The organism is Microtetraspora fusca (genome assembly GCF_001570365.1).
Lineage (GTDB): Bacteria > Actinomycetota > Actinomycetes > Streptosporangiales > Streptosporangiaceae > Microtetraspora > Microtetraspora fusca.
On sequence record NZ_BBYK01000052.1, the window covers coordinates 1 to 55,994 of the forward strand.

General features: G+C 70.9%; 52 protein-coding genes and 3 tRNA genes (1 of these 55 running past the window's edge). 44 read left to right on the top strand and 11 right to left on the bottom strand.

All coding sequences use genetic code 11. The annotated features are described in order from the left end of the window. Positions 1-365: 365 nt before the first annotated feature. From AWQ68_RS21675 to AWQ68_RS21755, 17 genes are all read left to right on the top strand, one after another. Positions 366-1,649 (top strand): bifunctional folylpolyglutamate synthase/dihydrofolate synthase, encoded by a 1,284-nt coding sequence (locus AWQ68_RS21675; protein WP_066943296.1) that lies wholly within the window; start codon positions 366-368, stop codon positions 1,647-1,649. Further along, entirely contained in the window at positions 1,646-2,044 is a 399-nt protein-coding gene (locus tag AWQ68_RS21680) for a DUF4233 domain-containing protein (RefSeq protein WP_245656027.1), read from the top strand. The genes AWQ68_RS21675 and AWQ68_RS21680 overlap by 4 nt, the downstream gene beginning before the upstream one ends. Positions 2,045-2,055: 11 nt before the next feature. Next, complete coding sequence (locus AWQ68_RS21685; protein WP_066943028.1) at positions 2,056-3,582, top strand: hypothetical protein; 1,527 nt, start codon at positions 2,056-2,058, stop codon at positions 3,580-3,582. 117 nt (positions 3,583-3,699) lie between these two features. Continuing rightward, positions 3,700-4,110, top strand: coding sequence for a nucleoside-diphosphate kinase (ndk, locus tag AWQ68_RS21690; RefSeq protein WP_066943030.1), 411 nt, complete (start codon positions 3,700-3,702; stop codon positions 4,108-4,110). 197 nt (positions 4,111-4,307) lie between these two features. Then, a complete protein-coding gene (locus AWQ68_RS21695; protein ID WP_066943032.1) occupies positions 4,308-5,339 on the top strand; it encodes a rod shape-determining protein in 1,032 nt (343 codons plus the stop codon). Between the two features lie 9 nt (positions 5,340-5,348). Continuing rightward, the gene (gene mreC, locus AWQ68_RS21700; protein ID WP_084464266.1) at positions 5,349-6,470 is read left to right on the top strand and encodes a rod shape-determining protein MreC; all 1,122 of its coding nucleotides are present in this window, start codon (positions 5,349-5,351) and stop codon (positions 6,468-6,470) included. Positions 6,471-6,475: 5 nt separating this feature from the next. Beyond that, on the top strand, positions 6,476-6,979 hold the full coding sequence (mreD, locus tag AWQ68_RS21705) for a rod shape-determining protein MreD (RefSeq protein ID WP_084464267.1): 504 nt from the start codon (positions 6,476-6,478) through the stop codon (positions 6,977-6,979). A 13-nt stretch (positions 6,980-6,992) separates the two neighbouring features. Beyond that, the gene (gene mrdA, locus AWQ68_RS21710) at positions 6,993-9,053 is read left to right on the top strand and encodes a penicillin-binding protein 2 (protein ID WP_066943038.1); all 2,061 of its coding nucleotides are present in this window, start codon (positions 6,993-6,995) and stop codon (positions 9,051-9,053) included. Further along, positions 9,050-10,222 carry a rod shape-determining protein RodA gene (rodA, locus tag AWQ68_RS21715; protein WP_066943040.1) on the top strand — a complete coding sequence of 391 codons (1,173 nt, stop codon included), beginning with the start codon at positions 9,050-9,052 and terminating at the stop codon, positions 10,220-10,222. The genes mrdA and rodA overlap by 4 nt, the downstream gene beginning before the upstream one ends. Positions 10,223-10,283: 61 nt before the next feature. Beyond that, the gene (locus AWQ68_RS21720; RefSeq protein WP_066943042.1) at positions 10,284-12,206 is read left to right on the top strand and encodes a TIGR03960 family B12-binding radical SAM protein; all 1,923 of its coding nucleotides are present in this window, start codon (positions 10,284-10,286) and stop codon (positions 12,204-12,206) included. Between the two features lie 119 nt (positions 12,207-12,325). After that, positions 12,326-13,042 (top strand): TIGR03936 family radical SAM-associated protein, encoded by a 717-nt coding sequence (locus AWQ68_RS21725; RefSeq protein WP_245656028.1) that lies wholly within the window; start codon positions 12,326-12,328, stop codon positions 13,040-13,042. 103 nt (positions 13,043-13,145) lie between these two features. Continuing rightward, positions 13,146-16,049, top strand: a complete 2,904-nt coding sequence (locus AWQ68_RS21730; protein WP_084464268.1) for an Rne/Rng family ribonuclease — start codon at positions 13,146-13,148, stop codon at positions 16,047-16,049. A 188-nt stretch (positions 16,050-16,237) separates the two neighbouring features. Further along, positions 16,238-16,552, top strand: a complete 315-nt coding sequence (gene rplU, locus AWQ68_RS21735; protein ID WP_061257313.1) for a 50S ribosomal protein L21 — start codon at positions 16,238-16,240, stop codon at positions 16,550-16,552. 38 nt (positions 16,553-16,590) lie between these two features. Then, a complete protein-coding gene (rpmA, locus tag AWQ68_RS21740) occupies positions 16,591-16,848 on the top strand; it encodes a 50S ribosomal protein L27 (RefSeq protein ID WP_061257314.1) in 258 nt (85 codons plus the stop codon). Between the two features lie 112 nt (positions 16,849-16,960). Beyond that, entirely contained in the window at positions 16,961-18,313 is a 1,353-nt protein-coding gene (gene obgE, locus AWQ68_RS21745) for a GTPase ObgE (RefSeq protein WP_066943046.1), read from the top strand. Between the two features lie 14 nt (positions 18,314-18,327). After that, positions 18,328-19,446, top strand: coding sequence for a glutamate 5-kinase (proB, locus tag AWQ68_RS21750; protein WP_066943048.1), 1,119 nt, complete (start codon positions 18,328-18,330; stop codon positions 19,444-19,446). Positions 19,447-19,466: 20 nt separating this feature from the next. Then, positions 19,467-20,723 (top strand): glutamate-5-semialdehyde dehydrogenase, encoded by a 1,257-nt coding sequence (locus AWQ68_RS21755; RefSeq protein ID WP_066943050.1) that lies wholly within the window; start codon positions 19,467-19,469, stop codon positions 20,721-20,723. Positions 20,724-20,774: 51 nt separating this feature from the next. Here AWQ68_RS21755 and AWQ68_RS21760 read toward each other — a convergent pair whose 3' ends face one another. Then, positions 20,775-21,449 carry a LuxR C-terminal-related transcriptional regulator gene (locus AWQ68_RS21760; protein WP_066943052.1) on the bottom strand — a complete coding sequence of 225 codons (675 nt, stop codon included), beginning with the start codon at positions 21,447-21,449 and terminating at the stop codon, positions 20,775-20,777. 190 nt (positions 21,450-21,639) lie between these two features. Here AWQ68_RS21760 and AWQ68_RS43620 point away from each other — a divergent pair, with 190 nt between their 5' ends. From AWQ68_RS43620 to AWQ68_RS21770, 3 genes are read left to right on the top strand one after another with little or no spacing between them, the layout of a single operon-like run. Continuing rightward, positions 21,640-21,807 (top strand): hypothetical protein, encoded by a 168-nt coding sequence (locus tag AWQ68_RS43620; protein ID WP_169808965.1) that lies wholly within the window; start codon positions 21,640-21,642, stop codon positions 21,805-21,807. Continuing rightward, entirely contained in the window at positions 21,807-22,247 is a 441-nt protein-coding gene (locus tag AWQ68_RS21765) for a DoxX family protein (RefSeq protein ID WP_245656029.1), read from the top strand. The genes AWQ68_RS43620 and AWQ68_RS21765 overlap by 1 nt, the downstream gene beginning before the upstream one ends. Positions 22,248-22,306: 59 nt before the next feature. Continuing rightward, positions 22,307-23,866: a serine/threonine-protein kinase gene (locus AWQ68_RS21770; RefSeq protein ID WP_066943055.1), complete on the top strand. Its 1,560-nt coding sequence runs from the start codon at positions 22,307-22,309 to the stop codon at positions 23,864-23,866. A 48-nt stretch (positions 23,867-23,914) separates the two neighbouring features. Here the strand turns inward: AWQ68_RS21770 and AWQ68_RS21775 are convergent, their stop codons facing one another. After that, the gene (locus tag AWQ68_RS21775; protein ID WP_084464270.1) at positions 23,915-24,934 is read right to left on the bottom strand and encodes a M48 family metallopeptidase; all 1,020 of its coding nucleotides are present in this window, start codon (positions 24,932-24,934) and stop codon (positions 23,915-23,917) included. Positions 24,935-25,023: 89 nt separating this feature from the next. On the opposite strand from AWQ68_RS21775, the gene nadD reads away from it, so the two are divergent. The 11 genes from nadD to AWQ68_RS21830 all read left to right on the top strand — a co-directional run bounded on the left by nadD (position 25,024) and on the right by AWQ68_RS21830 (position 34,726). After that, positions 25,024-25,635 carry a nicotinate-nucleotide adenylyltransferase gene (gene nadD / locus AWQ68_RS21780; RefSeq protein ID WP_084464271.1) on the top strand — a complete coding sequence of 204 codons (612 nt, stop codon included), beginning with the start codon at positions 25,024-25,026 and terminating at the stop codon, positions 25,633-25,635. 291 nt (positions 25,636-25,926) lie between these two features. After that, positions 25,927-27,003: a trypsin-like serine peptidase gene (locus tag AWQ68_RS21785; protein ID WP_066943059.1), complete on the top strand. Its 1,077-nt coding sequence runs from the start codon at positions 25,927-25,929 to the stop codon at positions 27,001-27,003. Between the two features lie 285 nt (positions 27,004-27,288). After that, complete coding sequence (gene rsfS / locus AWQ68_RS21790) at positions 27,289-27,693, top strand: ribosome silencing factor (protein ID WP_066943061.1); 405 nt, start codon at positions 27,289-27,291, stop codon at positions 27,691-27,693. 34 nt (positions 27,694-27,727) lie between these two features. Continuing rightward, the gene (locus tag AWQ68_RS21795; protein WP_066943063.1) at positions 27,728-28,363 is read left to right on the top strand and encodes a histidine phosphatase family protein; all 636 of its coding nucleotides are present in this window, start codon (positions 27,728-27,730) and stop codon (positions 28,361-28,363) included. 95 nt (positions 28,364-28,458) lie between these two features. Next, positions 28,459-28,531 (top strand) — tRNA-Ala (locus AWQ68_RS21800). A 111-nt stretch (positions 28,532-28,642) separates the two neighbouring features. Next, positions 28,643-28,999, top strand: a complete 357-nt coding sequence (locus tag AWQ68_RS21805) for a hypothetical protein (RefSeq protein WP_066943065.1) — start codon at positions 28,643-28,645, stop codon at positions 28,997-28,999. Between the two features lie 8 nt (positions 29,000-29,007). After that, on the top strand, positions 29,008-29,394 hold the full coding sequence (locus AWQ68_RS21810; RefSeq protein ID WP_245656030.1) for a hypothetical protein: 387 nt from the start codon (positions 29,008-29,010) through the stop codon (positions 29,392-29,394). A gap of 81 nt (positions 29,395-29,475) precedes the next feature. Continuing rightward, complete coding sequence (locus tag AWQ68_RS21815) at positions 29,476-30,087, top strand: SRPBCC family protein (protein ID WP_066943067.1); 612 nt, start codon at positions 29,476-29,478, stop codon at positions 30,085-30,087. Positions 30,088-30,217: 130 nt separating this feature from the next. Further along, the gene (locus AWQ68_RS21820) at positions 30,218-31,510 is read left to right on the top strand and encodes a CynX/NimT family MFS transporter (protein WP_084464273.1); all 1,293 of its coding nucleotides are present in this window, start codon (positions 30,218-30,220) and stop codon (positions 31,508-31,510) included. A 309-nt stretch (positions 31,511-31,819) separates the two neighbouring features. Further along, the gene (gene fabV, locus AWQ68_RS21825) at positions 31,820-33,025 is read left to right on the top strand and encodes an enoyl-[acyl-carrier-protein] reductase FabV (protein ID WP_066943069.1); all 1,206 of its coding nucleotides are present in this window, start codon (positions 31,820-31,822) and stop codon (positions 33,023-33,025) included. A gap of 771 nt (positions 33,026-33,796) precedes the next feature. Next, positions 33,797-34,726 carry a DMT family transporter gene (locus tag AWQ68_RS21830; protein WP_066943071.1) on the top strand — a complete coding sequence of 310 codons (930 nt, stop codon included), beginning with the start codon at positions 33,797-33,799 and terminating at the stop codon, positions 34,724-34,726. A gap of 97 nt (positions 34,727-34,823) precedes the next feature. Here AWQ68_RS21830 and AWQ68_RS21835 read toward each other — a convergent pair whose 3' ends face one another. Beyond that, entirely contained in the window at positions 34,824-35,651 is an 828-nt protein-coding gene (locus AWQ68_RS21835) for an SMP-30/gluconolactonase/LRE family protein (protein ID WP_066943304.1), read from the bottom strand. A gap of 89 nt (positions 35,652-35,740) precedes the next feature. Further along, positions 35,741-36,655, bottom strand: a complete 915-nt coding sequence (locus AWQ68_RS21840; protein WP_066943073.1) for an RNA polymerase sigma-70 factor — start codon at positions 36,653-36,655, stop codon at positions 35,741-35,743. A 95-nt stretch (positions 36,656-36,750) separates the two neighbouring features. Between AWQ68_RS21840 and AWQ68_RS21845 the strand changes: the two genes are divergently transcribed. The 5 genes from AWQ68_RS21845 (at position 36,751) to AWQ68_RS21865 (ending at position 40,148) form a co-directional block, all read left to right on the top strand. Further along, positions 36,751-36,823 (top strand) — tRNA-Ala (locus AWQ68_RS21845). Positions 36,824-36,894: 71 nt separating this feature from the next. Continuing rightward, the gene (locus AWQ68_RS21850) at positions 36,895-37,776 is read left to right on the top strand and encodes a polysaccharide deacetylase family protein (protein ID WP_218006969.1); all 882 of its coding nucleotides are present in this window, start codon (positions 36,895-36,897) and stop codon (positions 37,774-37,776) included. Between the two features lie 131 nt (positions 37,777-37,907). Next, positions 37,908-39,362: a vWA domain-containing protein gene (locus AWQ68_RS21855; RefSeq protein ID WP_066943077.1), complete on the top strand. Its 1,455-nt coding sequence runs from the start codon at positions 37,908-37,910 to the stop codon at positions 39,360-39,362. A gap of 76 nt (positions 39,363-39,438) precedes the next feature. Beyond that, positions 39,439-39,511, top strand: a tRNA-Ala gene (locus AWQ68_RS21860). Positions 39,512-39,764: 253 nt separating this feature from the next. Continuing rightward, a complete protein-coding gene (locus tag AWQ68_RS21865) occupies positions 39,765-40,148 on the top strand; it encodes a DUF2087 domain-containing protein (RefSeq protein ID WP_066943079.1) in 384 nt (127 codons plus the stop codon). 39 nt (positions 40,149-40,187) lie between these two features. On the opposite strand, the gene AWQ68_RS21870 is transcribed toward AWQ68_RS21865, so the two are convergent. The 3 genes from AWQ68_RS21870 to AWQ68_RS21880 are packed head-to-tail and all read right to left on the bottom strand — an operon-like array spanning position 40,188 to position 43,372. Next, positions 40,188-41,705, bottom strand: coding sequence for a DUF6297 family protein (locus AWQ68_RS21870; protein ID WP_066943081.1), 1,518 nt, complete (start codon positions 41,703-41,705; stop codon positions 40,188-40,190). Continuing rightward, on the bottom strand, positions 41,702-42,358 hold the full coding sequence (locus AWQ68_RS21875; RefSeq protein ID WP_066943083.1) for an ABC transporter ATP-binding protein: 657 nt from the start codon (positions 42,356-42,358) through the stop codon (positions 41,702-41,704). Before AWQ68_RS21875 ends, AWQ68_RS21870 begins: the two co-directional genes overlap by 4 nt. Positions 42,359-42,382: 24 nt before the next feature. Further along, positions 42,383-43,372: a GlxA family transcriptional regulator gene (locus tag AWQ68_RS21880; protein WP_066943085.1), complete on the bottom strand. Its 990-nt coding sequence runs from the start codon at positions 43,370-43,372 to the stop codon at positions 42,383-42,385. A gap of 86 nt (positions 43,373-43,458) precedes the next feature. On the opposite strand from AWQ68_RS21880, the gene AWQ68_RS21885 reads away from it, so the two are divergent. From AWQ68_RS21885 to AWQ68_RS21900, 4 genes are all read left to right on the top strand, one after another. Then, positions 43,459-44,733, top strand: coding sequence for an MFS transporter (locus tag AWQ68_RS21885; RefSeq protein WP_066943087.1), 1,275 nt, complete (start codon positions 43,459-43,461; stop codon positions 44,731-44,733). Further along, positions 44,730-45,407: a peptidyl-tRNA hydrolase gene (locus AWQ68_RS21890; protein WP_066943089.1), complete on the top strand. Its 678-nt coding sequence runs from the start codon at positions 44,730-44,732 to the stop codon at positions 45,405-45,407. Before AWQ68_RS21885 ends, AWQ68_RS21890 begins: the two co-directional genes overlap by 4 nt. A 108-nt stretch (positions 45,408-45,515) precedes the next feature. Next, positions 45,516-46,454: a hypothetical protein gene (locus AWQ68_RS21895; protein WP_066943091.1), complete on the top strand. Its 939-nt coding sequence runs from the start codon at positions 45,516-45,518 to the stop codon at positions 46,452-46,454. Positions 46,455-46,505: 51 nt separating this feature from the next. Further along, complete coding sequence (locus AWQ68_RS21900) at positions 46,506-46,997, top strand: DUF1269 domain-containing protein (RefSeq protein WP_066943093.1); 492 nt, start codon at positions 46,506-46,508, stop codon at positions 46,995-46,997. A gap of 276 nt (positions 46,998-47,273) precedes the next feature. Here AWQ68_RS21900 and AWQ68_RS21905 read toward each other — a convergent pair whose 3' ends face one another. Then, the gene (locus AWQ68_RS21905) at positions 47,274-49,139 is read right to left on the bottom strand and encodes a CASTOR/POLLUX-related putative ion channel (RefSeq protein WP_066943306.1); all 1,866 of its coding nucleotides are present in this window, start codon (positions 49,137-49,139) and stop codon (positions 47,274-47,276) included. 103 nt (positions 49,140-49,242) lie between these two features. On the opposite strand from AWQ68_RS21905, the gene AWQ68_RS21910 reads away from it, so the two are divergent. From AWQ68_RS21910 to AWQ68_RS21920, 3 genes are all read left to right on the top strand, one after another. Beyond that, positions 49,243-49,839, top strand: coding sequence for a Maf family protein (locus tag AWQ68_RS21910; protein ID WP_245656031.1), 597 nt, complete (start codon positions 49,243-49,245; stop codon positions 49,837-49,839). A 59-nt stretch (positions 49,840-49,898) separates the two neighbouring features. After that, positions 49,899-50,675 (top strand): EI24 domain-containing protein, encoded by a 777-nt coding sequence (locus AWQ68_RS21915; protein WP_066943095.1) that lies wholly within the window; start codon positions 49,899-49,901, stop codon positions 50,673-50,675. A 136-nt stretch (positions 50,676-50,811) separates the two neighbouring features. Then, the gene (locus tag AWQ68_RS21920; RefSeq protein WP_066943096.1) at positions 50,812-51,882 is read left to right on the top strand and encodes a DUF4192 domain-containing protein; all 1,071 of its coding nucleotides are present in this window, start codon (positions 50,812-50,814) and stop codon (positions 51,880-51,882) included. Between the two features lie 361 nt (positions 51,883-52,243). Here the strand turns inward: AWQ68_RS21920 and AWQ68_RS21925 are convergent, their stop codons facing one another. After that, positions 52,244-52,597 carry a hypothetical protein gene (locus tag AWQ68_RS21925; RefSeq protein ID WP_066943098.1) on the bottom strand — a complete coding sequence of 118 codons (354 nt, stop codon included), beginning with the start codon at positions 52,595-52,597 and terminating at the stop codon, positions 52,244-52,246. A gap of 378 nt (positions 52,598-52,975) precedes the next feature. On the opposite strand from AWQ68_RS21925, the gene AWQ68_RS21930 reads away from it, so the two are divergent. Next, positions 52,976-53,605, top strand: coding sequence for a DUF1707 and DUF4870 domain-containing protein (locus tag AWQ68_RS21930; protein WP_066943100.1), 630 nt, complete (start codon positions 52,976-52,978; stop codon positions 53,603-53,605). A gap of 58 nt (positions 53,606-53,663) precedes the next feature. Here AWQ68_RS21930 and AWQ68_RS21935 read toward each other — a convergent pair whose 3' ends face one another. Then, complete coding sequence (locus AWQ68_RS21935) at positions 53,664-54,605, bottom strand: aminoglycoside phosphotransferase family protein (RefSeq protein WP_066943102.1); 942 nt, start codon at positions 54,603-54,605, stop codon at positions 53,664-53,666. 278 nt (positions 54,606-54,883) lie between these two features. Next, positions 54,884-55,994 carry the 3' portion of an ATP-dependent DNA ligase gene (locus AWQ68_RS21940; protein ID WP_066943104.1) on the bottom strand. 416 nt of this gene lie beyond the right edge of the window, so 1,111 of the gene's 1,527 nt are visible here — the last part of the coding sequence; the start codon falls outside the window, past its right edge; its stop codon occupies positions 54,884-54,886.

Genomic DNA, 55,994 nt, shown 5'->3' on the forward strand with positions numbered 1-55,994 from the left:
GGGCCTCAGCCATGCCCACCGTGGACGGGCATAGCCTCGCGTACCGCCTTCGGACCTTAGCCATGCGTACCGCCTACGGGCCTCAGCCATGCCCACCGTGGACGGGCATAGCCTCGCGGAGCGCCTAGGAGGCTCATCCACCGCAGCTCCTGTGACCCCAGACATGGCCAGAATCTGTGGGCCTCAGCACTGCGCCCCCTTCGGATCCCAGCATCGCGTTGAAGAACGTGAGCCAGCCCAGCGCACATGAGGAAACCCCATACAGGCCCTCGCGGCCTGCGGCGTCCGGGACGGTGGCGATCCGGGGCTGAGAGGGCTGACAGTAAGGTTGATGCGTGGAGTATCGAGAGGTCGAACAGGCCATCATGCGCAGGGGAGTCGAGTGGGAATTCGAGCCGACGCTCGACCGGATCACAGCCTTGGTGGAGCTGCTCGGTGACCCTCACAAGGCGTACCCGGTTGTGCATGTTGCCGGGACCAACGGCAAGACGAGCACCGCGCGCATGATCGAGGCGCTGCTCCGGGAGCGCAACCTTCGGGTCGGCCGGTTCACCAGCCCTCACCTGACCTCCATGCGTGAGCGCATCAGCGTCGACGGCGTGCCCCTCTCGGAGGAGCGGTTCACGGAGGTCTACGAGGACATCGCGCCGTACCTTGAGATGATCGACGCGAAGGTCGGGAAGCTCAGCTTCTTCGAAGTCCTCACCGCCATGGGGTTCGCCGCTTTCGCGGACACGCCGGTCGACGTCGCGGTGATCGAGACCGGCATGGGCGGCACCTGGGACGCGACCAACGTGGCCGACGGTACGGTCTCGGTGATCACGCCGATCTCGCTCGACCACACCGACTATCTCGGTCCGGACATCCCGACGATCGCGGGCGAGAAGGCCGGGATCATCAAGGCCAAGGCGACGACCATACTCTCGCAGCAGCCGCTCCCGGCGGCGGAGGTGCTGATGCGCCGCGCCGTGGAGGTGGGCGCGACGGTCGCACGCGAGGGGCTGGAGTTCGGCGTCCTGCATCGTGAGCTCGCCATGGGCGGCCAGCTTCTGCAGTTGAAGGGTCTGAAGGGCGTGTACGAGGAGGTCTTCCTCCCTCTGTACGGCGCGCACCAGGCGAGCAACGCGGCGAGCGCGCTGGCCGCGGTGGAGACGCTGACCGCGGGTGAGGATCCGCTCGGCGACGAGCTCGTGCGGCAGGCGTTCGCCCAGGTGACCAGCCCGGGCCGGCTGGAGGTGGTGCGGCGCGGGCCGACGGTGGTCCTCGACGCGGCGCACAACCCCGGGGGCATGGAGGCGACGGTCGAGGCGATCTCGGAGTCGTTCGGCTTCACCAGGCTCATCGCCGTGGTGGCGGTGATGGCGGACAAGGACGTCGACACGATCCTGGAGCTCCTCGAACCCATCGTCGAGGAGGTCGTGGTGACGAGGAATACCTCACCGCGATCCATGTCGCCGGAGGATCTCGCGGCGAGGGCGGAGAGCGTCTTCGGGGCGGACCGGGTCCAGGAGGTGGCGCGGCTGGACGACGCCATCGACGTGGCGATCGGTCTGGCGGACCAGGGTGACGAGTTCGGCTCAGGTGTGCTGATCACCGGGTCCGTCGTGACGGTCGGCGACGCCCGTGTCCTTCTCAAGGCGGACCGATGAGCCAGAGCGAGGCGATGACCCGAGGCGGAGCGATGAGCGGCGGACGCGGCGAGGGCAGGTTCGAGGTGACCCCGGGGATGCGCCGGCTGGGCGCCAGCGTGCTCGGGATGGAGGCGATCGTCGTCGCGCTGTTCACCCCGGTCGCGATCGCGGTGGCGCACGTCGACACCACGGTGGCCGTGACCGTGGGCATCGGCCTGGCGGTGTTGTGCGTGCTGGCCGCGGGCATGCTGAAGCGGCCCGCCGGCTACATCATGGGCAGCGTCGTGCAACTTCTGGCGATCGCCACCGGGTTCCTGGTCACGACGATGTTCGTCCTGGGCGTGATCTTCGCGGCCTTGTGGATAACAGCGATATTCGTCGCTCGCCGTGTCGAAGGAGCGACGAAGCGCTAAAGTCGGCCACCATGGCCGTCCCCCCGATTCCCCAGGCCCGGGCCGCCGTGCCGGTTCGAGCCGTACGCGTTCCCCTGATGCTCGACCTTGTGGTCGGGCTCCTCGTCGCGGTCGCGTTGCCGCTGGCGATCGTCGCCATCCCGAACACCATCTCCGTCGTGGCCGCGCTGCTGCCGCCGGACGCCTCGCAGATCGCCATGACGCGGGCGCACGGCTTGGCGCTGCCGGTCATGCTGTTGACCGTGCCGCTCGCGTCGGTCGCGGTACGGCGGTTCCGTTCCGCGCCGATCCTGGTCGTGGGGCTCACCTTGCTCGCCGCGGCGGACGCTGCGGGCGGGTACGCGGGGTCGGCCGTCATGGTCGGCGTGTTGCGCGTCCTGCACGGCGTCGGCGCGGGCCTGCTGCTGCCCGCGACCCTCGTGGCCGTGTGGGAGCGTCCGCGACGCAGGTTCCTGCTGCCTCTGTGGGCGGGAACGCTCGCCGCGAGCCTGGCCGGGGCGCAGGCGCTCGCGTTGTGGCCGCTGGCCAAGGCGACCGCCTGGCAGGTCACCCTCCAGCCCTATCCGCTGCTCACCGGTGTCGCGCTGGCGCTCGCCGCGGTGTACCTGGTGCTCTGGATCGTGTCCAGGGACGGCGCCGACGCGGACCGGGCGGAGAGTGACGCCGAGGGGACGTCGGCGTCGGAGCGGAGCCGGCTGGGGCTGGCCGCCGTCCCCGCGGCGGGCATCGCCGTACTGGCCGTCGGGACGACGTTCGACTGGCCGCCGGTCCTCGTCATCGCCGCGGCGGCGGTCGCGGTGGTGGCGATGCTGGGTCTGGGCGCGGTCGCCGCGTTCGAGGGGCCCGGCGGAAGGACGCTCGCCTTCACCGGCGTCGCCGTCGGCCTGGTGGTCCTGCCGACCGCGGCCCAGACGACGTACGTGGAGATGGGCGGGGTCCGTGGAGGGCCGGGGCTCTCCGGGCTGTGGCTGCCCTTCACACTCGCCGCCGTCGTCGCACTGGCCGCCGCATACCTTGTCGGTGCCGTGGCGGAGGAGCGGGCCGGGAAGTTCGTCGGGGCCGGTCTGGTCGCGGTGGTGGCCGGTCTGTCCGCGATCAGGCTGATCGCGCCGACCTCGGACGGCCTGCTACTCGTGGTGCCGTTCGCGCTGCTCGCCGGGGGCTCCGCCGTCGCGCTGGTCGCCGCGCTGCGCCCGGTGCGGATCGGTACGGCGCTGCTCGGCCTGTCCCTGTGCTTCCCCGCCGTACTCGCGGGTTTCCTGCTCGGGACGGGTGTCCAGCTCACCCACCTGCAGGATGTGGCGCGGTCCGGCGACCCGACGAAGCCGGAGCTGATCGCGCAGGCGTTCGTCGACGCGCTGTGGACGTGGGCCCTGGTGGGCGGGTTCGCGGTCGTGGGCATCATCGTGATCGCGTCCTGGCTGGGGCGGCGGGAGCCCGTCCCCTCACGCCGGGGCCGGGCCGTGCTGGTCCCGTCGCCCACCCCTTCTCCGGAGGAGGAGACCGGGGATAACGGGGAAACCTTCTCAGACCGGTAAGCTGCGGGATGCACGGAGCACCCGAGCGAGCGCGGCCATGAGCACGCTCTGCTGCGGAGAGCCGCCTTTCCCGGCCGTCATCGAGAACGGCTGAAGATCACAACAGAGGAGATTCTCGTGTCGGAGCGCACGCTGGTCCTGATCAAGCCGGACGGTGTCCGTCGTGGCCTCATCGGTGACGTCATCGGCCGCATCGAGCGCAAGGGCCTCAAGATCGTGGCGATGGACCTGCGCACGCTTGACGCCGAGACCGCCAAGACGCACTACGCCGAGCACGCCGAGCGCCCGTTCTTCGGTGAGCTGGTGGAGTTCATCACGTCCGCGCCGCTTGTCGCGCTTGTGGCGGAAGGTCCGCGGGCCGTCGAGGCGTTCCGCGCGCTGGCCGGTCTGACCGACCCGGTGAAGTCGGCCCCCGGAACGATCCGCGGCGACCACGCCCTGGAGATCGGCGAGAACGTCGTCCACGGGTCCGACTCGCCCGAGTCCGCCGCCCGCGAGATCAAGATCTTCTTCCCTGACCGCTTCTGAGCGCTCAGACCACAGGAGAGGCCCCGGCTCAAACCGGGGCCTCTCGTGTTTTCCCTGGTAGTGACGCTTTAGATGGTCGTGAGCCAGAAGATTTTCCAGGTAGCTGAAGGTCTCCATGTGCCGGGCGTTGGGTACAACAAGTTACGATTCGAGTGCGATGCGTTATCCCGCAAACCACCTGAAAGGCCTTCTTCAGCATGGGGAGCAAGCTGGCATTCCTGGGCCGTGACATGGCGGTTGACCTCGGCACGGCGAACACTCTCATCTACGTCCGAGGGCGCGGCATCGTTCTGAACGAGCCGTCCGTCGTAGCACTCAACAACTCCACCGGCAAGATCGTCGCGGTGGGGATCGAGGCGAAACGGATGATCGGGCGAACACCCGGCAACATCATCGCCGTACGTCCCCTGCGTGACGGGGTGATCGCCGACTTCGACATCACCGAACGCATGCTGAGGTACTTCATCCAGCGGGTCCACAAGCGCCAGCGGTTCGCGAAGCCGCGGATCATCGTCGCGGTGCCCAGCGGCATCACCGGTGTCGAGCAGCGGGCCGTCAAGGAAGCCGGTTACCAGGCGGGAGCCCGCCGGGTCTACATCGTCGAGGAGCCCATGGCGGCGGCGATCGGGGCCGGGCTTCCGGTCCACGAGCCGACCGGCAACATGGTGGTGGACATCGGCGGCGGCACCACCGAGGTCGCGATCATCTCGATGGGCGGCATCGTCACCTGCCAGTCGATCAGGGTCGGCGGCGACGAGCTCGACCGGGCGGTCGTGAGCTTCGCCAAGAAGGAATACTCCCTGATGCTCGGCGACCGGACCGCCGAGGAAGTGAAGATCGCCATCGGCTCGGCGTACGACGACCACGAGGAGATCCACGCGGAGATCCGCGGCCGGGATCTCGTCACGGGGCTCCCCAAGACCGTCGTGATCTCGGCGCAGGAGATTCGCCGGGCGACCGCCGAGCAGGTCAACGCGATCGTCGACGCGGTGAAGACCACCCTCGACCAGTGCCCGCCGGAGCTGTCGGGCGATCTCATGGACCGGGGGATCGCGCTCACCGGTGGCGGCGCCCTGCTCAAGGGCATGGAGGAGCGGCTACGGGACGAGACCGGCATGCCGGTGCACCTCGTGGACAACGCCCTCGACTCGGTGGCACTCGGGTCAGGCAGATGCGTGGAGGACTTCGAAGCGCTCCAGCAGGTCTTGGTGCCGGAACCCCGTCACTAAGGGGGCGTGATGAGAAACTCCCGCCGCACCCGTCTGATCCTCGGAATCCTCCTTGCTGCGGCTCTGGTGCTGATCACCGTCGGGCATCGCGGTGGCGACTCGTCGGTCGCGGGGCCGCTGAGGCAGATCGCGTCCTCGGTGTTCGGCACGGCCGAGCAGGCGAGCACGAAGGTGACGGCGCCGGTCTCGAGGTTCTTCTCGATGCTGACCGGCGCCCCCGGCGCCCAGCAGCGCATCGACGGGCTGAGAAAGGAGAACGCTCAGCTCAGGAGCAGGCTTGCCGCCGCCGAATTGGACAAGGGCAGGTCCAAGGAGCTCGACCGGATGCTCGGGCTCTCCGGCCTCGGCCGCTACCGGGTCGTCCCGGCGCAGGTGATCGCGCGCCGGCACACCGCCGGCCTGGAGGACAACGTGGAGATCGACGTCGGCTCTCGGGACGGCGTGCGCCGGGACATGACCGTCCTGAACGGTGACGGCCTGGTGGGGAGGGTGGTCCGAACGGGGCCGAGCACCTCGACCGTCATCCTCCTCACCGATCCCGGCTCCGCGGCGGGCGCCCGCCTGGAGGGCGGCAACGAGCTCGGCGTCGTCAACGGCCTCGGCGGCAATGGCAAGTACGGCGACCTGATCCGGCTGCGCTTGCTCGACTCCACCGTGCCGTTGAAGAAGGGCCGGCGGATCGTCTCCTTCGGCTCCCAGAACGGCACGCCGTACGTGCCGGGTGTGCCGATCGGCGAGATCGAGCGGGTCGTGGTGACGCCGGGCGAGCTCACCCGGACCGCCTACGCGCGGCCGTACGCGAACTTCGCCTCGCTCGACGTCGTGGGCGTGGTGGTGCGGGCGCCCGATCGCGACCCGCGTGACGCGGTCCTGCCCGATCAGCCGGCCAAGGCCAACCCCGGCAAGAAGGACCAGGCCAAGGATCACAAGGGCAAGTCCAAGGATCGTGAGAAGCGGCAGGGGGACGCCAGGGACGCGTCCGGGGCCGTCCAGGAGCTGGGCCAGGCCGCCCAGCATGACCGGGCGGCCCGGCCGGACCGGGCCGGCGGGCCGGACCGGGCCGGCGGGCCGGACGGCGGCGCGGCTCCGCGTCGGGCGGACACACCGGGGCAGGCCGAGGAGAGGGACTGATCGGCATGGCGCGTAACCTGCTCGCCGCGTTTCTCGTCTTCGTCGCCCTGGTCGTGCAGGTGACGATCCTGAACCGGTTGCCCGTCATGGTGGTTCCCGACCTGGTCCTGCTGGTCGTGATCGCTCTGGCCGTGATCAGGGGCCCGCTCGACGGCGCCGTCATCGGGTTCTTCGCCGGTCTCGCCATCGACATTCTGCCGCCCGCGGGGGACGTGCTCGGCCAGTACACCCTGGTCATGTGCGTCGTCGGCTTCGTGGCGGGGAAGCTGGGCGAGCACGTGCCGCTGGTCGCCGGCGTTCTGTGCGCGGTGCTCGCCCCGGCCTTCACGGTCGCGGTGGGGGGCCTGGTCACGGACGACGGCGTCGGCTGGACCTACATCCGAACCGTGTGGCCGTGGGTGGCGCTGTGCAACCTGGTCGCCGCCCCGGTCGTGTTGTGGGCGGTGCGGCGGCTGCACCGCGAGCGGGGGCGGCAGCCCGTACTGGTGCCGAGCTGGAGGCGGATATGAGCGAGGGGGCCGCATGACCAGGATGCACACGCGGTTGATCGTCCTTCAGATCGTGGTCGTTTCCTTGATCGTGATCCTTGTCGTACGGCTCTGGCAGGTCCAGGTGGTACGCGGGAGGGAGTTCGTGGCGGTCGCGACCGAGACCCGTACCCGTGACGTGGTGGTGCCGGCGTTGCGCGGGCAGATCCTCGACGCCACGGGCCGGCCGCTGGTGCGCAACAGCACCAGCCTGGTGGTCTCCGTTGATCGGACCACGTTGGAGCGGCTGCCCGACGGAGGCACCGCCGTGCTGGCCCGGCTGAGCAAGGTGCTCGGCGTGTCGCCGGAGAAGCTCAAGCAGCAGATCCGCGCCTGCGGCCCGGGGGTGTCGCGGCCGTGCTGGCCGGGCTCGCCGTACCAGCCGATCCCGGTGGCGACCCGGGTTCCGCAGCGGCAGGCGCTGCAGATCGTGGAACGGCAGGAGGACTTCCCCGGCGTCACGGCGGAGATCCAGGCGATCCGCGACTACCCCGGAGGGAAGGACGCGGCCCAGGTTCTCGGGTACCTCCAGCCGGTCACCCAGAGCGAACTGGAGAAGCGCGAGGGCCTCAAGGCCAGTTTCTCCGGCGTCGACCTGGTCGGCCGCGACGGCCTGGAGGCCGTGTACGACGCCGACCTGCGGGGCCAGGCGGGTCTGCGGCGCGTCCAGGTGGACCGGATGGGCAAGCAGCTCGCGGTCGACCAGCAGCGCTCGCCGGTGACCGGAGACACGCTGGTCACCAGCATCGACACGCGGGTCCAGGGCATCGTCGAGAAGGCGCTGTCCGACGCGGTGAAGAGCGTGGGGTCCGACGGAGGCGCGGCCGTGGTGCTCGACGTCAAGACCGGCCGGGTCGTCGCGATGGCCAGCATGCCGACGTACGACCCGGCCGTGTGGGTCGGGGGCATCGCCGAGCGCGACTATCAGCACCTGCTGTCGAAGAAGTCCGGCAAGCCGCTGGTGTCGCGGGTGACCAACGGCACCTTCGCTCCGGGATCGACCTTCAAGATCTCCTCGGTTTCGGCGATGGTCGCGGACGGATCGCCGCTGCACGGGACGTATGAGTGCCCGAGTTCGTACAACGTCGCCGGCCGCGCGTTCGGCAACGCCGGAGGCATGAGCCTGGGCGCCATCTCGCTGCACACCGCGCTGGTGAAGTCGTGCGACACGGTCTTCTACCGGGCCGGGTACGAGGAGTGGCTGCGCGACGGCGGCAACAAGCCGAAGGGCAAGGTCAAGGAGCCGATGCCGAACATGGCCCGCGCCTACGGGTTCGGCAAGCGGACGGGCATCGATCTGCCGGGCGAGTCCCCGGGCCTCATCCCCGACCGCTCCTGGAAGTTGAACCTGTGGAAGGCCACCAAGGACGAGAACTGCCGGCGGGCGAAGACCGGCTTCCCCGAGATCAAGGATGAGGGACGAGCGGCGTTCGCCAAGCGGCTCGCCAACGAGAACTGCCTCGAGGGCGACATCTTCCACGCGTACGAAGCGGCCAACTTCTCCATCGGTCAGGGCGACGTGCTCGTCACCCCGCTCCAGCTCGCCAGGGCGTACGCCGCGCTCGTCGGAGACGGCAAGGTCCGCAGCCCGCGGGTCGGCTGGGCGCTGTACCGCCCCGACGGCACGCTGGACAAGGAGATCAAGGTGCCGGTCGTCGGGAAGCTGCCGATCAACAAGGAGACCCGCGACTACATCCGCAAGGCGCTGAGCGAGGTGACGTCGGACGGCACCGCGGCCGGCGCGTTCAGAGGCTTCCCGATGAACGAGGTGCGGATCGGCGGCAAGACCGGTACCGCCGAGGTGTGGGGTAAGCGGGACACCTCCTGGTTCGCCTCCTTCGCTCCGGCCGAGAACCCGCGATTCGTGACCGTGGTCATGGTGTCGCAGGGCGGTTTCGGCGCGGAGACCGCCGCCCCGGCGGCGAGGAAGATCTGGGAGGGCATCTACGGCCTGGGCAAGGACGACAACGGCAAGGCACGGAAGGCCGCGTTGCCCTCCGGTCACCCCGTGGAGCGCCTTCCGGTCATCAGGCGGGATGGGACGGTCGCGCGATGATCCAGCAGGCGACCCTCCGGAGGCGATCGTTCGCGAGCCGCGCGGTGGGCCAGGGATCGCCGGTCCGGCGGATGGACGGCCTCATGATGCTCGCGATCGCGGCGCTGGCCGTCATCGGGACGCTCCTGGTCTGGTCGTCCACCCGGACCTGGATGTCCGTCCAGCCGACGGCGATGGCCAAGAAGCACGTGCTCAACATCCTCATCGGCCTGGCGCTGTTCCTCGCGGTCGCAATGGTTGACTACCGCCGGCTGAAGACCGCCGCCCCCGGGATATTCATCGCGGCGCTCATCGGGTTGTTGCTGGTCATCACGCCGATGGGAGCGACGATCAACGGGCACCACTCGTGGATCGCGCTCGGTGGTGGCTTCGCCGTACAGCCGGCCGAGCTGGCCAAGCCGGCGCTCGTGCTGATCCTGGCGCGGTTCCTCGTCAAGCCCGCGGAGAAGACGGGGCGGCCGAGGCTGGCCAGTGTGGCCCTCTGCCTCGGCGCCACGGGGCTCACCGCCGCGCTGGTGATGCTGGAGCCGGACCTCGGCACCACCATGGTCCTCCTGGTCACCACCGGGGGGACCCTGGTGCTGGCGGGGGTGCGCAAGCGCTGGATCATGGTGTTCTTCCTCCTCGGGGGCGCGGTGGCGGCAGCGGTGTGGTCCCTGGGGTTGCTGAAGCCGTACCAGGTGGCGCGATTCACCGCCTTGATCAACCCGGCGAGCGACCCGCGAGGGGTCGGCTACAACAGCACGCAGGCGCTCGTCGCCATCGGTTCGGGCGAGATCTTCGGGAAGGGCCTGTTCCACGGCGGGCAGACCACCGGCCGGTTCGTGCCGGAGCAGCACACCGACTTCATCTTCACGGTCGCGGGAGAGGAGCTCGGCTTCCTCGGCTCGGTCACCGTGGTCCTCCTGCTCGGCGTCGTGCTGCTGCGCGCCGTACGCATCGCGCGTCAGTGCGACGACAGGTTCGGAGCGCTGGTGGCGGGGGGCATCGTCTGCTGGTTCGCCTTCCAGAGCTTCGTCAACGTCGGGATGACCATCGGGATCATGCCGATCACGGGCATCCCCCTTCCCTTCGTCTCCTACGGAGGCACGGCCATGTTCGCGAACATGATGGCCGTGGGCATGTTGCAGGCCATCCGCATCCGCGGTTACGGCAGGCGCGCGGCGTAGCCGTGGCCAGGCTGTGGACGACGGATTTGGAGCGCCTTTTGAAGCGGATACGCTTGGGCCTATGTCTGTCGAGTCACTGTTTCCTCGCCTGGAGCCGCTGCTGCCCAAGGTGCAGAAGCCGATCCAGTACGTCGGGGGTGAGCTCAACTCGACGGTCAAGGACTGGGACGAGGCGAGCGTCCGATGGGCTCTCATGTACCCGGACGCCTACGAGATCGGCCTGCCCAACCAGGGCGTGCAGATCCTCTACGAGATCCTCAACGAGCTGCCCGACACGATGGCCGAGCGGACGTACGCGGTCTGGCCCGACCTCGAGGCGCTCATGCGGTCCGAAGGCGTGCCCCAGTTCACCGTCGACGCTCACCGCCCGGTTCGCGCTTTCGACGTCCTCGGGGTGTCCTTCTCCACCGAGCTCGGATACACCAACCTGCTGACCGCGCTCGACCTGGCGGGCATCCCGCTCGACGCGGTCGACCGGACGGACGAGGACCCGATCGTGCTGGCCGGAGGCCATGCCGCGTTCAACCCCGAGCCCATCGCCGACTTCCTCGACGCCGCCGTTCTCGGTGACGGAGAGCAGATCGCGATCGCGATCTCCGAGGTCATCCGCGAGTGGAAGGAGGAGGGGTCGCCGGGCGGCCGCGACGAGGTGCTCATGCGCCTCGCCTCCACGGGAGGCGTCTACGTCCCGAAGTTCTATGACGTCGAGTACCACCCCGACGGGCGCATCATGCGCGTCGTGCCGAACCGGCCCGGCGTGCCGTCGCGGATCTTCAAGCACACGGTGATGGACCTCGACGAGTGGCCCTACCCGAAGAAACCGCTCGTCCCGCTGGCCGAGACCGTCCACGAGCGGTTCAGTGTGGAGATCTTCCGCGGGTGCACCCGTGGCTGCCGCTTCTGTCAGGCCGGGATGATCACCCGTCCGGTGCGGGAGCGTTCGATCACCACGATCGGCGACATGGTGGAGAACGGCATCCGCGAGTCGGGCTTCAACGAGGTGGGGCTGCTGTCGCTGTCCAGCGCCGACCACTCCGAGATCGGCGACGTGGCCAAGGGCCTGGCCGACCGGTACGAGGGCACCAACACCTCGCTGTCGCTGCCGTCCACTCGGGTGGACGCGTTCAACATCGACCTGGCGAACGAGTTCTCCCGCAACGGCCGGCGCTCCGGGCTGACCTTCGCTCCGGAGGGCGGCTCCGAGCGGATGCGCAAGGTGATCAACAAGATGGTCACCGAGGAGGACCTGATCCGCACCGTCACCACGGCCTACAGCCAGGGGTGGCGGCAGGTGAAGCTGTACTTCATGTGCGGCCTTCCCACCGAGGAGGACGTGGACGTCCTCGGCATCGCCGACCTGGCCAAGAAGGTCATCCAGGCGGGCCGGGATGCCACCGGCTCCAAGGACGTGCGGTGCACCGTGTCGATCGGCGGGTTCGTGCCGAAGCCGCACACGCCGTTCCAGTGGGCCGCCCAGTGCGACCACGAGACGGTCGACCGCCGGCTGCGTGAGCTGCGCGACGCGCTGCGCGGCGACAAGGAATACGGCCGGGCCATCGGTTACCGCTACCACGACGGCAAGCCGTCCATCGTCGAGGGGCTGCTCTCGCGCGGCGACCGCCGCGTGGGCCGGGTCCTTCGGGCGGTCTGGGAGGACGGCGGCCGGTTCGACGGCTGGAGCGAGCACTTCTCCTACGAGCGCTGGATGCGCGCGGCCGAGAAGGCGCTGGCCGGCGAGCCCGTGGACGTCGAGTGGTACACCACCCGCGAGCGCGAGGAGCACGAGGTGCTCCCGTGGGACCACCTGGACGCGGGCCTGGACCGAGAGTGGCTCTGGCAGGACTGGCAGGACGCCAACAGCGACGTCGAGGTCGAGGACTGCCGCTGGACGCCCTGCTACGACTGCGGCGTCTGCCCCACGATGGGGACCGAGATCCAGATCGGCCCGACCGGCAAGAAGCTGCTGCCCCTCACCGTGGTCTGACAGGGGACTTCCGAGCGAGGTTATCCTGAAAGACGACGGACCGACATCGGAAGGACGACTTAACACTGAAACCCGTTCCTGATGGCCCCCCGCCCGCGCCCGTGGCGCAGCGCCTTCGCGTGCGCTACGCCAAGCGTGGCCGGCTGCGCTTCACCAGCCACCGCGACATCTCGCGTGCCGTCGAAAGGGCGGTACGGCGAGCCGACATCCCAGTGGCCTACAGCGCGGGGTTCAGCCCCCACCCGAAGATCTCTTATGCCGGCGCGGCCCCGACCGGGGTGGCGAGCGAGGCCGAGTACCTCGAGATCGGCGTGACCAGGCCGTGCGACCCGCACCGCCTGCGTGCCGACCTAGACGCCTCGCTGCCGCCCGGCCTGGACGTGCTCGACGTGGTCGAGGCACGCGACAGCGGCCTGGCCGACCGGCTGGAGGGCTCGATGTGGGAGCTGCTGCTGCCCGGGGTGGATCCCGAGGTGGCGGCCAAGGCGGTCGAGGAGTTCGTCGCCGCCGACCGCGTGGAGGTCGAACGCCTGACCAAGAAGGGTCTGCGGCGGTTCGACGCCCGCGAGGCGGTGCTGTCTCTGACCGTTCAGGACGGGCCGGAGAGAGCGGCAGGCCAGGAGCCTGATCGGCTGTGTGTCATACTTCGCATGGTCGTTCGGCACGCGACACCTGCGGTTCGACCCGACGACGTACTCACGGGACTGCGCCTTGTGGCGGGCCTCGCGCCGCTGTCACCCCCCGAGGTGACCAGGCTGGCGCAGGGGCCGCTCGACGCGACGACCGGTGAGCCCGCCGACCCGTTCGATTTCGATCGGGTGGGCGGAGACCGATAAGACTTGCCGCCGAGGCACCGAGAGGGAGCCCGGCGGACCGCGAGAGACGAGAGCTCCCGCGCGGCGCGGAGACGTGCCCGGGAGCTGACGGGAGAGCGCCCGCATGCTCGACAACGAGCCCAATGCCGGGGCTGTGAGCCTTGGCAGCGATACGACGACGACTGACAAGACGACAGGGGGGACGCGGAGCGGAGCCGGTGGCACCGCTCCCGCACGCCGTCGTTCGGCGAGCCGGCCCGCCGGCCCGCCGCCCGAGCCGGAGGACACGCCTCCTTCGGTGATCACCGTACCCGCCGCGGCGGCCGGTCCGGCACAGCCGGAGGCGACGCCGACGGAGGCCGAGCGGCCGGAAGCCGCCGCTTCGGAGGCGGCCCGGCCTGCCACGCCGGCGGAGCCGGAGGCCGCGCCGGCCTCCGAGGAGACGAAGCCCAAGCGGACGACCCGCCGCAAGACCGCCGCCAAGGCCACCGCCGCGGCGGAGGGGGCGGAGGAGGAGGCCGCGGCCAAGCCCGCGCGGCGCACCCGCACCCGTAAGGTCGCCGCCGAGCCCGTGGCCGACACGGCCGCGCAGCCCGCGGTCGAGACGCCCGCCGAGGGCGACGCCGGTACGGCCGGTGCCGAGGAGGCCCTGGCCCCCACGCGGCGACGCCGTACGCGCAAGGCGACGACAGAACGATCCAGCGCGATGACCGCGGCCGAGGCCGAGGTGGCCACCGCGATGTCGCTGGCGCTGCCGGACGAGGAGCCGCTGGACGAGGTCCCCGCCGAGGAGGCCGAGGGATCCGAGGACGTCGCCGGCGTCGAGACGGCGGAGACTCCCGAGGCGGCGGAGGCCGCCGAGGCCGAGGAAATCGAGGAAGAGGACCAGGCCGCGGAGGACACCGAGGTCCAGGGGCAGAGCCGCAACGTGGTGGCCGACCCGTTCGGGGTGCACGCCCAGCGTGTCATCGAGCCCCCGTCGCTGACGTTCCCGGCCCCGGCCGCCGTGTTCCAGCCGCTGTTCCAGGCGCCGGATCCCTTCGCCGTTCCGGTGATCCGCACCCAGCCGGCCGTACCCGCCGAGGAGGAAGAGGAGCGGGCCGAGGGCGCGGAGACCGAAGAGGACGCCGACCACGGCGAGGACGACGGCGAGGCCGGCGGCCGCCGCAGGAGGCGGCGCCGTGGGGGCCGCGGCCGCGGCGCCAAGCCCCGCGACGGCGAAGAGGCCGAGGAGAGCGAGGGCGCGCCCGCCGAGACGGCGGAGGAGCCTGAGGCCGAGGAGCAGCACGAGGCCGCCGAGGATGAGGGCGAGGCCGCGGGGTCGCGTCGCCGTCGCCGCCGTCGCCGGCGCGGCTCCGAAGAGGCCGAGGTCACGGTCGACGACCCGCCGAACACCGTCGTCCGCATCAGGGCGCCCCGCGCGACCCGGGCCACGTCCATGGACGAGGTCCAGGGCGTACGCGGCTCGACCCGGCTGGAGGCCAAGAAGCAGCGCCGCCGCGAGGGGCGCGAGCTGGGCCGCCGCCGTCCGCCGATCATCACCGAGTCGGAGTTCCTGGCCCGGCGCGAGTCGGTCGAGCGTGTCATGGTCGTGCGCCGCCAGTCCGGACGGACCCAGATCGCGGTCCTGGAGGACGGCATCCTCGTCGAGCACTACGTCGACCGGGAGGCGAGCCAGTCCTACGTCGGCAACGTCTACCTCGGCAAGGTGCAGAACGTCCTGCCCTCGATGGAGGCGGCGTTCATCGACATCGGCAAGGGCCGCAACGCCGTGCTGTACGCCGGTGAGGTCAACTTCGACACCGCCGGACTGGAAGGCCAGCCCAAGCGCATCGAGGCGGCGCTGAAGTCCGGGCAGTCGGTGCTGGTGCAGGTCACCAAGGACCCGATCGGGCACAAGGGCGCCCGGCTGACCTCGCAGATCAGCCTGCCCGGCCGCTACCTCGTGTACGTGCCGGACGGCTCGATGACGGGCATCTCGCGCAAGCTTCCCGACAAGGAGCGGACGCGGCTCAAGCAGATCCTGCGCAAGGTCATGCCCGAGAACGCGGGCGTGATCGTGCGTACCGCGGCCGAGGGGGCCTCGGAGGAGGAGCTCAGCCGCGACGTGGCCCGGCTGTCGGCGCAGTGGGAGAACATCCAGCGCAAGGCCAAGTCGGCCAGCCCGCCGGAGCTGCTCTCCGCCGAGCCCGACCTGACCATCCGCGTGGTCCGGGACGTGTTCAACGAGGACTTCGCCTCGCTGGTCGTCGAGGGCGACGACGTGTGGGAGACCGTGGACGAGTACGTTCAGTACGTCGCCCCGCACCTGGCCGACCGCCTGAAGAAGTGGGATGAGTCGGGAGACGTCTTCGCCAGCTACCGCGTGGACGAGCAGATCGCCAAGGCGATGGAGCGCAAGGTGTGGCTCCCATCCGGCGGCTCGCTGGTGATCGACCGGACCGAGGCGATGACCGTCGTCGACGTCAACACCGGGAAGTTCACCGGCCAGGGCGGCAACCTGGAGGAGACCGTCACCCGCAACAACCTGGAGGCGGCCGAGGAGATCGTCCGCCAGCTCAGGTTGCGGGACGTCGGTGGCATCATCGTCATCGACTTCATCGACATGGTGCTGGAGAGCAACCGCGACCTGGTGTTGCGGCGTCTGCTAGAGTGCCTGGCCCGGGACCGGACCAAGCACCAGGTGGCCGAGGTCACGTCGCTCGGACTGGTCCAGATGACCCGTAAGCGGGTCGGGCAGGGCCTGCTGGAGGCGTTCTCGACCCCCTGCGACTGCTGCCACGGCCGCGGCCTCATCATCTCGTCCGAGCCGGTCGAGGCGAAGCCGGAGCCGCGGGGTACGCAGGGCAAGATGGCCATCGAGAAGGCCGTCGCCGAGAAGCTCTCGGCCAATGAGGGGACGACGGCGGTCGCCGCGTCCGTCAACGGGAGGGACAGCGTCACCGACGCGCTCCACACCGACGACGACGCCATGGCCGGCCAGTCTCGGGGACCACGTCGCCGTTCCCGCAGGAAGACGGCAGAATAGGACTCCGTCTTTCCCGGCGTTCCGCCCGGTTCGACCTGGGTACCGGTAATCCGGTACCCTAGTCAACCGGTGCGCTCGGAGGCGCGCCTGGCTTCGCGCGCCTACCCCGGTTCGCCGGTCGTGTTATCGACAGCAGCCTGGATGCGGGGCGCAGCATCTAAGCATTTAGCCAGAAGAAGGGTTCCGCGGTGTACGCGATCGTTCGTTGCGGCGGCAGGCAGCAGAAGGTCTCCGTCGGGGACGTCCTCGAGGTGGACAAGGTCGCCGGTGAGGTCGGCTCGTCGGTGTCGCTGCCGGCGGTGCTCGTCGTCAACGACGGCGATGTCACCACCGACGCTGCCACGCTTGGCCGGTTCCAGGTGACCGCCGAGATCCTCGGCGAGACCAAGGGTCCGAAGATTCGGATCCTCAAGTACAAGAACAAGTCCGGCTACAAGAAGCGCCAGGGTCACCGTCAGCGGTACACCCAGGTCAAGGTCACCGGCATCAACCCCGGACAGTAAGGATTTCCCGGGGGATGTCCCCCGAAAGGGAGTGAATCATGGCACACAAGAAGGGCGCCTCGTCCACCCGGAACGGCCGCGACTCCAACGCTCAGCGTCTGGGTGTGAAGCGCTTCGGTGGTCAGCTTGTCAACGCCGGCGAGATCATCGTCCGCCAGCGCGGCACGCACTTCCACCCCGGTGACAACGTCGGCCGTGGCGGCGACGACACGCTGTTCGCCCTCGCGGCGGGCCACGTGCAGTTCGGCACCAAGCGCGGCCGGCGCGCGGTGAGCATCGTCCCGATCGCGGAGTGAATCCGCTCGGCAAACGGTTGTAGATGAGGCGGATCGAGTTCTCGGTCCGCCTCATCTCATTTCTGAGGGGCGTCGCCCGTGTACGCGTCGGCCCCTCCCATAAGGGGAAGCAATGGCTGATTTCGTCGACAACGTCATCCTCTATATCAAGGCGGGTGATGGCGGTCACGGCTGCGCTTCCATCCACCGAGAGAAGTTCAAACCGCTCGGCGGCCCGGACGGCGGCAACGGCGGCCGCGGCGGGGACGTGATCCTGGAGGTGGATCCCAACACGGCGACCCTGCTGGAGTACCACCACCGGCCGCACCGCCGGGCGGGCAACGGCAAGCAGGGCATGGGGTCCAACCGCGACGGCGCCACCGGCGAGTCGCTCGTGCTGCGGGTCCCGAACGGCACCGTGGTGAAGGACGCCGCGACCGGCGAGGTGCTGGTCGATCTCGTCGGCGCCGGCACCCGCTACGTCGCCGCGCAGGGCGGTTTCGGCGGGCTGGGCAACGCCGCGCTGGCCAACGCCCGGCGCAAGGCCCCCGGGTTCGCGCTGCTCGGCGAGCCCGGCGACGAGGCCGAAATCATGCTGGAGCTCAAGACCGTTGCCGACGTGGCGCTGGTCGGCTTCCCGAACGCCGGCAAGTCCTCGCTCGTCGCGGCGCTTTCCGCGGCCCGGCCCAAGATCGCCGACTATCCGTTCACCACGCTGATCCCCAACCTGGGCGTGGTGACGGCGGGGGAGACCATCTTCACCGTCGCCGACGTGCCCGGCCTGATCCCCGGCGCCTCCGAGGGCAAGGGGCTCGGCCACGAGTTCCTGCGTCACGTCGAGCGCTGCTCGACCATCGTGCACGTTCTCGACTGCGCGACCCTCGACCCCGGCCGCGACCCGCTCAGCGACTTCGACGTGATCGAGGCCGAGCTGGAGGCGTACGGGTCGCTGCAGGACCGGCCGCGGATGGTCGTGCTCAACAAGGTGGACGTCCCCGACGGGCGCGACCTGGCCGACATCGTCCGGCCCATGCTGGAGGAGCGCGGTCTGCGCGTCTTCGAGATCTCCGCCGCCTCCCACGAGGGCCTGACCCCCCTGTCGTACGCGATGGGGGAGATGGTGGCGCGGGCCCGGGCGGAGGCCCCGGTCGAGGAGCCCACGCGCCTGGTCATCCGGCCGCGCCGGCTCGGCGAGGCCGGGTTCAGCGTGCGGCGCGTGGACGAGAACACCTTCCAGGTCACCGGCGAGAAGCCCGAGCGCTGGATTCGTCAGACCGACTTCACCAACGACGAGGCCGTCGGCTACCTCGCCGACCGCCTGGAGCGGCTCGGCGTCGAGGAGGCGCTCATCGCGGCGGGCGCCCAGGTCGGGGCCGAGGTGATCATCGGCCCGATGGAGGGCGGATACGTCTTCGACTGGCAGCCGTCGCAGAGCGCGCAGAGCAGGGTGTCCGGCCCCCGCGGTACGGACAGCAGGCTCGCCTGAGAGGGGGATCGCCGATGAGCAGGGACCAGGTCGGCGCCGCGGCGCGGCTGGTGGTCAAGGTCGGGTCGTCGTCGCTGACGACCCCGCAGGGCATGATCGACGTGGACCGGGTGGACGCGCTGGTCGACGTGCTGGCCGCGCGCCGCCTGTCCGGCACCCAGATCGTGCTGGTCTCCTCCGGCGCGATCGCGGCCGGGCTTGGCCCGCTCGGGCTCAAGAGCCGTCCCAAGGACCTGGCCACCCAGCAGGCGGCGGCCTCGGTGGGCCAGGGCGTGCTCGTGGCGCGCTACACCTCGTCGTTCGCGCGGTACGGCCTGCGCGTCGGGCAGGTGCTGCTGACCGCGGACGACATGATGCGCCGGTCGCACTATCGCAACGCCCGGCGGACGCTGGCCCGGCTGCTCGAACTCGGCATCGTGCCCGTGGTCAACGAGAACGACACCGTCGCGACCGACGAGATCCGGTTCGGCGACAACGACCGGCTCGCTGCGCTGGTCGCCCACGTCACGTACGCCGACGCCATGATCCTGCTCTCGGACGTGGACGCCCTTTACGACGGCGACCCGCGCAGGGACGGCGCCCAGCGGATCACCGAGGTACGCGGCCCCGAGGACCTGGAGGGCGTCGAGCTGGGCACGTCCGGCCGGGTCGGCACCGGCGGCATGGTGACCAAGGTGCAGGCCGCCCGCATCGCCACCGGGGCCGGGGTGCCGGTGGTCCTCACCGCGGCCGCGCACGCCGCGCACGCGCTCGCCGGCGACGACGTCGGCACGTACTTCCACCCGGTGGGCCGCCACCCCGGCACGCGGCTGCTGTGGCTGGCCCACGCCGCCACCGGCCAGGGGCGGCTCCACCTCGACGGAGGCGCGGTCGAGGCGGTCGTCGGGCGGCGCAAGTCCCTGCTGCCCGCCGGGGTCGTCAAGGTCGAGGGCGACTTCTCCGCGGGCGACCCCGTTGACCTGTGCGGCCCGGCCGGCACGGTCGTCGCGCGCGGGCTGGTCAACTACGACGCGAGCGAGATCCCCGAGCTGCTCGGCCGCTCCACCCGCGAGCTGGCCAAGGCGCTCGGTCCGGAATACGAACGCGAGCTGATCCACCGGGACCACATCGTCATACTGGGGCACCACCACTAGCGAGTTCTGGAGTGCGGAGCATGTCTGAGGTAGAAGACTTCCTGAAGGTCGCCCGGGCGGCGAAGGACGCCGCCGCCGTGCTGGCGCCGCTGCCGCGCGCGCCGAAGGATCTCGCGCTCCGCGTGGTCGCCGACGCCCTGGTGGCGCGCTCGGCCGAGATCGTCGAGGCGAACGCCGCCGACGTGGACCGGGCCCGCGCGGCCGGCGTGCCCGAGGCGATGATCGACCGGCTCCGCCTCGACGTCGGACGCGTCGAGAAGATTGCGGCGGCGGTGCGGGAGGTGGCGGAGCTGCCCGACCCCGTGGGCGAGGTCGTCCGGGGCAGCACGCTGCCGAACGGGCTGGAGCTGCGGCAGCTGCGGGTGCCGCTCGGCGTCATCGGGATCATCTACGAGGGCCGCCCGAACGTGACCGTGGACGCCGCCGCGTTGTGCCTGAAGAGCGGCAACGCCGTGCTGCTTCGCGGCTCGTCCAGCGCGTACTCCTCGAACACCGTGCTGGTGAAGATCATGCAGGAGGCGCTGGAGGGCACGCAGGTGCCGGCGGCGGCCGTGCAGCTCGTGCCGGGCCAGACGCGGGAGTCGGTCAAGCACCTGATGCGGGCGCGCGGCCTGGTGGACGTGCTGATCCCGCGCGGCGGCGCGTCGCTGATCAACAGCGTCGTCGAGGAGTCCACCGTTCCCGTCATCGAGACCGGCGTCGGCAACTGCCACGTGTACGTGGACGCCGACGCCGACATCGAGACCGCGCTCACGATCCTCGTCAACGCCAAGGCGCAGCGGCCCTCGGTGTGCAACGCGGCCGAGACCCTCCTCGTCCACGCCGAGATCGCCGACGCGTTCCTGCCGAGGGCGCTCACCGCGCTCAAGGACGCGGGCGTGACCGTGCACGGTGACGAGCGGGTCCGCGCGTACGGCGCGGACGTGGTCGCGGCGACGGAGGAGGACTTCTTCGTCGAGTACCTCTCGCTGGACATCGCCGCCGCCGTGGTCGACTCCCTCGACGGCGCGGTCCGGCACATCAGGACGTACGGCTCGGGCCACACCGACGCGATCGTCACCCGGTCGCAGGGGGCGGCGCGCCGGTTCGTCGCGAGCGTGGACTCGGCCGCGGTCGCGGTCAACGCCTCCACCCGCTTCACCGACGGCGGCGAGTTCGGCTTCGGCGCCGAGATCGGCATCTCGACCCAGAAGCTGCACGCCCGCGGCCCGATGGGCCTGCCCGAGCTGACCTCCACCAAGTGGATCTACACCGGGGACGGTCACATTCGCGGCTGACGCCGCCAGGCGCGGATCGGGCGCCCGGCGGACGACGATCAGAGCCAGGGGTCAGACGCGGGCCAGTACGCGGCGCGAGCCGAGGCCCGCGTCCCTGGCCCGCAACGCGGCGTCGGTACGGCTCGGCGCCTCCAGTTTGGTGAGCACGTTGCTCACGTGGTTGCGCACCGTCTTGGGCGCCAGGCGCAGCTCCCGGGCGATCTCGGCGTTGGACCGGCCGTCCGCGAGGTGCTCGAGGATCTCGTGCTCCCGCTGGGTCAGCCCGGGAAACGGTGTCTGCGCCGCCGGGGTGTCGAGGCGGGCCAGCAGGCGTGCCCCCACGCCCCGGCCGAACACCATCTGTCCCAGCGCGACGGAGCGGACCGCCGCCGCGATCTCCCCGGGGCTGGCGCATTTGAGCAGATACCCGTACGTTCCGGCGCGGAGCGCGGCGACCAGGTCCCCCTCGGTCTCGCCCGTGCCCAGAGTGAGGATCCGTACGGCGGGGCACCTGCGGGACAGGTAGTCCACCGCGTCCGCCATGGCGACGTCGATCAGGACGACGTTCGGGCGGAGCCGTACGGCGAGCCGGATCGCGTCGAGCGCCTCCGACGCGGCGCCCACGACGGTGACGTCGCCGGTTTCGTGCAATGCGGACCGAACCCCTTCGGCATACAAGGGATGCTCGTCGGCCACCAGGACGGTGACGTGCCGGGTGCCCCGCCCGGTCGTGCGGTCGGTGTCCATTTGGGGTGAACCCCCGCTTTCTCGGTTGCCTTCTTGCGGTGAGAGCCGCACGCCCCCAGCGGCGGCCTCCCTCAAGGATCGGTCAGCCCGCTTGGGAACGACTTGTGGTTGCCTGGTCAGGCGATCAACTTTGCGCAAAGCAACGCGCGTGTCACTAGGGGTGACGACGCCGTGCGGCTTTGCTGTGCCCATGGAAATCGTGGTTGCCCTTGGCATGGCGGTCGGCGTGGTCATCGCCGCGGACCGGCTCATGCTGTGGCTGGAAAGCCGGGGGCACGTCAACTGGCGGCGCACCGGGCCCAAAAGGCTGAGCGCCGAACCCGAGACAGAGCTGGAACTCCTGCTGAAGGACTCATGATGAGGCGGGTGCTCTATGCCGTCGCCGCGCTGATCGGCAGGGCGGTGCTCGGGGCCGTCTTCATGACGCACGGCTGGGAGAAGTACGGCCACGGCGTCGACGCCGTCGCCGCGCAGTTCGCCTCGGCGGACGTCCCGCTGCCGTACGTCTCGGCGGTCTTCGCCATCATGGCGGAGCTGGGCGGGGGCTGCCTGCTCCTCCTCGGCCTGCTCACGCCCGTCGCGGGGATCGCGGTCGGCATGGTGGCGGCGGGGGCCTTCCTCTACGTCCACGCCTCGCACGGCCTGGGCGAGGACGGCGGCCTGGAACTCGTGCTCGCGCTAGGGGCGCTCGCGCTGCTCGTCGCGGTCGCGGGTCCGGGGCCACTGAGCCTCGACCACCTGCTCGTCGGGCGGATGAGGGCGCGTCGCCGCGCGGGGATGGTCCAGGCGTCGGTCTGATATCCCCCCGGCGCGCCTTCCCGGATTTGTCCGTCACGGCCGCTATGGTTGTCCCTCCTATGGGTGGACGTCTGGGGCGGGTCGGCCCGTACGCGCTGCTGGAGCGGCTGGGCCAGGGCGGCATGGGCGAGGTCTACCTCGCGGCCAACCGCCGGGGCGAGCAGGTCGCGGTCAAGATGCTCCGCGACCCGCTCGGAGACGATCCGGACGCACGATTACGCCTTGAGCGCGAGGTGCGGGCCCTGCGCAGGGTGGAGAGCCCGTACGTCGCTCAGGTCCTGGACGCCGATCTGTCGTGCGACCGGCCCTACCTGGTGATGGAGCACATCGAGGGCGAGACGCTGCTCGACGCGGTGCGTCGCCGGGGGCCGCTGCCCGAGGCCGAGTCGATCTCGCTGGCCCACGACCTCGCGACGGCGTTGGCGATCACGCACGCCGCCGGTGTCGTCCATCGCGACCTGAAGCCGGCGAACGTCCTGATGGGCGCGGAGGGGCCGGTGCTGATCGACTTCGGCATCGCCCAGGTCCTCGACGCGACCCGGCTGACCGTGACCGGGACGTTCCTCGGCACACCCGGGTACGCCGCGCCCGAGCTGTTCGCCGACGAGACGGTGGGGGAGCCGGCCGACGTGCACGCGTGGGCGGCGACGGTGGCGTTCGCCGCCACCGGCCGGCCCACCTTCGGCAAGGGGACCGTCGAATCCCAGATGTACGCGATTCTGCACGGCCAGGCGGACCTCGCCGGGGTGCCACCCGCGCTGTTGCCGTTGGTCAGGGCGGCCCTGCACCGCGACCCGGCCAAGCGTCCCACGGCCGCGGTCCTGGCCGACCGGCTGGCCAGGCTCGCCCGTGCCGCAGCCGACTCCGCGCCCGCGGAGGGTGGTCGCGGCGCCGCACTCGTGCGGAGGACCGTGCGGCCGGGACGGAGCGCCCGCGCTCATCACACCGCCCGTCCGGGCCGTGCCGAGCGGACTCCTCGTCCCGGCCGTGCCGACCACGCTCCCCGTGTCGGCCGGGCGGGCCGTACAGCGCGGCCCGCGACCTCGGCGTCGGCCGCCGAGGCGGTGGCGGACGCCGAGGTGGACGCGCGGCCGCGCATCGGCCTCCCACGCGGAAGCGCGACCCTCCTGGTGCTGGCGCTGCTCGCGGTCCCGTGTGTGGTGGTGTCGCTCGTCTACCCGCTCGCCACGTTCGTGATCACGGGGACGCTCATGGTGCTCGCCAGGGCGCTGTGGAGCGGCCACTGGCTGGTACGCCGGCGTGAGTCGGCCAAGATGCGCGCTGTCCTGCGCGTGGTGACCTTTCCCCTGACGCTGGCGGGTTCCCTCGTCTCCGCGGTGGCCTGGCCGGGACTGCCCGCCGCGGCCGCGGCCTTCGCCACGCTCTGGCTCACGGCCGGAGCACGCCTGGAACCGGAGTGGTGGACCCAGGCGGTGCCCGTGACGGTCGCGGGGGTCGCCTTCGGCGTCGTCACCGGCGTGATCATCGGCCGTGAGGTCGAACGCGTCGGCGCTCGGGTGCCCGGACTGCGGAGAGAGGGCCTGCGGGCGCTCGCCGTGCTCGGCGGTTTCGTGGCGGTGTGCGCGACGGCCGTGCGAGCGGTGGCGTTCTTCGTCTAGCTTTCTCTGGCGTCGTCCGGCGTGCTCCGGCTCCTTTCGCCGTTGTGACTAGCTCTCCCTGCGGGCGAACTTGTTGAAGATGCGCTCGCCGGCGTTGACCGCGCCCTCGGCCACGTCCCGCAGGACGCCGATGAAGGGGTCCTGCGACTGGGCCCAGGACTCGCGGTAGGAGTTCGCGGCCGCCTTGACCTCTTCAGTGATCTTGGCGTTGGCGTCGTCGGCGCGGCGCGGGTAGTCCCCCGCCAGGATGGAGTCGTACTCGCCGCCCCGGCGCCAGCGGTCGAGCTCGGCGACCCGGGTGACCGCGAACGGGTGAGTCGTGCCGATCAGGTTGAGAATCTTGAGCAGGCCGTCGCGGACGTCGCCGCCGGTGTCGTACTCGCGGGCCTGGTCGAGGAACGCCTCGATGTTCATCTCGTGCAGGCGCGAGCCGCCGGCGAGCTTCATCAGGGCGCGCAGCGCGGCGTCCGGGTCCTGCCCGGCGAGCAGCCCGCCGCGGTCGGCCGACATCTCCGCCTTGCGCTGCCACTCCTCCAGAGCGGCCACGATCACCCGCAGTCCGATGTAGCCGAGCGGGATCCACGCGACCCGGGTGGCGAGGCGGGTGAGGATGGCCAGCATCGTGCCGTAGACCGCGTGGCCGGACAGGATGTGGGAGGTCTCGTGCCCGATGACGAAGCGGAGCTCCTCCTCGTCCATCAGGTCGAGCAGGCCGGTGGAGACCACGATGAACGGCTCGTCGAAGCCGATGGCCATGGCGTACACCTGGGGGTCCTGCTGTACGTAGATCTCAGGGATCCGGTGCAGGTCCAGGATGTACGCGCTGTCGCGGCCCATGTCGTGGAGGCCGCGGAACTGCGTATCAGTGGTGCGCACCGCGGACGCCAGGAACATCAGGCGCAGGCGGCGCTCGCTGAACAGACCGGACATGCGCTTGAGCACCGAGTCGAACCCGCTGAGCGAGCGCATCGCGACGAGCGCGGACCGGTCTGCGGGGTGTTCGTACGCGCGGGAGCTGATGCCGGGCAGCTGCACGCGACTGCGATCGGGAGTGGTCATGTCCCGCATGCTATGTCGGTGGGCCTGACCGCGCGCGGGACTGTGTTTTAGAGGGGTACCTCCGGTTCTCGCGTGACCTGCAGGCTAGGGTCCGTTTCATGAGAAATGGGGCGGCGACCAGACGGCTGGGCATCATGGGAGGGACGTTCGACCCGATCCATCATGGTCACCTGGTGGCCGCGAGCGAGGTCGCGCACCACTTCAGCCTGGACGAAGTGGTGTTCGTGCCGACCGGGCAGCCGTGGCAGAAGGCCCACAAGACGGTGACGGCCGCGGAAGACCGCTATCTGATGACGGTCATCGCGACGGCGTCGAATCCGCGTTTCTCCGTCAGCCGCGTGGACATCGACCGCCCGGGGCCGACGTACACGATCGACACGCTGCGCGACATCTCCGCCACCTACGGGCCCGACGTCGAGCTGTACTTCATCACCGGCGCCGACGCGCTGGCGCAGATTCTGAGCTGGCGCGACGTGGATGAGCTGTTCCAGATCGCCCACTTCGTCGGCTGTGACCGGCCGGGGCACGCGCTTCTGGACCCCGGACTGCCCGAGGGACGGGTCAGCCTGATCGAGATCCCGGCGCTGTCGATCTCCTCGACGGAGTGCCGCGAGCGTGTGGCCGCCGGCGAGCCGATCTGGTACCTCGTCCCGGACGGCATCGTGCAGTACATCAACAAGCGCGGCCTCTACCGCGATCTTTCGGACTGATCTGGGCCGCCGTCACCTGTCGATGTCCGCAGGGCACATCGAGGGCACATCGGCGAAGATCGCATCGGCGGCCCGCCCTGGCTCGCTCGTCGGCATCCGGCCACAGAAGTGCGCAGATGTTCAAGGTCGTGACGGCGGAGCGGTGGCCCATGAGGGCGCGAACACGAGGTGGGCCTGACGGCGAAGCGGTAGTTCTCCGCGTACTCATGCGTGTCCAGCATCCTGTAAGTGCGCGGAAAGAGAGGCTGCCTATCTTCACGCCAGTTTCCGTTTTTGACCAAGGGAGCCCTCATGCACCCCCGGACTCGGCACCTGGTTCTCCCCCTGTGCGTCCTGGCCGCCGCCGGTCTTGTCGGCGGCATCCCCGCCGCCGCCCCGGCGCAGGCCGCCGATGTCGTCACCTACGTACCGCTCGCCGGTGCAGGTGCCTACGCACGTGGCATCGTCGACTACTGGGTGAACAACAACGCGGCCAACCTCATCAAGGCAACGCCGTACACGCCCACGGTCAACGTCAGGTCCCGCGGCAGTGAGCCGACCCCCGACGGTCCTCCCGGGCTCGTAGGGGAAAACATCAAGCCGACATCGCCGCAGAGAAATATGAATCTTCCCAAAAGCGTGGGAAAGGTGTTCTTCACGGACATCGACGGCAACCCGCGCTGGTGCAGTGCCACGGTGATGCTGTCGCAGTACAAGAACGTCGTCGCCACGGCGGGGCACTGCGTGTACGAGCCCACGGCCCAGACGTACCACTTCAACTGGGTGTTCATCCCCGGTTACTACAAGGGCAGCGCCCCGTGGGGCATCTACGTCGGCAAGCAGGCGTACGTCCACAGCGACTTCAACGCCCGCCGGGACAGCGGCCGCGACTACTCGTTCGTCACCGTCCACAACGGTGTCGACAGCAACCTCAGCGACGTCGGCCGCCTCGGCGACAAGGTCGGCGGCCAGGGCCTGGCCTACAACCAGAAGATCGGCGACAACCTCCACGTGTTCGGCTATCCGAGCGGACCGCTTCCCAGCGGAGATAAACTCACCGGCAAGACCTTAAAGTGGACCTACGGTCCGAGTTACGGCGTGGTCGCCTTGGACTGGGAAAAAGACCGCCTGGGAATCCCGAGCGTTCGCAAGGCCAAGAAGTTGGTCGGTGTCCGTTCCCCCCTCCCCGCCGATGGCTCCTCGGGGTCGGCGTGGCTGCTCGACTACAACTCCGGGATCCGCACCGGCTACCTCAACGGCCTGACCGTCGGCGTCTCCGACACCGACGGCGACCACTGGACCGACACCGCCGCTTCGCCCTACTTCGACAGCGCGACGTATCGGGTCTACCAGGCCGCTGCCGGTCTCCGGTCCGGCGGCATCAGCTGAGTCGACCCGAGGGCGGCCAGCGCGGGAGCCGTCCCCGGCAACCGGCGAGCAGCGCGGCGAGCCATCAACGGGGGCCCACCCTTCCCTTGTACAGGGCCCGTTGATGCCGGAACCGCAGGCCGGAGGCGGAATCGGCGGGGCGGTGGCGTACGTTGAAACGGCACGAGGCCGCGTTCGGGATAGGGTCGGGCGCGGAAACGGGATTGAATCGCCCGCCTTTCGGCGGGCACCCTTGGAAGAGTCGATCGAGTCCCGTGTCCCGGCAATGGAGGACAGAACCACATCGTGACCGCATCTGAGAGATCGCTTCAGCTCGTACGGGTGGCCGCCGAGGCTGCGGCGGACAAGCTGGCCGACGACATCATCGCCTATGACGTGAGCGAGCAGCTCGTCATCACCGACGCGTTCCTGCTCTGCTCCGCCTCCAACGACCGTCAGGTCCGCGCCATCGTGGACGAGATCGAGGAGAAGCTCCGCGTCGAGGCCGACGCCAAGCCGGTTCGCCGTGAGGGCGAACGAGAGGGGCGCTGGGTGCTCCTCGACTACATCGACATCGTCGTCCACGTCCAGCATGAGGAGGAGCGCACCTTCTACGCCCTTGAGCGGCTCTGGAAGGACTGCCCCTCGATCGAGCTTCCGGAGAGCGTCACCCGGGTGGCCGCGCAGCGGGCCGGCGGGGCCGCCCGGTGAGCGAACTGCTCATGCCGGCGGCGGGGAGACCCGCGTGAGCCGGCGGGTGGTGTGCCTGCGCCACGGACAGACGAGATGGAACGTCGAGCAGCGATTCCAGGGGCACAGCGACATCCCCCTGGACGCCGTCGGGGCCGCCCAGGCGGCACGGGCGGCGTCCCTGCTCGCCGCGCTGGGGCCGACCGCGATCGTCTCCTCCGACCTGCAGCGCGCGTACGACACGGGGGCCGCGCTCGCCCGGCTCACCGGCCTCGGCGTGTCGGTGGACAAGGACCTGCGCGAGCGCGGCGGCGGCGCGTGGGAGGGGTTGACCCGCGAGGAGATCTCCGCGGGCTGGCCGGCCGAGTACGCGGCCTGGGACGCGCCGGGTGGCGAGGCCGTGGCCGACGTCGCCGAGCGCGTGTCGGAGGCCATCCGCCGGTGGGTCTCCCAGCTGCCCGACGACGGCCTGCTGGTCGTGGCCTCGCACGGCGCGGCGTTGCGCCTCGGCATCGCCCGCCTGCTCGGTCTCCCCGAGGAACTGTGGTCCGCCCTGGGCGGCCTGGCCAACTGCTGCTGGTCCGTCCTGGAGGAAGGACGGCGAGGGTGGCGGCTGCTCGAACACAACGCCGGGACGCTCCCCGAGCCCGTGATCAGCGATGACAGGCCTGAGGCGGGCAACGGCGGCTGACCCCGCCGCCGGCCCCAGATGACGATTAGGTAAACGGCGAATGGTCGCTATATGCTCCTCGGGCGCCGCGTCGAGAGAACTCGAAGCGGTGACCAGGGGCTATAGCGCAGCTGGTAGCGCACCTCCATGGCATGGAGGGGGTCTGGGGTTCGAGTCCCCATAGCTCCACCTCGATCACTTCACCGGCCGCCCGGATCGGCCATCCCACGCGGAGGCGAAATCGGAGGCGGCCGTCGTCGGCGGTAGCCTACTGGCCATGCTCCCGACCCCCGATCCGCGATGAGCGGCGCGTACTCCGGCTGGCTGATCGGCGGCGCCCTGCTGCTCGCTTTGATCAGTCTGATCACGGCGATCCGCAACCGTCCCATGGGCCTCATCCTGCTCGCCGGGCTCGCCCTGATCGAGGTGGCCCTGCTCGTCCAGGCGGGCATCGCCGTGGCGCGGCTGTCCGAGGTGAAGCAGGAGACGGCGACCTTCGTCGGCTATCTCGCCGGGACGGTCGTCATTCCCCCGGCCGCCGTGTGGTGGGGCAAGGCGGAGCGCACCCGGTGGGGGCCCGGGGTCATCGCGGTCGCCGGCTTCACCGTCGCCGTCATGACGGGCCGCCTCCTCCAGCTCTGGAACGGCACGGCGTGAGCGCTCCGGTGAGATCGGGACCGGGTCGGGTCCTCGTCGCCGTCTACGGCGTCTTCGCCCTCGCCGCCTCCTCCCGCGCCGGCGTCCAGATCGCGACCCGGTTCCACGAGGCGCCGCTGGCGTACCTGCTCTCGGCGCTGGCCGCCGTGGTCTACATCGTGCTCACGGTGGCGCTGGCCCGCGGCGATCGGCGGCTCGCGCTCGCGGCCTGCCTCGTCGAGCTGACCGGGGTGCTGGTCGTCGGCACGCTGAGCCTCCTCGACGCGGAGGCGTTCCCGCACGCCACGGTCTGGTCGGGCTACGGCGCCGGCTACCTGTTCGTGCCGCTCGTCCTGCCGGTTCTTGGGCTGTTCTGGCTGCGCCGCAGCGCCTCCCAGGTGGCATCCGCCTCGTGATCTGTACCGGCGAATCCGACTAGACCGGGTTTGCGAGGGCAGAGCAATCCTCCGAAGCCACGAGGACAGGAGGAGAGAGGCATGAGCTTGATCGAACACTCGGTCAACGTGAACGTGCCGGTGCGCACCGCCTACAACCAGTGGACCCAGTTCGAGAGCTTCCCCGAGTTCATGGAGGGCGTGGACTCCATCAAGCAGGTCACCGAAAGCCGGACGTACTGGGCGGTCGAGATCGGCGGGGTGCGACGCGAGTTCGACGCGGAGATCACCGAACAGCACCCGGACGAGCGGGTGGCCTGGCATTCGCTGGACCGGCCGCACCACTCGGGGGTGGTGACGTTCCACCGCCTCGACGACGACCACTGCCGGGTCACACTCCAACTGGAGTACGACCCCGAGGGGGTGGCCGAGATGGCGGCCGACCTGCTGCAGATCGTCCGGAGGCGGGTCAAGGGCGACCTGGAGCGCTTCAAGACCTTCATCGAGGGGCGCGGCACCGAGAGCGGCGGCTGGCGCGGTGACATTCCCGGTCCCCACCAGCAGGGCGGCTTCGGGACCGGTTACGACATCGGCGAGCCGATGCCGCCCCAGCCGGTGAACCCGGAGTATCCGCCGAAGTCGCCGCTTCCCGCGCCCGGTCCGGGGCCGGTTCCGCCGGAAGGCGGCCCGGGGACGACACTGCCGCGCGCCTGACCCCAGCGGGGGGTTTTCGGGCTGATGCTGCTGTTACCGGAGTGTTTGCGGTTCATGTCGTGATTGATACCTCTGGTACGATTGTCGAGTCATCGGATGATTCGACAATGAGAAGAGGATTTGCACCGGCATGACCGCCGTCGTCGCACACAGGGGCCGCCGAACCGGATCGGTCGCCTGGCTCGTCGGGCTCGGTATCGTTCTCGCGGCGCTCAATCTCCGGACCGCCGTGACCAGCGTGGGTCCCGTGCTGGATCAGGTCAGCACGGCCCTCGGCATGTCGGGTGTGGCGAGCGGGTTGCTCACCACCCTGCCGGTGCTCTGTTTCGCCCTCTTCGGAGCGATGACTCCCGCCCTGTCCCACCGGGTGGGCGAGCACCGGCTGCTGCTGGCCGCGCTCGTCCTGCTCGGTGCCGGGCTGTGGATCCGCTCCGTGGTCGGCAGTTCCGGTGTCTTCCTGGCCGCCAGCGTGGTGGCGCTGTCCGGCGGCGCGATCGGCAACGTGCTGATCCCGACGCTGATCAAGCGCCACTTCCCCTCGCGGTCCGGTCTGATGACCACTGTCTACTCGACGGCCATGGCCGCCGGGACGATGCTCGCCGCCGCCGCCACCGTGCCCATCCAGCGGGCGGCGGGCGGCAACTGGCACGTGGCACTCGGTGTGTGGGCGGCTCTGGCCGCTGTGTCCGCCATTCCGTGGCTTGCGCTTCTGCGCAGTGAGCCGGAGCGGCACCGAGTCCGCGGGACGGGGCCGGGCGAGCTGGTACGCAGCAGGCTGGCCTGGGCGATCGCCACGTACTTCGGCACCCAGTCCCTGATCGCGTACGTCATGTTCGGCTGGCTTCCCCAGCTGCTGCAGGACAACGGCTACACCTCGGGGCAGGCGGGGACGCTCCTCGCGGTGTTCACCGGTCTGGGCATCCCGATCTCGATGCTCGTGCCGGCGATTGCGGCGCGGATGGCCGACCAGCGGCTGCTGGTCGCCGCGTTCTGCGGCGCGTACGCGATCGGGTTCGCCGGGCTGCTGACCGGGCGCGCGCTGTGGGTCTGGGCGGTGATCGTCGGTGTGGGCATGGGCTCCTTCCCGCTCGCGCTGGCGATGCTCGCGCTGCGCACCCGGACGGCCGAGGCGACGGCGGCGCTGTCCGCCTTCGGGCAGAGCGCCGGCTATCTGATCGCCGGTGCCGGCCCGCTCGCCGTGGGCGTGCTGTACGAGATCAGCGGCGGCTGGACGGTCCCGTTCGTGCTGCTGTTCGTCGTGGTCGCCGCCCAGATGGTCGCCGGCTGGTACGCGGGAGCGTCGAGGTACATCGAGGACGAGCGGCGGCCGGTCGCGCCCGTCGAGGCCGTGCTGGACGAGGAGGAGCGGGGATTCCGTACGGCTTGCGTCTCCGCGGGGGCGTCGCAAGCCGTGCGAAAGTAGCGGATCTCCCTCAGAAAGCACTTACGGTCACTCCTCAGCACCTGAGGAGTGACCGTTTCTGACTCCATTGTGCCCACCGGTGTGAGCCGCTGCACGGGTCACCGGGGGAGATCTGCACCTGAATCCGCCGAACGGCCTCGGCGTGGACGGCCCGGTCCTGCTGGAACCGGTCGAGATCCTGGAGAATCAACTCCAGGTGACGATCGCGGACGCGAGGACACTGGGGCAGGTACGGACCCCCGCCGGCCTCACGTTCGTGATCCATCGCCTCGCCGGTACCGGCCAGTCTCCGACACAGATGGGCACACGATGACCGCACGACTCATTCAGCCATCCGGGCGTGGCTTCCTGCTGTTCGACTCCCACCCCGCGGGGTGCGCGCGGATCGTCGCCGACATGGCGGCCCAGGTTCAGCGGAAGACGCGACCGGGTGAGGGGGACCGGCCGGTCGCCCTGGTCATCGGCTCCAGCGCCGGTTACGGACTGGCCGCCGCAGTCGCCGGGATCGCCCGGTACGGCGTGCAGGGGGTGGGCCTGTGCTTCGAGCGTCCTCCGACCGCTCGCCGGACGGCGACGGCGGGGTGGTATCGAACGATCGCCACGGCCACGCTCGCCCGGGAGGCCGGGAGCGATTTCGCGTTCATCAACGGGGACGCCTTCGCCGACGCCACCAAGGATGATGTACTCGACCTGGTGGCCAAGCGGTTCGGGGGCATCGATTACCTGATCTACAGCGTGGCCGCTCCCCGTCGCACCGACCCTGTCACGGGCGCGCTCCATCAGTCGGTGATCCAGCCCATCGGGGCCGAGCACCTCACCAAGACGCTCGAATTCGACAGTGACGGGGCGCCCCACCTCAAGGAGATCCGCGTCCAGCCCGCCACGGACGAGGAGACGGCCGACACGGTCAAGGTCATGGGCGGTGAGGACTGGGCGCGCTGGGTCGATGCTCTGGAGGCGCGCGATCTGATCCGGCCGGGCTTCTCCACGGTGGCGCTGTCCTACATCGGCTCGCATCTCACCTCGGCCATCTACCGGGCAGGGACGATCGGGGCGGCCAAACTGCATCTTGAGGGGACGGCATCCGTCTTCGGGGACCGGTTGAGCGCCTACGGTGGCCGTGCCCTGACCTCTGTCAACGGCGCGGCGGTCACGCAGGCGTCAACGGCCATCCCCGGCATCGCCCTGTACGTGAGTCTGCTGCGTGATGTCCTCGGTGAGGGCATGGCGTCGCCGCTGGCTCAGTCCGTCGACCTGTGGGACCAGCTCATCGGGACCTCGCCGCTCGACATCGACGAACGGGGCCGCATCCGTCTCGACCGTTGGGAGCTTGACGAGGAGGTGCAGGCGGCGGTGACCGAGCGATGGAAGGCGGCGACCCCTGACACCATCGGGGATCTCGCCGACACCGGCTGGTTCCGGAGCGAGGTCCGGCGGCTGTACGGCTTCGAGGTTCCGGGCGTCGACTACTCCCTGCCCTGCGACCCCGATCTTCCCTGGCCTGGCGTCGACTGATCCGACTTCTGGGCCCACGTAGACTGCGACGTCCACGCCTGGAAAACACGCACGGTGCGTGGTTCGTGCCGCTTCCCTCAAATGACGCCGGCCCCACCCTGGAAAGGGATTGGGGCCGGTTTCGGCACGGCCGGCGGCTCCCTGTTCCGGGCTGGCGATTATTCGTATTCGGCGTGATTGAGGCGGCTGTGCCAGAACAGCGGCAGATCGCCCGGAACAAGCACTCGGGTCGTCTCTTTCAGCAACCCGGCGAAGCCGCCGTTATCAATGGAGGCTCAGAGCGCGGTGACAGTGCCGAAGGCGCTTGCGCGAAGGGGAGCACTGTCCCGTCGCCGGATTTGTTTTCCGCTGCCGTCTCGGCGTTCAGCGGATCGCCGTCAGGGCGCTTGGCCATGGGGGTCGTTCTGAAGGGGGTGGAGTGGCCGCCCGAGGCGACCTGACCTCGCCTCGGGCGACCACCAGGCAAGAGTACGGCCTGATGCCCCCGTTCGGAAATTCCCTTCGGCGGTCCGTTGTCCAGAATATTAATTCGTTGGTGAAATGAGGAGTTCCAGGCGGATCGGCACGTGGAAAGGCCCTGTCCGGAAACCCGCTGTCGTGCCGCGGGGACGCCGCGATAGCGTGCTTCCCATGCATTCCGTGCGATTGATCATCTCTCCGCCGCCCGCCCGATAGCGGGCGGACCCTCTCGTCAGCCGGACCCACGCGGTCCGGCCGGTGGTGGCTGCCCGCGTTCCGGGCCCTTTCCGCCACTCACCACGAGAGACATCAATGACGCATGTTCCAGCCCTGCCCGTACGTCGGGGCCTGATCTTCGTGTCCGCCGCCGGGATCGCCTGGGGGACCGGGGGAGCGGTCGGCGACTTCCTACGGAGAGCGGGCCACCTCGGCCCGGTGGCCGTGACCTTCTGGCGGTTCGTCATCGGGGCCGCCATCCTGCTCGCCGTGGGGTTCCTCGGTCGTACGGCGGGCCCCCGGAGGCTCGTCGCGCCGCGATCGTGGGGGATGCCCCTGGCGCTCGGCGTGGCCATGGCCGTCTCGCAGGTCGCGTACTTCGCGGCGATCGCCGAAACCGGCGTCGCCCTGGCCACGATGATCGCGATGGGCGCGAACCCCCTGTTCGTCGCGGCCGGTGCCCGGTTCCTGTTCGGCGAGCGGCCGGGACGGGCCGTGAAGGCGGGCGTCGCCGCGGCGGTCGCCGGCCTGGCCATGCTCGCCGGAGGGCCGGGCGAGTTCTCCGCCGCCGGTGTCGGCTACGCCGTCCTGTCGGGGGCGACGTACGCCGGGGTGACGCTGTTGAGCGGCGTCGAGCGCGGCCGGTCGGCCCCCGGGCAGACGATGGCCTGGTCCTTCGCGGCCGGGGCCGTCTGCCTGCTGCCGCTCGCGGCGACCGGGAGTGTCCTGCCCTCGGGCGGCGATCCCGCCGCGGCCACGCTGTCGCTGGCCTATCTGGGCGTCGTCCCGACCGCGCTCGCGTACGGGCTGTTCTTCGCCGGGTTGGGCGTGGTCAGCGGCACGACGGCTGCGGTCGTCGTCCTGCTGGAGCCGCTGGTCGCCGCGCTCATCGGCGTCCTGCTGCTGGATGAGCACCTCACCGCGCTCCAAGTCGCCGGTGGCGCGCTGCTGATGGCCGCCGTCTACGCGCTCGGGCGGGCCGAACTCGCCACCGGCCCGGCGGGGGAGGACCGCGACCGCACCTGATCCCGCCAAGGTGGCGGTGGAGTCACCGGACCGTGCCGCGGGCGTGGACGTCGGGGCCGCTCTGTGCGGCGGCCCCGACGCGAGCCCAGGCGCGGTGTTATCCGGCGAACCGGCGTTCCGGCAGGCCCGTACCCGCGCCGAGTAGCACGAACAGCGACCCGGCGAGCGGCTGCCCCTCCTTGGCCTCCGACGTGATGTAGAGGTCGGTCAGCCCGGGGCCGCCGAAGGCGCACGAGGTGGGCTGGTCCACCGGCACGTCCACCACGCGGTCCAGCCGCCCGTCGGGCGCGTACCTGTGCACCTGGCCGGCGCCCCAGACGGCGACCCACACGCAGCCGTCGGCGTCCACGGTGAGCCCGTCCGGGGAGCCCCCGTCGATGGTGGTGAACACGCGCCGCCCGGACAGCTCGCCACCGGGCGAGAAGTCGAAGACGTCCACCCGCCGGGTGGGTGTGTCGGCGTAGTACATGAGCGTGCCGTCGGGGCTCCATCCGATGCCGTTGCTGATGGTCACGCTGTCCAGGGCCGTGGTCACCGCGCCGTCGGGGTCCACGCGGTAGAGCCGCCCGCCGCCGGGCGCCTGGTCGTACCGCATGGTGCCCGCCCACAGCCGCCCCTGCGGATCGACCGCGGCGTCGTTCCCGCGTACGCCCTCGCGGGCCAGGCGGGCGAGCCAACGGAACGTGCCGTCCGGTTCGAGCAGCCCCACCCCGTCGACCAGGTTGAGCACCAGCCCGCCGTTGGCGCGCGGTCGCGCCGCGCCCACGTGCTGCGGCGCGTGCCGTACGGTGTCGGAGCCGGTCGACGGCGAAAAGTAGTGGATCTCCGCTGCCGGGATGTCAACCCAGAGCAGCTCGCCCGTCTCCGGGAGCCATGTGGGTCCTTCGGCGACCTGGGCGTGCGTTCTCAACGCGATCTCAACCACGGATCCGGAGCCTAGCCGAGTGACCCCTTCCTGCCGGCGCAGCCGCCGCCGCCAGGCCGGCTCACCACCGATGATGGCGATGTTTTCGCTCATGCACTCCGGGACGTGCCGCTGGCCGTGATCCGGGACATCTTCTCCGGATTGGCGATGAGATAGACGGTCTCGATCTTGCCGTCCGCGACGACAAGGGAGATCACGGTGACGGTGCGGCCCCCGGCGGTCGCCACGATCGCCGGGCCGCCGTTGACGTCGGCGATCTCCACGCCGATCGAGGTGAGGTCGCCCGCCCCGATCGAGGCCAGGAACCGGCCGACCCCGTTCTCGGACGCGATGGCCATGAGGAACCGTGCGACGTGGTCCCGCCCGGTCATCACCCTCAGCGGCGCCTTCGCCTTGCCACCCCCGTCGCCGACCAGCGTGACGTCCGCGGTCAGGAGCTCCATGAGGCCGCGCAGGTCGCCTTCGGCGCAGGCGCAGGCGAAGCGCTCGGTCACCCGCCTGCGCTCCCGCCGGTCCACGTCGAACCGCGGCCTGCGCTCCTGCACGTGGTCGCGGGCCCGCCTGGCGAGCTGCCGGACGGCGGGTTCGCCTCGGCCCAGGATCCCGGCGATCTCCGCGTACGAGTAGCCGAACGCCTCACGCAACACGAACACCGCGCGCTCCAGCGGTGACAGCGTCTCCAGCACGACCAGCAGCGCGAACTCCACGCCGTCGGCCAGGCCGGCGATTTCCGCCACGTCCGGCGCGGTGCTGACCGGTTCGGGAAGCCACGGGCCGACGTATTCCTCGCGCCGTGCCCTGACCCGCCGCAACCGGTCGATCGCCAGGTTCGTGGTCATGCGCACGAGGTACGCCCTGGGGCTCTCGATCTCTTCAGCGTCCACTTCGGACCAGCGCAGCCACGCATCCTGCACCACGTCCTCGGCGTCGGCCGCGCTGCCCAGGATGCGGTACGCCACCTCGGTGAGCAGGCCACGGTGACGGACGAACAGTTCGGTGCTCATAAGACCTCAGACGTAGCACAGGCCCGCCGGCGTGACATCGGGGCTTTCGGTTACCGTCCAACGCGCCGATTCCTATACACTGACAGGCGTCGCAAGGGGCTATAGCGCAGCTGGTAGCGCACCTCCATGGCATGGAGGGGGTCTGGGGTTCGAGTCCCCATAGCTCCACCGATCCGATCAGGGCCGGCAGCGTTCCGAAAGGGACGGGTGTCGGCCTTCGTCGTCGTATCGGGGGTTTCGTGACCGATGCGCCCCGTTCCGGCCGTACGATGCCGATCATGCTGTGGCGGCGGTCTCTCCTGTTGTCGGTGCTCCTGGTCTCCGGATGCGCCGGGCATGCGCCCACCGGTGTCGCTCCGCGTACGGCGGCGGACGTGGGGACGGAGCCGCGTCCCGCGGCGGCTGCCCCGAACGCGCCGGAACCGTCGCCGGAGGCGTCGGGGATCCGGCGGCCGCGTGATCCGATCCACCACGGGCCGCGGAAGTCCGACATGGTGGCGCTGACCTTCGACGCCGACATGACGTCGTACATGGAAGGGCAGCTCGACCGGGGCGAGGTGGACAGTTACGCCAACCCTCGGCTGATCGCCGAACTGCGCCGGCTCAAGGTGCCCGCGACGATCTTCATGACCGGCCTGTGGATCAAGCGCTACCCCGATGTGGCGGCCGGCCTGGCGGCCGACCCGTTGTTCGAGCTCGCCGACCACTCCTACGATCACAAGGCGTTCAGCACGCCCTGCTACGGGCTGGGCCGTACCGATGACATGCGGGGGAGCCTCCGCCGGACGGAGGCTCTGCTCGACCGGCTGGCTCCCGCACACCCGCGTTTCTTCCGCTTCCCCGGAGGCTGCTTCGACAAGGCGGCGCTCAGGGCGGTGGCGGCCGAGGGCCTGACGCCGATCCAGTGGGACGTGGTCGGCGGCGACGCCTTCGCCACGTCCAAGGACGTGATCGTGCGGCAGACGCTCGGCGGCGTGCGCGGCGGCTCCATCGTGGTGCTCCACCTGGGCGGCGGAAAGCCGTCCGGGCTGACCGATGACGCGCTTCCGGCCATCGTGAAGGGGATCAGGGAGCGGGGGCTGCGCCCGGTCACGCTCTCCACGCTGCTCGGCCACCGTTAGGTCACGCTTTGCCGGGTCGATGACGTGATGTCACGCGATGAGTACGTTTTACCGTCGCTTCCGTGACGGACCCGACCACGCCCGACGAGATGGCGTCGAAAGGGGCGAACGGGAACCGACGGAGGTGCCGGATGAAGCCACGTTTATCGGTCCTGGCAGGGATAGCCCTGCTGTCAGTCGTCCTCGCCGCCTGCGGCGCAGGTGGGGGAGAGGCCCCATCGGCCGGGCGGGCCGCTCCGGGAGGCCAGGCCGCGGAGGCCGGGAGGCTGGAGCACGACGCCACCGCCGAGCAGATCTCGACGTTCGCCCTGGACGTCGACACCGCGTCGTACGGCTACGCCCGCCGTGCCGTACAGGAGGGGAGGCTGCCCGAGCCGGCTCAGGTCAGGACCGAGGAGTTCGTCAACTCCTTCCGCCAGGACTACACCGAGCCGGACGACAACGGCTTCTCCGTACACGTGGACGGGGCGCGGACGAACGGCTCGGTGCTGCTCCGGGTGGGGCTGCGCACCCGCGGGGTCGGCCCGGAGCAGCGCCGGCCGGCCAACCTGACGTTCGTGGTGGACGTCTCCGGATCCATGGAGGAGACCGGGCGCCTCGACCTCGTGCGTGACGCCCTGCACACCCTCGTCGACCAGCTCATGCCCGGCGATCAGGTGGCGATCGTGTCGTTCAGCGACTCTGCGCGGCTGATCACCCCCATGGTTCCGGTGACGGAGCGGTCGCGGCTGCACGGCGCCATCGACGAACTGCGCACCGAGGGATCGACCAACCTGGAGGACGGGCTCGTCACCGGCTACCGGGAGGCGTCCCGGGCGTTCCGGTCCGTGGCCACCAACCGGGTGATCCTGCTCTCCGACGGGCTCGCGAACACCGGCGCGACCGAATGGCGCGCCATCCTCGACCGGGTGAGCGAGTACGCGGCCAAGCAGGTCACGTTGCTGTGCGTCGGCGTCGGACGCGAGTACGGCGACGAGTTGATGGAGCAGCTCGCGGACAACGGTGACGGCGCCGCCGTCTATGTGAGCAGCCAGGCGGAGGCGCGCGAGGTCTTCGTCGAGCGGCTCCCGGCCAACCTCGACCTGCGCGCCCGCGACGCCAAAGCGCAGGTCGTCTTCAACCCCGCGACCGTCGAGTCGTACAGCCTGCTCGGATACGAGAACCGGGAGCTGGCGCCGGAGGACTTCCGCGACGACTCGCGCGACGGAGGGGAGGTCGGGCCCGGGCACTCCGTGACCGCTCTCTACTGGGTACGGCTCCGCGCCGGGGCGTCGGGGCAGCTCGCGACGGCGACGGTGCGCTGGCTCGACCCGGACAGCCGCAGGCCCGGCGAGGTCAGCCGCGCGGTGGACATCCGTGACGTCGGCGGCGACCTGTGGACGGAGGCGCCGATCCGGCTCCAGGTCGACGCGGCGGCCGCGGCCTTCGCCGAGTACCTGCGCGCTCCGTGGACCGAGCGCGGCGAGCGGTTCGGGCTGGGGCTGGCGGACCTGGCGGGGCACGCGTCCCGCCTCGCGGAGGCCACCGAGGACCGCGACGTGGCGGAACTCGCGGATCTGGTCCGCCGCGTGCGCTCCCTCAGCTGATCGGTTACAGCCTCGGCCGGGATTTCCTATACACTGGCGTGGCGCCGCGAGGGGAAACCGTCGCGGACGTCACCGCGGGGCTATAGCGCAGCTGGTAGCGCACCTCCATGGCATGGAGGGGGTCTGGGGTTCGAGTCCCCATAGCTCCACCGCGGGAATCGCCCCGTTCCGTCGAGGAACGGGGCGTTCGCTTTTCCGGCGTATGTGCGCGCCCTGGTCGCGGTTCGCTTCTCGTGGGCGCCCGGTTATTCGATTGCCGCTCCGCCGCGCGTCCTCCTAGCGTGACGAGAGGAACCGGATCACGTCGGTCGCGCCCTGTGGAAAGGCCGGCTCTCGGCTTCGCCGTGCGATCCGGCGGCCCGACATCGCGGGCGTACGACCCCGGAGTGTGAAGGAGAGCATATGCACGCGCGTCACAAGGATCACGAGGAGCCGCCGTCCCGCGATCTCCAACCGGACGCCGGGGGCGGGAAACCCGATCTGCGGCCATTCGTCCGGGACGGGCGCCTGATCACGCTCCCGGCCCGGCAGAACCGCCGCCGCGCGGTCCTGGACCACGTGGCGGCGCGCTGCTTCGACCCCGCGGCCGAATACGACGAGCGGGCCGTCAACGAGAAGCTGCGCGAGTGGTGTGAAGGCGGCGAGGTGGACCACGTGGCCGTCCGCAGGTATCTCATCGACATGGGCATTCTCGTCCGGGGCAACGGCGTCTACCGGGTGAAGGGGCAGACGCCTCCCGAGCCGGGCGTCGCGGAACGATACGTCAGCTCCATGGGCCTCGAATAAGAGCCGCGCTGAGCGGACCACGTACGAGGACGGGCCGGATCAGGTCCTGCGAGCGCGGAGGAGGAAGGCGCCGACGGTCAGGACGGTCGCGACCGCCTGGGCCGTCAGGAACCCGGCCGTCTGCGCGGGCTGGAGCAGCAGGGCGGTGAGGGCGGGGGCGCAGCCGAGCACGGCCACGTCGATCCCGGTGACGCCCCAGAAGAGGGGGCCCAGCGGAACCGGACCGCCAGGGGTGTCGAGCACCGGTAGCGAGTGGTCGATCGGCCCCCGCCCCGCCATCCGCAGCGCGGCGACGGCGATCGGCGGCGCGCACAGTGGAACGAAGGCCCACCACGACGCGCCCGCCGCGACGCCCGGCCCGACGAGGCCGAGGGCGGCGAGCGCCGCGGCCAGCCACGCGCCGGCGAGCAGCGCGGGCGGGATCGCCCGGGCGGCCCTCGCCGCCTGCCGCGAGACACCGGCCAGCCGGATGAGGGTGGGGTTCTCGATGTCGCGGCGGGCTCCCGCCGTCGCCGAGGCGGCGGCGGTGAGGGCGCCCGCGAGCAGCGCGACCGCGACGGGCGGCGTGATCCCGCCGGTGGCGACGGCGGCCAGCGCGGGGAACGCCGCGGCCGCGAGCAGCGCCGCCAGGCGGGTGGGGCGGCGGCCGAGCCGGCGCGCCTCCACCCAGGCCAGCGCGAGGGGCGCGGGCAGGTGCGGCCAGGGCCGCGAGCGCAGCCGCCGGGCACGCCAGTGATTGTCCTCGGCGATCCACGTGAGCAGCCCGGGCTCCAGTGTGACGATCGCGTCCGTGGCCTGGCCGACCCGGGCCGACGAGGCGATCACCGCCCGGGAGGGGAAGCGGGACAACGCCCGCCACGTCCGTACGGCGAGGCCGGTCGCGGCGAGACAGGCCGCCACGGCGACGCCGACGATCACGCTCGCCGGGACGCGCGGGAGCGCGGTGAGCAGCGAGCGCCAGGGGAGCGCCGCGCCGCTCGCCGCCGCGAGCCCGGCGACGATCGCGAGGGCGGCGAGCGCGGCGAGCGCGACTCCCAGCCGGTCCGACTCCGGATCCCCACGCTGGGCCAGTACGGCCGTGGCGGCGCCGCCGACGCAGGCGGCGACGGCGACGAGGACGGCGCCGGCCACCCGGAGTGTGGCGAGGTCCGGGACCCCGAGCACGGTGAGGACGGTGACGCCCAGCACCACTCCGGCGACGACCGACGCGACCAGCAGCCGCAGCGCGGCGGGGCGCAGCACGGCCCGCCGGGTGAGCGGCGACGGCACCAGCCAGGCGGCGTCCGCGGGGGAGACCGTGATCGGTCCGACGAGGCGGGCCAGGGCGATCAATCCCGCGTAGGCGAGGACGACGAGGGCGAGACCCGTGCCGATCGTGGCCGGGTCCGTCGTGGCGGCCGGCGCCACGATACGGTTCCACGCCCGGGACAGCGGTTCGGCGGCGACCGCGCCGAGCACCGCGATGGCGAAGGCCAGCGTGTACCGGTCCTGCCAGGTGCGCTCACGCTTCGCGCGGGGAGCGCGGATGATCGCGCGGGCGGAGGCGAGGGCGTTCACCGCGTGGCTCCGGCGGCCAGCCGTCCGGAGGACAGGACGGTGTGCCGCGCCCCGGTCGCCTCGATGAGGCCGGGATCGTGGCTGGCCATGACGACGGTCCCACCGCTGCGGGCGTACTCGGTCAGGATCCCGGCCAGCCGGGTGCGGAAGGCGGTGTCGAGGCCGTGTTCCGGCTCGTCGAGCAGGAGCAGGCGGCTGGGCCGTACGAGCGCGGAGGCCAGGCACAGCCGCTGCCGCTGGCCGGTGGAGAGGGTCAGGGGCACGGCGTCGGCCCGTTCGGTGAGCCCGCAGCGCTCCAGGACCTGGGCGACGTCCGGCCAGGCGTCGTCCACCGGCTCGTGGGTGACCCGGATCAGCTCGACGTGCTCGTGTACGGTCAGCCCGGGATACCACGCCGGTTCGGCGGCGACCAGGGCGACCGCGCGCCAGAACGCGGCGTCGTCGCTCGGCGGCGTGCCGAAGACGGAGACCTCCCCGGAGGTCGGCGGCCGCAGGCCGGCCAGGCAGCGCAGCAGGGTGGACTTCCCCGTCCCGTTCTCGCCCGCGACGGCGACGATCTCTCCCTGACGGACCGTGAGATCGACGCCGCGCAGGACGGGGTTCGCCCCCAGCACGACGTGAAGATCCCGCACATCGATGATCGGCTCAGACACGACCCGAGCCTAGCCAAACACAAGTCAGCGGGGCCCGGGGACGCGGGAGCGGAACGTCTGGCGATAGGCGAGGGGGGCGACGCCGACCGCCGCGTGCAGGTGCTGCCGCAGCGACACGGCGGTGCCGAACCCGGACTTCCTGGCGATCTCGTCCACCGACAGGTCGGTGGTCTCCAGCAGGTGCCTGGCCTGCTCGACCCTGCGGCCGGTGAGCCAGCGGGCCGGGCTGAGCCCCGTCTCCTCGCGGAACCTGCGGGTGAACGTGCGCACGCTCATCCGGGCGTGCGCGGCCAACTCGGCCAGATCGACCGGCTCGTGCAGCCGCTCCAGCATCCAGGCCCGGGTGGGAGCGGTGCCGGCGCCGCCGGGGTCGGGCAGGGGGCGCTCGATGTACTGCGCCTGCCCACCCTCCCGGAACGGCGGCGTCACGCACCTGCGCGCCGCCCGGTTGGCCACCTCGCTGCCGTGGTCGCGGCGTACCACGTGCAGGCAGAGGTCGATCCCGGAGGCCACGCCCGCCGAGGTGAGGACGTCGCCGTCGTCGATGAACAGCACGTCGGGGTCGAGCCGTACGCGGGGGAAGAGCCGCTGGAAGCGCCGGACGTGGTACCAGTGCGTGACGGCCGGTCGGTCGTCAAGCAGGCCGGCCGCGGCGAGGACGAACGCCCCGGTGCAGATCGACATCATCCGGGACCGTCTCGCCGCCGCCTGGAGCGCCGAGCGGAGCTCGTCGTCGATCGTTCCGGCGGTGAGCGCGGATCCCCCGTGAACGCCGGGCACGATGACCGTGTCGGCGGTCTCCAGGGCGCCGAGGTCGTGGTCGGGCAGCACGTGGTACCCGGCGGAGCCGCGCACGGGAGCGCCGCCCGGCGAGCAGGTGGTGATCTCGTAGAGCCGCCGTCCCGCCGGGTTCGCGGCCACCCGGAAGACCTGCCCGGGGATGCCGAGGTCGAGGGGCGCGAAGTCGTCGAGGGCGAGGATCACGACGCGGTGCGGGGGCGCTTCAGGAGCCATGGCCGGATTCTTTCACATATTGGCTTTCGGGCCACTCGTGGCCCGATATCTACCCACCTGATGATGTCCGGGTGACATTCAGAGGATTGAGAGCCGGTCGTCCGCACCGCGCGTGGATCGTGGCCGCCGTCGCCTTCGTCGCCATCATCGGCGCGGCCGGCTTCCGGGCCACGCCCGGAGTGTTCATCACGCCGCTCCAGGAGGAGTTCGGCTGGACGAGGGGCACCATCGGCCTCGCCGTGTCGGTGAACCTGATGCTCTTCGGACTCACCGCGCCGTTCGCCGCCGCCCTGATGGACCGTTTCGGCATGCGCTCGGTCGTGTCCGCCGCGCTCGCCCTGGTCGCGGCCGGTAGCGGGGTCACCGTGTTCATGACCGCGAGCTGGCAGCTCGTGCTGTGCTGGGGCGTCCTCGTCGGGCTCGGCACCGGCTCCATGGCCCTCGTCTTCGTCGCCACGGTCACCGACCGCTGGTTCGTCCGGCAGCGCGGGCTGGTCACCGGCGTGCTCACGGCGGGCGGGGCCACCGGCCAGCTCGTCTTCCTGCCCGTGCTGGCCCATCTCGTCGAGATGTCGGGATGGCGGACGGCGGCGCTGGTCGTGGCCGCGTGCGCGCTCGCGGTCGTGCCGCTGGTGTGGTTCCTGCTCCGCGACTCCCCCGAAGAGCTCGGCCTGCGGCCGTACGGCGCCGCGCCGGACGCCGAGCCGCGCGTACGGCCGGCCGGGGGAGGGGCGGCGGCCCGCGCGCTCCGGACGCTGCGCGACGCGGCGCGCACCCGGGCGTTCTGGTACCTCGCGCTGGGCTTCGCGATCTGCGGGGCGAGCACGAACGGCCTGGTCGGCACGCACTTCATCCCGGCGGCACACGACCACGGCATGCCCGAGACCACCGCGGCCGGGCTGCTCGCCGTCGTCGGGATCTTCGACATCGCGGGGACCGTGTTCTCCGGCTGGCTCAGCGACCGGATCGACGCCCGGCTGCTCCTGGTGGTCTACTACACGCTGCGCGGGCTGTCCCTGCTGATCCTGCCGTCGCTGTTCGCCGAGACCACCGAGCCGAGCATGCTGGTGTTCATCATCTTCTACGGCCTGGACTGGGTGGCCACCGTGCCGCCGACGGTGGCCCTCTGCCGGAAGATCTTCGGCGCGGACGGGGCGATCGTGTTCGGCTGGGTGTTCGCCTCCCACCAGATCGGCGCGGCGTTCGCCGCCACGCTCGCCGGGGTGACCCGCGACCACCTCGGGAACTACGACCTCGCCTGGTACGGCGCGGGCGTGCTCTGCCTGGCCGCCGCCCTGATGTCGGCGCGGATCGTCGCCCGGGTGAGAGAGCCGCGCCGGGCTGAGATCCTGGTCGGATGAACCAATGGGTCCTCCCCCTCGTCGTCCGGATCGAACGCGCGGCTCCCCCTGAGCGCACCGACGCGCTGGAAGCGGCCGCACACGCCGTGCTGAGACTGCTCGACCAGGACGAGTGGGCCGAGCCGATCGCGCAGTGGGAGCGCATCGGGATCAGAAAGGTGGTCCGCCGGGCCCGCGGGGCGGAGTGGCGCCGGGTGCTCGCCCTGCCCGGCATCACCGTCGAGGTGGGGACGGCCGAGGTGCGGGTGCATCCGCCGGTGCCGCTCGACGACTGGCCGAGAGACCTCCAGCGTCTCCAGGTCTCCGGCACCGATCTGACCGATTCCGGTGTTCCGGGCCATCCGGATCCGAAGGGCGCGGTCCTCTGGGTGAACCCGCACCTGGAGATGAGCGCGGGCAAGGCGATGGCGCAGGCGGGGCACGGCGCGCAGCTCGCGTGGTGGGGCAGTGACGAGCGGGCCAGGGACGCGTGGCGCGGCGCGGGGCTGGGCGCGGCCGTCCGCATCGCATCTCCCGAGCTGTGGGAGTCCCTGGTGGACAGCGGCCTCCCGGTGGTGCGGGACGCCGGCTTCACCGAGATCGCGCCCGGATCGGTCACCGTGATCGCCGACGCTCCCTGGCTACGGCTGGGCGGCTTCCGGCCGGCGGGCTGGGGGCCGCTGCGCGCGACATGATCCTCGTTCCCGAAGTGTGATGGTGATCCCGCCCGAAATACCGCGATATGCCGTACGCTCCCGATCGTGTCACCTGGGGACAATGGGACAAAAGCGGTTCCGACTTACGTGGCGGCCGAAGCGGAGACGACACCGCTGCCGAAGATCGTGGTCCCCCCGCCCCCGCAGCCTCCCCGCTCGGGTAAGGGGCTGGGCGACCTGCCGATGCGGATGGTCTATCGCCTGATCGCCGGGGCGGTCGCCGTCGTGGCGGTGGGCGTCGGCGGGGTGGCCGTGCTGACCCGCGGCGGCGACGACGCGGCGCCCTCGGCCGCCCCGGTCCCATCGGCCGCGGCGACCGCGATCCCGAGCCTGCCCGTCGCGAACGGCACCACCGGAGCCCCGGCGGCCACCTCCGGGATCACCCCGTTCGCGAGCCCCCTGGCCGGCTCGCCCGCCGCCACTCCGCAGGCGTCCTCCGCGACCACACCGGCCGCGGTCACGGCCGTCATGCAGGCCGCGCTGTCCGATCCGCGGCTCCGGGAGCTGCCCGAGCAGGACCACGAGCTGCGCCGCCTCTACGGGCGGGCCGCGGCGAGCAAGGGCCTGCTGAAGGACGCCCGCTCGGGTGTCGCCTTCCCCCGTTTCGCGAAGGTGTGGAAGCTGGCCCCGGCCAGCCCCTTCACCAGCCGCCAGATGCTGCCCAAGATCAAGGGAACGTCCTTCCGGGGCCTCCTCGTCTCGTGCCCGGTGCCGATCCCGGTGCAGGAGAACGTCAAGGACACCGCCTTCCTGGCCGCCCGGTGGACGCTGAACCACCACCCGTCCGGCGCGACGATCTCGTGGACGGCCTCGCAGCCCTTGAAGGTGGGGGAGCGGGACGGCTGGCTGCTCGGCTACACCGTGAACTACAAGATCAGGGGCAAGCAGCGCAAGGCCATGGCGGCCCTCGCGCTGGTCGACGTGCCCAAGGACAAGCCCGCGCTGGTGTTCGTCACCATCCCCGACACGCAGAGGAAGCACTGGCGGGACATCAATACCGTCATGTCGCGAATTCGCGTGCTTTAAGGGGCGGTCCTCCTGGGGATGATTACGGCCATCCGAAACGGGGGGATCGATATGTCGGATCTGATCGCCGTCGCGTACGACGACGTCACCACCGCGAACACCGTCCGGGACAAGCTCTTCGAGCTGCAGAAGCAGAACCTGATCAAGCTCGCCGACGCCGCGGTCGCGGAGCGGACCAAGGACGGCAAGATCAAGCTGCACCAGAGCACCAGCACGACCGGCATCGGCGCCATGGGCGGGGCGCTGTGGGGCGGTCTCATCGGGCTCATCTTCTTCATGCCGCTCATCGGCATGGCCGTCGGCGCCGCGACGGGGGCCGCTGCGGGCGCGATGACCGACGTGGGCGTGGACGACAAGTTCATGAAGCAGGTCGGTGAGGAGCTCAAGCCGGGCTCCGCCGCGCTCTTCGTACTGGTCACCCAGAGCACCCCGGACAAGGTGATCCCGCAGATCTCGTCCTACGGCGGCAAGATCATTCACACGTCACTGTCCAAGCAGGCCGAGGAGAACCTGCGCCAGGCGCTCGCCGGCGCCCCGCACTGAGCCCGTACGGGCCGGGCCGTACGGCGGAGCAGGGGCGGACGCGACGCCGCGCGGACCGCGGAGGCGTTCCGCGCGGCCGGGCGTCCGACCGCTCCCGGGTCTCCGGAGCCGAGGCCCCGGAGACCCGGAAACGCCAGTGCCGGCGAACACGCGCGCTGAGCCTGCCCGGAGGTCAGAGCCGGATGCCTCCGACCAGGCCGCGCGGATTCGGGGGCGAGGCTTCGGAGGTTGGAAGGGGTTCGCGGCTCAGCGGGGGGTGGCAGGGGGTTTCGCGGCTCAGCGCTCGGCGAGCACGATCACCGCGTCATCGGGCGCGAACGCGATCGGGCGAGCCTTGTCGGGGTTCAACACCACGCCGTACCTTGGCGGCTCATTGATCCCGGCGGCGAGCCGGTAGCCGATCGCGGTCTCGCCGCGCCGCCGGGCCGACTCGATCACGGTCGCGAACCGGACGGGCTCCCCGATGACCACGTAGTCCTCCACGGGACGCGGATACAGCTCCGAGCCCTTGGAGTCGAAGAGGTAGCCGAACACGTCGGACAGGCGCGGGTTCTCCGCGAGTTGCGCGAGAAGGAGCCCGATGACCGTGTCGCTGATCACGATGTCGTCGGCCCGCGCGACTTCGGCGAGCGCGCGGTTGTTCTCGTCGTACATCTCGCTGACGATCGAGTACCGCTCGCCGAATGTGGACTGGATGTCGCGCAACTGGAGCAACGTCATCAGGGTGCGCGTGTCCGCGTGATGCGCGTCGTACCTGCTGTCGGAGAGCACGATCACGTGCTGGTAGAGCCCGGTGCCCAGCGACTCCAGCGCGTACCTGTCGGTGATGTCGCACTCCTTGGTGTTCACGGTGAGCCGGGCCAGACCGGTGAGGTCGCTTGCCGCGGCCGGATGGTCCCCGGCGACGTCGATCGTCGATCCTTCGGGGACATAGCCGTCGAGATACCGCACGATCTGGGCGGCCCGGCCGTTCCAGCCGAGCAGCAGCGTCCGCTCGGGGCCGGGCCGCTCGTGCGCGGTGGCGACGATGCGGTCCTCCTCCACCGGGACCGCGGGGTCACCGAGGCGGATGAGCGAGTCGTCGTCGGCGATCAGGATGATCTCGTCGTCGGCTGCGATCACCGTGTCCGACGGCGGGTTGAGCACCACCTTCCCGGCCGAGCGCAACCCGATGACGGTCGAGGTCCGGTACGCGCTGAGCGCCTCGCCGTACGTCAGGCCGGCCAGGGACGGCTCGGGCCGCAGGTAGATCTCCCCGCCGTCGAAGTTGAGCAGGTCCATGCAGACGACCGACATGCCCGACTGCCGGGACGACTGGACGATGAGCCGGGACGCCGTGTCGTCGGAGTCGACCAGGTGGACGCCCGGACCGCCCGCGAGGCGTGCCGCCGCCATGTTGCGCGATGACGTGAGAGCGGCCACGACCGGAAGGTGGTCGATGTCGCGCTTCGCGAGCGCGAGCAGGGTCTTGATGACGTGGGCGTCCGGGTCGTCGCTCTGCGGCGAGAGCACCACGACGGACCTGGCCGTCTCCAGGCTCATCAGGTCGAGGTCCGCCGGTTCCGTCGGACGGCCGGTACGGCAGACGAGCCGGGTCCGTCCGATATCGCCCACCTTGGTGCGGATGGCCTCCTCCATGCCCGGCTTGTCGCGGTCGGCCAGGATGGCGATGACCGACCCCCGTTGGCTGGCCTGCGCCTTCACCAGTTCGCCCACCATCGTGAAGACCTGCTCCGACCAGCCGAGGATCACGGTGTGGCCGCTCTCGATGATGCGTGAGCGTCCCTTGCGCAGCTCCTCGATCTTTCCCTTCAGGCCGGTGGACAGCACGCCGACCAGCGTGCTCACGATGAAGATGCCGCCGAGCGAGACGGCGAGCATCAGGGCGAGGAAGGGCGCGGTCCCCGAGTCGCTGGCGATCTTGCCCGGGCTGAGAGCGCGCATCAACGTCATCCACAGCACGCCGGGCAGCCCCGCGTGCTCGAACACCTCGTCCGGTGTGAGCCACAGGGTCAGGGCCGAGACGGTGAGGATCAGCGCGAGTGACGCGAGACCCAGCCAGCCGATCAGCGCCACCGTGCCCTTCGCCATCGTGTTGTCGAACCAGTAGCGCAGCCGCTCCCGAATCGTCGCCCTCGCCACCGAAATCTCCCCGAAGTCCATGAACAGGTGGATTTATGATCGAAAAACGTACCGGTCTCGGCGGCTCCGCCGTACACGAATGCCGCCACTAGACTCGGGTCCCGTGACCGAACTCGTTCTTGCTTCCGCTTCCCCGGCCCGGCTCGGAGTCCTGCGTGCCGCCGGGCTCGATCCCAAGGTGATGGTCAGCGGTGTGGACGAGGACGCGATCACCGCCGAGACCCCCGCCGCGCTCTGCCTGGCCCTCGCGAAGGCCAAGGCCGACGTCGTCGCGGCGTCTCTGGAAGAGGGGGTCGTCATCGGCTGCGACTCCGTCCTCGAACTCGACGGCGTCGCGTACGGCAAGCCCTCCTCGCCTGAGGACGCGCTGTCGCGCTGGCGGTCGATGCGGGGCAGGACCGGTCACCTGCTCACCGGCCACTGCGTCATCGACGTCGCCTCGGGCCGTCGGGCCGCCGACGTCGGCACAACCATCGTCAGGTTCGGCGCTCCCACGGACGAGGAGATCTCCGCCTATGTGGCGAGCGGAGAGCCGTTGAAGGTCGCGGGCGCGTTCACCCTCGACGGCCTCGGCGGATGGTTCGTCGACGGCATCGACGGCGACCACGGCAACGTCCTCGGGATCTCCCTCCCGCTGCTTCGCCGCCTGCTCGGGGAGATCGGCGTCCCCGTCACGAGCCTCTGGACGTCGGCGGGCTGATCGGGCGGGGGCCGCGGACGAGATCGCGGGCCATGATCTGAGGCGCTAGCCTGCCGGACATGAGCGACATCGTACGACCTGCCCAGCGCGAGGCCGGCGGCTTCCTGAGGGGCGTCGGCTGTGCCTTCAAGGGGCTCGGGTGGGTCGCGCGGCACCCCCGCTGGTGGTTGTTCGGCCTCATCCCCGCGCTGATCGCGTTCGTGCTGTACGCCTTCGCCCTGGTGTGGCTCGGCACGCACGCCGGCCGCATCGCCGAGTGGGCGACCCCGTTCGCGGACGGCTGGGGCTGGCGGGACGCGTTCCGCACGCTCGTCGGCATCCTGATCTTCGTGGCCGGTCTCGCGCTCGCGGTGCTCACCTACGCGGCGGTCACCCTCGCCATCGGCGAGCCGTTCTACGAGAAGCTGTCGGAGAAGGTCGAGGAGGACCACGGCGGCCTTCCCGAGGCCGTCGAAGCGCCCTTCTGGCGGACGCTGCTGCGGTCGATCCGCGACAGTCTGATCACGCTCTACTACATGCTGCTGTTCACGATCCCGCTGTTCGTGCTCGGTTTCGTGCCGGTCATCGGCCAGACCGTCGTGCCCGTGCTCGGCGCGATCGTCTCCGGCTTCTTCCTGAGCGTGGAGTTGACCGCTCTGCCGCTGGAACGACGCGGCATGGGACGAAAGGAGCGCTTCGCACTGCTGCGCGGGGAGAAGGGGGCCACGCTCGGCTTCGGCGTGCTCCTCTTCCTGGCCTTCATGGTCCCCCTCGTCGCGGTCGTGCTCATGCCCGCCGCGGTGGCGGGCGCCGCGATCCTGGTACGCGAGCGGTTGGTTCCTCCGCAGGAGGCCTGATACCGCGCGCGAACGCTTGGTGACACGCGTTCGCCCGGTCTCGTAGTGGTGATGAGGTTCTCCACAGGGCGCTCGATATCCCCAGAACGCCACTCGGCCGGTTGGCGGGGGAGCGCGTCGGCGAAGCTCTCGGTCCATGACCTCCGTCTCGACCCTCGTGCTCTCCACCCCGGCCGACATCCTCGCGGCCGTGCCGTACCTGCTGGGTTTCCATCCCCGCGACAGCCTCGTCGTCGCGGTGTTCGCGGGCGGCGCCCTGCGGGTGACCACCCGGTGGGACCTCCCGATCGATCCGGGCGCGCTCGACCCGCTGGCCGGGCTGCTGCGGCGTGAGTCGATCACCACCGCCGTCCTCGCCGGGTACGGCCCGGCCGCCCTGGTGACCCCGGCGATCGACGCCGCGTCCCGGCTGCTCGGCCACGCCGGCGTCGAGGTCGTGGAGGCGCTGCGCGCCGACGCCGGCCGCTACTGGTCCTATGTCTGCGCCCAGGCCGGCTGTTGCCCGCCCGAGGGCACGCGGTACGACGCGGTGTCCGGCAGGGTCGCCGCCGAGGCCGTCCTGCATGGCCTGGTCGCGCTGCCCGACCGGCGCAGCCTGGTCCGATCCGTCGAGCCGTACGGCGGGCTCGCCCGGGTGGCGATGAGGCAGGCCACCGGCCGGGTCGTCGCCGAGACGCGGACGCTGCTGACGGCGGCCGAGCGGCCCGACGAGGTCGCGGCGGCCTTCGTGGCCGGAGGGCGCGCGCGTGTCCGGTCGGCGATCGCCCGCTACGGCTCGGGCGAGCGACTGGGCGATGAGGAGGCGGCGCGGCTCGGACTCGACCTGGCGGTTGTCCGGGTACGCGACGAGGCGTGGGCGCTGATCGACCACCGGGAGGCCCATGTCGCACTGTGGCGGGACCTCACCCGACGCCTGGAGCCGCGATTCGTGGCCCCGGTGGCCTCCCTGCTGGCCGCCGCGGCATGGCGCGGCGGGGACTGTGCGCTCGCCGGTCTCGCGTTGGAGCGCGCGCTGGCCGCCGATCCCGCGTACTCGATGGCGAACCTGCTCTGCCAGGCGCTGCGCCACCTGATCCCCCCCGACGCGATGCGCGACCGCATGCCGACGCCGGAGGAACTGGACGCGCAGATGGGCCCGCCGCGGATGAGCTGGCTGGTGCCGCTGCTCGCGCAGCTCGTAGAGGAGCCCTCGGTGCCGGCCGGATGAACCCACGCGCGGGAGCCCCGGAGAGCCGAGCAGGGGAACCAGTCCGTGGCGAGCTGGGGAACTGGTCCGTCGCGAGCAGGCCTTCCGGCGGTGTGGGAAGAGAAATGCCTGTGGGGTGACGTCTCAGGTGGACGACCTGTCGCTGTGCGTCACGAATCGCGTGTTCGTCGCCCGTGGGTCACAAGGCGAATTCTTGAGCGTGGAGAAGGCCCGATCCCAGGGGAAAGACGAGTTCTCGGACGCACGAAGGGCCGCTGAGCATGAACCAAGCGAGCCCTTGAGTGTCACGAAGTCTTCTGTGCGCAGGAGCCATTGAGCGTAACGAGGGCGAGCCTTGCGATGAGTGGTCGCCCTCCACACGTCACTGCTCGGCCTGCCGTCGCTCCTGCTCGCGGCGGCGCTCGTTGTAGGCGCGCATCCGAGCGGGGTAGCCGGTGAGCTGCACGTCGTACACCGGAAGCGCCAGGTCTCGGGCGACTTTGCCGATGACGGCCGGCGACCCGACCCGGCGGCGGGTCCACTCGCCGTCGTGTGCCACCGCGACGGCCGTGGTGTCGGTCGCGAACGTCTCCGGCTCCACATAGAACTCGACGCCGCGCCGTGACCGGGCGAACGCGATCAGGGCCTCAATGTCCTCATCGGTGGCTTCCCGGTCGAATTTGGCGACCCGGGGGCCGCGTAGTCGTCTGATACCGTAACGATCTCGCCATCTCATACCCCTTATATACAGTTCCCGACTGTCATTTCGCGGGGCTACCGGTATGTCGTCAGTGCTTCGATTTCATGTCGATAGTGAAACCTCACGAGACGGTGCCGCATGCGGCGGTCGTATGGGCGATTCTTCCGTCTCTTGTATTGGGCGGTGACCGATCCACGAGTCGAGCGATGCTCGGCGAGCGCGACGGATAAGGGGTTCCTGGGGGAGACGTAGGGGAGATCCCTGATGACCAGGTCGGCGGCAGCGCCCAGGATAGAGGGGGAGATGCTCTGCCGCCCGCGCGGCGGGGCAGACTCGAAGGAAAGGCAAGCAGGCCGTGCCCGTTCCGGCGCCCCAGGCGTCAGATGTGCGCGACATCAACGAAGGTAGGCATCGATGCCGACGGCAGCGACACCATCCTGGTCCGGGCGTACGCCCATCCATCCCGACCTGAGGGTCACGAACCACGACCGTGACCAGGTGGTCGAGCACGTCAAGGCGGCCTACGCCGAGGGCCGGCTGGACAAGTTCGAGATGGACGAGCGGCTGCATCAGGCGATGACCGCGCGCACCCACGCCGACCTCATCCCGATCATGAACGACCTGTACGGCTCACGCGCCGCCGAGTACGTCCCTCCCGCCCCGCCGCCGGCCCACCACATGCGGGGTCCCGGATACCAGCGGCGGGCGGGATATCCCGCGGCCGGGCCCGTCGACGGCGGTGACCGAGTGGGGGGAGCGGCGGCGCACCTGCTGACGCTGTGCGGCCTGTTCGTGATCGGGCCGCTGATCATGCTGCTGACCGCCGGCCGGACGTCGTCCTTCATCAGGAGGCACGCCGTCGAGTCGCTGAACTTCCACCTCACGGTGCTGGGTGCGACGGTGCTGCTGCCCTTCACCGTGATCGGGATCGTGCTCATCCCGTTCCTGTGGATCCTGGGCTTCGTGCTCGCCGTCGTCGGCGGAGTCTCGGCCATCGCCGGAGGCGACTTCCGCTACCCCCTTACCGTTCGCCTGGTGAAGTAGCCCCGGCCCGCCGACCCCGGCTTCCCCACAGTTCCAAGGCCCGACGGCCCGCTGCCGGTCACACGGAGGCTGTTACTCCCTCCCGGCGCAGCAGGGCCGTGGCGATCACGATCTGGGCGGGTCCGAGCGCGCTCTTGCCGTCTTCTATGTCCCATAGGGCGTTCTGCAGTATGCGGCCGAGGGTCCAGCCGATGGCTCGCTTCCGGTCCAGGCCGAGGACCTCGGTCAGCAGGTCGAAGCGGCGGAGCACGGCGCGAGGCGCATCACCGGTGGCCTCCACCTCGTCCCACCGGTTGTCCAGCGCCGGGAGCAACTCGAACCCCGGGTCGCCGGCGAGCGGTTCGGGGTCGATGGCCAGCCAGGGCTCCCGTTCTCCGGCCAGGATGTTGTCGTAGTGCAGGTCCCAGTGCAGCAGGCGGTCGCCGGGCTCGCCGAGCAGTTCGGCCACGGCGGACGCGCAGGTGCGCACGAGCCGTTGTTCGCCGGGAGCGCGCAGCGCCGGTACGGCCCGGGGGACCTGGTCGAGCATGGCGGAGGCGACGTCGGACAGCCGCCGCAGGCCCTCGGGGGCCGGTACCGAGGTCAGGCGGGCCATCAGTTCCGCCAGGATCCGCACGGCCGCATAATCGTCGGCCACCGAGGACAGGGGCCGGGTCGCGTCCAGCCGTTCCAGCAACTGCGTGGCGCTTTCCTCGTCATGGTCGAGCAGGCGCACGATGCCGTCGCCTCCCCACGCCCGCAGGCCGAGGGCGGTGCCGACGGTCTCCTCCCGGAGCTGCTGCAGCTTGAGCACGGCGGGTGTCCCGTCGGCCTGGAGGACGGGCAGGACCAGCGACGCCATGCCGTACGCGGCCGGACCGTCGGGCCGCAGCCCCCACCGGTCGAGGAACTCGCCGCCCACCCGGGGCAGGTCGGCGAGCCAGGCACGCGCCTCCTCGCCCAGCGCGCCATATGACGCGGCGAAGGCGTCAGGAACGTCGATGTACGCGGACGCGCTCACGGAGACCTCTCCTTCCTGGGCCCGGACCGGGCGGTGACAACCGGAAAAGACCACGGATGTACGGACTTATCGGGCAGGTGCCAGCGCCCTCACCCTACCCGGACGCGATCATGCTGGATCCGGGCCCATGATCGGCACATCAGGGGGTGACACCGCACCTCAGCCGGAGGGCCGGAACCGCACGCCCGGGCCGCTCTCGCTCACATCAGCCAGGCACGGCGGCTCCTCGCCCAGCAGCGGGGGCTGCGACCACTGCCGAAGGCGTGGACGGATCCCCGTCAGGGCATGAGGGCGCGGAGCGTGGCCACCGTGTCGGCCTCCTCCGGCCGCTTGTCGGGGCGGTACCGCAGAACCCGGGCGAAGCGCAGCGCCATCCCGCCCGGATAGCGGGTCGAGCGCTGCACCCCGTCGAAGGCGATCTCCACCACGAGCTCGGGCTTCACCGCGACCACCCATCCGTCCGTCGGCCCCTCGGCCAGGCGGAGGAACTGCTCGGTCTGCCAGGTGAGCAGCTCGTCGGTGAGCCCCTTGAAGGTCTTGCCCAGCATCACGAAGCCGCCGGTCTCCGGGTCGAGCGCGCCCAGGTGCAGGTTGGAGAGCCAGCCCTCGCGCCGCCCGCTGCCCCACTCGGCCGCCAGCACGACCAGGTCCAGGGTGTGCCGGGGCTTCACCTTGACCCACCCGGCTCCGCGCCGGCCCGCGGCGTACGGCGCCTGCAGCGACTTGGCCACCACGCCCTCGTGGCCGTGTCGTATGGCGTCGGCGAAGAACGCCTCGCCCGCCTCGGCGTCGGCCGTTACCAGGCGGGGGGTGACAAGCCCGGCCGGCACGGTGGCGGTGAGCGCGGCGTGCCGCTCCTCGGCGGGCAGGTCGAGCAAATCGGCGCCTCCCACCCGGAGGGCGTCGAAGAAGAACACGCTGAGCGGCACCGCCGCGCGGACGGTCTCGACGTCGGTGCGGCTCGCCACCCGGCCGGAGGTGACCTGGAACGGCTCGGGCCGCCCGTCCGGGCGCAGGGCGATGACCTCGCCGTCGAGCACGAGATCGCGCTCCGGCAGCCGGAGCAGCGCCTCGACCAGCTCGGGAACCTGCGGAGTGATCTCCTCCAGGGTGCGGGTGAAGACGCCGACCCGGTCGCCGGAACGGTGGGCCTGCACGCGCACGCCGTCGAGCTTCCACTCGAGCGCCGCCGGGCCGCCGATCTTCTCCAGCGCCGCGCTCACGGACGGCGCGCTCTGCGCGAGCATGGGCGAGACCGGCCGCCCGACCTCCAGGTGGAACGCGCGCAGCGCCTCGACGCCGCCGCGCAGTGCGGCGGCCCCCACGGCGGGCAGCCAGCCGCGCAGCGTCAGCGCCCGCCTGACCTCGGGGGCGGGCACGCCCGCGGCC

What these genes read in the sequence shown, in the direction of transcription:
- AWQ68_RS21675 (WP_066943296.1), top strand. Translation starts at nt 366, where the DNA reads ATGCGCAGGGGAGTCGAGTGGGAATTCGAGCCGACGCTCGACCGGATC.
- AWQ68_RS21680 (WP_245656027.1), top strand. Translation starts at nt 1,646, where the DNA reads ATGAGCCAGAGCGAGGCGATGACCCGAGGCGGAGCGATGAGCGGCGGA.
- AWQ68_RS21685 (WP_066943028.1), top strand. Translation starts at nt 2,056, where the DNA reads ATGGCCGTCCCCCCGATTCCCCAGGCCCGGGCCGCCGTGCCGGTTCGA.
- AWQ68_RS21695 (WP_066943032.1), top strand. Translation starts at nt 4,308, where the DNA reads ATGGGGAGCAAGCTGGCATTCCTGGGCCGTGACATGGCGGTTGACCTC.
- mreC (WP_084464266.1), top strand. Translation starts at nt 5,349, where the DNA reads ATGAGAAACTCCCGCCGCACCCGTCTGATCCTCGGAATCCTCCTTGCT.
- mreD (WP_084464267.1), top strand. Translation starts at nt 6,476, where the DNA reads ATGGCGCGTAACCTGCTCGCCGCGTTTCTCGTCTTCGTCGCCCTGGTC.
- mrdA (WP_066943038.1), top strand. Translation starts at nt 6,993, where the DNA reads ATGACCAGGATGCACACGCGGTTGATCGTCCTTCAGATCGTGGTCGTT.
- rodA (WP_066943040.1), top strand. Translation starts at nt 9,050, where the DNA reads ATGATCCAGCAGGCGACCCTCCGGAGGCGATCGTTCGCGAGCCGCGCG.
- AWQ68_RS21720 (WP_066943042.1), top strand. Translation starts at nt 10,284, where the DNA reads ATGTCTGTCGAGTCACTGTTTCCTCGCCTGGAGCCGCTGCTGCCCAAG.
- AWQ68_RS21730 (WP_084464268.1), top strand. Translation starts at nt 13,146, where the DNA reads ATGCTCGACAACGAGCCCAATGCCGGGGCTGTGAGCCTTGGCAGCGAT.
- rpmA (WP_061257314.1), top strand. Translation starts at nt 16,591, where the DNA reads ATGGCACACAAGAAGGGCGCCTCGTCCACCCGGAACGGCCGCGACTCC.
- obgE (WP_066943046.1), top strand. Translation starts at nt 16,961, where the DNA reads ATGGCTGATTTCGTCGACAACGTCATCCTCTATATCAAGGCGGGTGAT.
- proB (WP_066943048.1), top strand. Translation starts at nt 18,328, where the DNA reads ATGAGCAGGGACCAGGTCGGCGCCGCGGCGCGGCTGGTGGTCAAGGTC.
- AWQ68_RS21755 (WP_066943050.1), top strand. Translation starts at nt 19,467, where the DNA reads ATGTCTGAGGTAGAAGACTTCCTGAAGGTCGCCCGGGCGGCGAAGGAC.
- AWQ68_RS21760 (WP_066943052.1), bottom strand. Translation starts at nt 21,449, where the DNA reads ATGGACACCGACCGCACGACCGGGCGGGGCACCCGGCACGTCACCGTC.
- AWQ68_RS43620 (WP_169808965.1), top strand. Translation starts at nt 21,640, where the DNA reads ATGGAAATCGTGGTTGCCCTTGGCATGGCGGTCGGCGTGGTCATCGCC.
- AWQ68_RS21765 (WP_245656029.1), top strand. Translation starts at nt 21,807, where the DNA reads ATGAGGCGGGTGCTCTATGCCGTCGCCGCGCTGATCGGCAGGGCGGTG.
- AWQ68_RS21770 (WP_066943055.1), top strand. Translation starts at nt 22,307, where the DNA reads ATGGGTGGACGTCTGGGGCGGGTCGGCCCGTACGCGCTGCTGGAGCGG.
- AWQ68_RS21775 (WP_084464270.1), bottom strand. Translation starts at nt 24,934, where the DNA reads ATGCGGGACATGACCACTCCCGATCGCAGTCGCGTGCAGCTGCCCGGC.
- nadD (WP_084464271.1), top strand. Translation starts at nt 25,024, where the DNA reads ATGAGAAATGGGGCGGCGACCAGACGGCTGGGCATCATGGGAGGGACG.
- AWQ68_RS21785 (WP_066943059.1), top strand. Translation starts at nt 25,927, where the DNA reads ATGCACCCCCGGACTCGGCACCTGGTTCTCCCCCTGTGCGTCCTGGCC.
- AWQ68_RS21805 (WP_066943065.1), top strand. Translation starts at nt 28,643, where the DNA reads ATGAGCGGCGCGTACTCCGGCTGGCTGATCGGCGGCGCCCTGCTGCTC.
- AWQ68_RS21815 (WP_066943067.1), top strand. Translation starts at nt 29,476, where the DNA reads ATGAGCTTGATCGAACACTCGGTCAACGTGAACGTGCCGGTGCGCACC.
- AWQ68_RS21820 (WP_084464273.1), top strand. Translation starts at nt 30,218, where the DNA reads ATGACCGCCGTCGTCGCACACAGGGGCCGCCGAACCGGATCGGTCGCC.
- fabV (WP_066943069.1), top strand. Translation starts at nt 31,820, where the DNA reads ATGACCGCACGACTCATTCAGCCATCCGGGCGTGGCTTCCTGCTGTTC.
- AWQ68_RS21830 (WP_066943071.1), top strand. Translation starts at nt 33,797, where the DNA reads ATGACGCATGTTCCAGCCCTGCCCGTACGTCGGGGCCTGATCTTCGTG.
- AWQ68_RS21840 (WP_066943073.1), bottom strand. Translation starts at nt 36,655, where the DNA reads ATGAGCACCGAACTGTTCGTCCGTCACCGTGGCCTGCTCACCGAGGTG.
- AWQ68_RS21855 (WP_066943077.1), top strand. Translation starts at nt 37,908, where the DNA reads ATGAAGCCACGTTTATCGGTCCTGGCAGGGATAGCCCTGCTGTCAGTC.
- AWQ68_RS21865 (WP_066943079.1), top strand. Translation starts at nt 39,765, where the DNA reads ATGCACGCGCGTCACAAGGATCACGAGGAGCCGCCGTCCCGCGATCTC.
- AWQ68_RS21880 (WP_066943085.1), bottom strand. Translation starts at nt 43,372, where the DNA reads ATGGCTCCTGAAGCGCCCCCGCACCGCGTCGTGATCCTCGCCCTCGAC.
- AWQ68_RS21890 (WP_066943089.1), top strand. Translation starts at nt 44,730, where the DNA reads ATGAACCAATGGGTCCTCCCCCTCGTCGTCCGGATCGAACGCGCGGCT.
- AWQ68_RS21900 (WP_066943093.1), top strand. Translation starts at nt 46,506, where the DNA reads ATGTCGGATCTGATCGCCGTCGCGTACGACGACGTCACCACCGCGAAC.
- AWQ68_RS21915 (WP_066943095.1), top strand. Translation starts at nt 49,899, where the DNA reads ATGAGCGACATCGTACGACCTGCCCAGCGCGAGGCCGGCGGCTTCCTG.
- AWQ68_RS21920 (WP_066943096.1), top strand. Translation starts at nt 50,812, where the DNA reads ATGACCTCCGTCTCGACCCTCGTGCTCTCCACCCCGGCCGACATCCTC.
- AWQ68_RS21925 (WP_066943098.1), bottom strand. Translation starts at nt 52,597, where the DNA reads ATGAGATGGCGAGATCGTTACGGTATCAGACGACTACGCGGCCCCCGG.
- AWQ68_RS21930 (WP_066943100.1), top strand. Translation starts at nt 52,976, where the DNA reads ATGCCGACGGCAGCGACACCATCCTGGTCCGGGCGTACGCCCATCCAT.